Here is a 57,165-nt window from a genome sequence, read left to right on the forward strand (position 1 = left end):
AGGGGGCTGCATGCGAAGGGCACCAATGGTCGGGCGGCCGCCCGAAATAGGCGGCCGCGCCGGGTCATGCGCTTATTCGCAGGCCGGAACCGAGCCCGGCTCGACGCCCTGGCAGACGGTTTCCTTCGAGACCCAGCCCGCATCGATGACGACGTCCAGGTTATCCTTCGTAATCGCCTGCGGTTCTAGGAAGATCGCCTGAAGCTCCATGCCATTCGGGCTCTCCCAAGCTTCTGTGCCCTCGACCTCTCCCATCGCCGTACCTTCGGCGAGCTCGAGCGCAATTTCGGCGGCACGCTTGCCAAGCTGACGGGAGTCCTTCCAGACGGAGACGGTCTGCGTTCCCTGTGCGATGCGGTTGAGCGCCGCATGGTCGCCGTCCTGGCCGGAGACCGGCACTGAACCGGCAAGTCCCTGGGCTTCGAGCGCGGCCACCGCGCCACCCGCTGTGCCGTCGTTCGAGGCGACGACCGCGTCGACCTCGTTGTTGTTGGCGGTCAGGATCTGCTCCATGTTCTGCTGCGCATTCGAGGGCAGCCATGCATCCGTATAGGCCTCGCCGACATTCGTGATCTTGCCGGAGTCGATGGCCTCTTGCAGCACTTCCATTTGCCCGGAGAACAAGAAGTCGGCATTCGGATCGGCTGAGGAGCCCTTGATGAAGGCGTAGTTGCCCTCGGGCTGGACCTTCTGGACTTCGCGCGCCTGGATGCGGCCGACTTCTTTATTGTCGAAGGTCAGGTAGAACGCGTTCGGGTCTTCGATCAGTCGATCGTAGCCGACGACCGGAATTCCGTTGTTGACCGCGGTCTGCACAGCGGGACCGATGGCAGCCGAGTCCTGGGCGAGAATGATCAAGGCATCGGCGCCCTGGCTGATTAGTGACTCGACGTCGGTCAGCTGCTTGGCGGCCGAGGACTGGGCGTCGGCCGAGATATAGCTGGCGCCTGCCGCTTCGAGGGCTTCCTGTATCGCTGCCTCATCGGTCTTCCAGCGTTCTTCCTGGAAATTCGACCAGGAAACGCCGACCGTTGGGCCGTCCTGCGCGACCGCGGCCGTCACCATACCGAACGACATTGCCGCGCCTGCAAGCGCGAACTTCAAGACTCTCATCGATTTCCTCCCTGGCGCGGCATCGCGCCTAACTCCTCGCCAGTCGCGTCTCCTCCGCACCGGCCAAGACTTTTTCCAAGCCTCGTAAAAAATGGTGACACCAAAACATAACTCTGTCAACATGGCCGGGAAACGAAGGTCGAGCGGATGGAAAAGCCGCCGGCTGCGACGGGAGGAAAGAACGCGGCGATGCTGTCGAAAACCGACGCCGAGAGCGTGCGCGCCCACAATCGGCGGATCGTAATAGAACATTTTCGGATCAACCGGCGATCGACGCGGCGCGCGGCTGCAGTCGCAACCGGGCTTTCTCTATCCTCGGCCTCGTCGATCGCGAGCTTGCTCATCCGTGACGGCCTGATCGGCGAGGTTCGAGAGCCAGAAGACGAACGAGCCACGCGTCGCGGTCGTCCCGAGCGGCAGCTCGAACTCGTCGGCGAAGCAGCGTGTGTGGCGGCCGCTCGGCTCGCCGTTGGCGAACTGGCGGTGCGCCTCTCGGATTATGCCGGCGAGGTTCTCGGCGAAGCCCGTTTCGAGGGGACGGTGGCCAACTGGTCGACAGAGGATGTTGTCCGGCACGTCGCAGACCTCCTTAACGAGGCTGCGAAGTTGGCAGGGACCGGCCGGGCTCTCCCCGTTAGCAGGCTCGTTTTCGCGGTTCAGGGCAAAGTCGATGCAGGGCGGCGGAGCATTTTCTGGTCGCCGGCACTCAAGGCCCGCAATCTCGGTGTCGCGACGGCGCTCGAGGCGCGTATGGGGGTTCCGGTCAGCGTCCACAACGATTGCTCGCTCATGCCGGAGGGCTTCCGCTGGGACGGTGACCTGATGCGACAGGGAGTTGCGACCGTCTTCATCGGGTTCGGTGTCGGCATGGGGCTCGCGACCCTGGGCGAGGGCTTTCTCGGCGAACGCCGTGCCTCCACCGAATTCGGTCATATCAACCACATCCCGAATGGCGCACTCTGCCGATGCGGCAATCGCGGTTGCATCGAAGCTTATGCCTCCGACTACGCGATCCTGCGCGCCGTCGGCGGGGCGCCACCCGATGAGATTATCGGACGCCGCATCGAGGAAGGCCTGATGCACAAGATCGCGGATCAGGCGCGTGGCGGCGACGAACGGGCGGCGGCCGCCTTCAACGCCGCGGGCCTTGCGATCGGCTACGGGCTCGGACGCGTCTTTACGCTGATCGATCCGCTGCCGATCGTCTTCACTGGCTCCGGGTCGCACGCGCTCGATCTTCTGGAGCCGGCAATCCGCTGCGGTATCCGTGAGAGCGCAATCGCCGGGGAGGGCGCTGACGTCTCTTTCACCGTGGTTCCAGACGCGGACGCTCTAATATTCGAAGCTGCCACGAACAGGGCGCTCAGCGAGCTAGACAGAAGCTTCGCCAATGGAGAGCTGCCAGGGGCAGAGGCTGCAGAATGAAGCCGAAACGATTTTCCTGTCTTTCTTCGAAGCTCACGCTTGCGTTGCTGGCGGGCTGCCTTGCTGCTGCGCCTGCGCGTTTCGCCGAGGCGGAAGGAAACACCCCACCGCCATGGGCGGAGCGTGCGATCCAGCAACGGATCGATCATGCGACGCTTCGCGGTCATCTGATCAAGCGCGACCTCGAAGCTCTGATCGCATCGGGCCGCGAACTCTTCGAAGCCCGCTTCACCACGCTCGACGGCGCGGGCCGCCCGCATGCGACGCAGGCGATCATTCCGACGCGGCACCGGCGCCCCGTTCAACACGCCTTCCAGCGGCTCGCCGGCCCGGATGCCAATGCCTGCGCGTCCTGCCACAATGAGCCGGCCACCGGCGGCGCCGGCGGGTTCGTTTCTAACGTCTTCGTTTCGGAAGGGTTCGAGAGCGCTGATTTCGACACCACGGACCCCCAATTCTCGAACGAGCGCGGCACCAATCATCTTTTCGGTGCGGGGCTGATCGAGCTTCTCGCGCGCGAGATAACGGCGGAGCTTCAGGCCCAGCGCGGCATGGCGCTGAAAAGAGCCCGGGCCATGGGGAAGCCGGTGACCGCCGATCTTGCCGCCAAGGGGGTCTCCTTCGGGGCGATCACCGCGTTGCCGGACGGCTCGGTCGATTTCGCAAAGCTCGAGGGGATCGATAGCGATCTGGTGCTTCGCCCCTTCAGCCAGAAGGGCGTGATGACATCGCTGCGACAGTTCACGGTGAATGCGCTGAACGATCATCACGGCATGCAGCCGTCGGAACGCTGGGGTGCGCGCTGGACGGGAACCGCCGATTTCGACGGCGACGGTGTCGACGAGGAATTCGGCGCCGGGGAGGTCTCGGCGATGGTCGCGTTCCAGGCGAGCTTGCCGGCGCCACGGCAGGCGGTGCCCGACGACGCTGCGTGGCGGGCCGCGGCCGAAAAGGGACGGAAGATCTTCGCCGATCTCGGTTGCGAAAGCTGCCACAAGCCGGCCCTGCCGCTCGACAGTCTGGCCTTTGTCGATCCAGGCCCCGTCGACACGGCCGGCACGTTGCGCACGGGCGATGTCGACAGGCCTGCCATCTACGATCTTGCGCTTCTCGACTGGGCGAAGACGCTGCCGCGCGACGAGAAGGGCCGCGTGCTCGTGCCGCTCTTCGGCGATCTCAAGCGTCATCGGATCGCCGATCAGGCCAATCCCGCGTTCGGCAACGAGACGCTCGGCCAGCGCTTCGTCGAGCGCGACGTCTTCATGACGTCGGAGCTGTGGGGGCTCGCCGATACCGCGCCCTACGGCCATCGCGGCGACATGACGACGCTTCACGAGACGATCTCCGCCCATGGCGGCGAAGCGTCCGAGAGCGCGAAGGCCTATCGCGATAGCCCGGAAGCCGAACGCTCCGCCCTCATCGCCTGGCTGAAGACCCTGAGGATCGAGCCGTGAGGTATGCCGGCGTTCGCAAGGTCGCTGTCGCCGTTCTCGTCTGTGCCTGCCTCGTCGGCACCGCGTCCGCCGATCCCGTGTCTTTTGCCGGCGATACGCCGCTCTTTGAGGAAGAAGCTCGGGCGGCCGGCATCGTGCACGTCTATGACGGGCCGTGGGAGTTCTTCGTCGGCGGCGGCGGAGCGGCGTTCGATTGCGACGGCGATCGCAAGCAGGACGTCTTCCTTGCCGGCGGCCGCAATCCGGCGCAGCTTTACCGCAACGTCTCGCCGACCGGCGGGCGTCTGGCCTTCGAGCCCGTCGGCGATTTCGGGATTGCCTCCGGCGATCTGGAGAAGGTGACGGGCGCCTATCCGCTCGATATCGACCAAGACGGGCTTCAGGATCTTGTCCTTCTGCGCGTCGGCGCGAATCTAGTGCTGAAGGGCAGGGGCGAATGCCGGTTCGAGGACGCGACCCGTGCCTTCGGCGTCGATCCGGGCCGCGACTGGACAACCGCTTTTTCCGCGACCTTCGAAGCCGGCAGCCGTTTTCCAACGCTTGCTTTCGGTAATTACGTCGATCGCGCGGCCCCGGGCTCGCCCTGGGGAACCTGCTCCGACAACGTGCTGATGCGGCCGGGGGCGGACCGGGACGAGCCGGACTATTCCGAGCCACAGCGCCTCGCACCGGGCTATTGCGCACTGTCGATGCTGTTCACCGACTGGAACCGCACCGGTGAGCCGGCACTGCGCATCACCAACGACCGGCAATATTATCGCGGCGGCGAGGAACAGCTTTGGCGTGTTGAGCCAGGCCGACCTGCGCGGCCCTATCGCAAGGCCGATGGCTGGCAGCATCTGTCGATATGGGGCATGGGGATCGCAGCGGCCGATCTTGATGGCGACGGCTGGCCGGAATATGCGCTCACCTCCATGGGCGACACCAAGCTGCAGGTGCTGGACCGCGAGATCGAGGACGTGCCGACCTATCGCGACGAGGCCTATGATCGCGGCGCGACGGCGCACAGGCCCTACGAGGGCGACGAAGGCAAGCCGTCCACCGGTTGGCATGCGGAATTCGCCGACTTCAACAACGATACGAATTTCGATCTCTTCATCGCCAAGGGCAATGTCGAGGCGATGCCCGACTTCGCGCGCTACGACCCGGACAATCTGCTGATGGGCGATTTCGAGGGCGCCTACACCGAACGGGGCGATGCCGCCGGACTCGCCCTTCCGACCAAGGGGCGCGGCGCGCTGGTCGCCGACTTCAACCTCGACGGCGCGCTCGATCTCCTGGTGGTCAATCGTAGCGGCCAGGCGAGCCTCTTCCGCAATCGAGGCGGCATCGCCGAACACGGAACAAGGCCGCTCGGTAATTTCCTCCATGTCGCGCTGAAACAGTCCGGCGGCAACCGGGATGCGATCGGCGCGAAGCTCGCAGTGCGCATCGGCGCGCGGACGCTGATGCGGACCATCGATATCGGCGGTGGTCATGCATCCGGAACCAGCGGTTTCGTGCATCTCGGGCTCGGCGTCGCCGAGCGCGCTCAGATCCGCGTGCAATGGCCGGACGGCGAGTGGAGCCACCCCTACCGGGTCTTCGCGAATAATTTCGTCCTGATCGATCGCGAGGAAGACGCCGCACGCTACTGGTATCCGGCGGAAGACTGAGCAGGAAAAGACAAAGCCCTCGGCGTGGGAGGATCGCCGAGGGCGTTTACGGGTGCCGGGAGTGCTACGACTTATTCGGCGATTAGCGATGCACGGAGATCGGGCTTCTTGGCGATGGAGAGCGTGTCGCCCGAGCGCTTGATCGTGACGAACTCTGCTTCGCTGTTGGCCTGGCCAGGCACTTCGACGGTCATTGACTGGCCGTCCCGCAGGTTGGCGCGCGTGCGGATAGGACGCTGGCTGTCCTCTGCCGAGAGCGTCGCGACGACTTCGAATTCGCCGGCTGTCTCGGTGTAGTAGACGGAGCCGTTGACGCCGCCGAGCGACACGGCGTGTCCCTGATTGGCGGCGATGTCGTCCGCCAGCGCGGGCATGGAAAGGGCGAGGGTCGTAGCAGCTGCGAAAAGAGCGGTTCTCATATCTGGATGTCCTGATCGAATGAGCGGGTGCAGCGTCGATGCCCCGGTCGGGCCCGAAAATTACTGGCCGCCCCGCTCGACTTCCAAGCTATCCAGCCATGCTGCGCTGCACAATACGCTGAGCCTGCCTTCTCAGTATGTCTCGATTTCGCCAGGCGCATAACTCGCCGCATCGGGTAGGGTTGGTCTCTACCGTTTGGGTGAGAGACTATTCCCGGTAGGCTCTTCTGCAATCCGGGGCAGGATTTAATGCCCCGGAACGCAGGAACAGTCCTATCCGAATTGCGCTCAGCCACGACCGACGCGTTCAGGTCATCTCAATAATATCCGCATCGCTACCCAACCGATCCTTCGCGATCTCCACCACGCTGCGATGATGGGCGAAGAGGATCGGCTGCATGTGCTCGCTGGCATCGGCCAGCGTCTGAAGCCCCGCCGCCGTGCGTTCGTCGTCGAAGGTCTGGAAGATATCGTCGCCGACGAAGGGGATCGGCTCGTTGCGGGTTGCGTAGTCCTCGATGAAGGCGAGGCGAAGGGCGAGGTAAAGCTGGTCGCGGGTCCCGTCGCTGAGATCGTTGATCCGCAGCCGCTCGCCGTTCTTCCGAACCGTGATAAGTCTGGCCACGTCGTTCTCGTCGAACTGCTGGGAGAGCGAGGGAAAGGCGCCGTCGGTGAGGCGGCTCATGCGTTCGCCGGCCCGGCGCATCAACGGCGCGTCCTGGCTCTGGCGATGTTTGTCGAGGGTGGCCGAGACGAGATTGGCTGCGATCTTCAGGACCGCCCAGCGGCGGGCGAGGTCGAGCATCTCGGCTTCCACCGCCTTCTGCTCGAAGACAGCGCCCTCGGCGCCCTGGCCGCGCGACAGCGCCTCCTTCTCGTTCCTCTTTTCGCGGAGTTCGGCATAGGTCTCGTTGGACCGGGCCGTGAGATCGCGCTCCTCGGATTCAGTTTCCGCAAGATCCAGATCGGCGCGCGAGGGATCGAAGCCTTCGAGCGCCTGCCGCACCTCGGCTTCCGTCCATGCGGGGGCGATGTCGACGAGGCGCGCGCGCGATTGCGTTGCCGCGTCCCGCAGGCGATCCCGTTCGCCGAGACGCCGGATCAGCTCCTCGGGCTCTGCACCCTCCGGACAGGGTGCGAGAAGGTTCGTCAGGTGGGTCTCGGCCGCGTACGCCGCGCTCTGCCGGTGTTCGAGATCGCGCCGCGCGCGCTCGAGCGCTGTCCAGCGTTCGGCTAATTTGGCTTTCGCGCTGGAGGCGGTCTCGCTCGCCTCTTCGAGCTCTTCGACGGCCCGCTCGGCGGAAAGCTCGGCCAGGGATGGGGCTATGGCGGAAACGAGGGCGCGGGTCAAGTTCTCGAACCGTCCGGCGTCCCGCTCCATGCCGCGAACGCGCTCCTGCCGGTTGACCCGCTGGCGTTCGATGCCGGGGAGCTCGCGCCAGAGCGCGATCACCGCCTCCGCTTCGTCCGGCGCTCCGCCGTCCACCAATCCCAATGCCGCGAAGGCCGCGTCCGCCTCGCTGCGCCAAGCCTCCATGCGCTTGGCGATTTCGGCAATCTGGCTCTCCAGCCGCTCTATCCGTCGCTGAACGTCGCTTTTGCGCTCGGCGTGGCCGCGGCTTTCCAGCCAGGCATCCGTCACCTCGTAGATCCGTTGCTCGACGGCGCGCAGGAGCGGCAGCGTCGCGAGCGACTCGGGATCGTCGATCCAGAGCTGCTTGGCGAGGGCGAGGAGGGCGGTCCGCAGATCCTCTTCGCGCCGTTCGGTCGAGGCCAACCGGTCGGCAAGGCTTTCGTTCTCGCGATGGGCCGCGCGAAGGTCGCGCATCGCCTTGAGCCAGACGATCATCCTGTCCGGTTCGGCGGCGTCGATCCCAAGCGCGGCGAACGGGGCGGCGAAATCGGACCGAAGACGGTCTCGTTCGGCGTATCGTGCGGCCAGCGCTTCGTCGAGCGCTGTCGCTTCGGATTGAAGGTCGACATTCCGGGCAGTGAGATCCGTATAGCGCTGGACGCGTTCGACATCGGCGAAGGCGGCGTCCGCGAGCCCGTCCGCTCCGCGGACCCGCGCGGTGAACGTCTCGACGAGGGCGAGCGCCCCGGCAGGATCGAGGCGCTCGCCGGTGCCGAGTGTCGAAGCTGCAATCGGACGGAAGGCTTCGTCGCGTTCCCGCCGCGCCGCAGCGATGCTCTCCCGCGAGGGAATGTCACCGCCGCGTTCGGTCTCGCGAAGTTGTCTCGCATTTCGCGCGATCTGGTCGCGGAGCCGGGCAAGCGCGGCTTCGTCTTTCTCGATCGCGCGATCGCTGGCTTTGAGCCGTTCGGCCACTTCGGACACTCCTTCAGCCGAGGGAAGGGCCATCGCCGTGAGGGCGTCGAAGTCGGCGACGGCCGGATCGAGGCCGAGCGCCGCGTCGCGAATGCGGCGCGCCTCGGTGCGATGCTCGAGATCGAGATCGCGCGCTTTTTCGACCGCCTCGATCTCCGGCCGCAGGGCTGCGAGACGGTCCCTGTGCGGCTTCGGGTCGGCGAGGCGGCCGGACGGCGCCTGACGGTCGAGCGCCGCCTCGTTCTCGCGCTCTTCGGCGAGCTGCTTTTCGAGGCCGGCCCGGTCCCGCATCAGGCTTCGGCCATGCTCGGCCAACTGCTCGGAGCGGGCGAGGGCGGCATCGGTCGGTTGTTCGGGCAGGCCGGCTTCGCTTGAAAGCCCCAGACGTTTCAGCCTCTCCTCGATGTCGTGGGCGAAGCCGCGCTGTTCGCGGGCGACCGCCGGCAGGTCTTCCTTCGTCTTACGATAGTTTCCAAGCTGCTCGTGAAGGGCGCTGATCGCCTTGCCGTGGTCGAGCACGTTCTGGTCGACCGCGATCTCGGCGACGGCCTCTTCGGCATCTCGGATTCGCCCCGTTGCCTCCTCGAGGGCCTTTGCCGAAAGAATGCGGTCGTCCAGCGCCTTTTCGAGCGCTCCGGCATAGCCCTGCTTGAGGTCCCTTAGGTCGTCGTGGGCTACGAGCTTGCGCAGTGTCGCGTCGATTTCGCCGATCACCGGACCGAGCTTCTTCATGGTGGAGAGTTCCTGGCGGCGTTGCATCAGCGAGGCGAGCCGTTCCTTCTCCTCCTCGTGCTGGCGTTCCAGCCGCTCGATTTCGGCATTGAGCGCCTTCCAGTCGCCGGCGCGCAGCTCTGTCTCGCGCACTCTTTGCCGGGCCGCGTCCCAGCGTTTGGAAAGTTCGTTGAACTCTTTCGTGCTCGCTCGTGGCGCGTAGAGGTCCGAGGCGTCGGCTTCGAATTGCGCGCGCAGCTCGCGAAGCCCTGTCAGGCCTGAGGCTGCGGCGAAGAGACTGCCGCCGAGTTCGCCGTCGCTCGCGAGCATTGCCTCGGCACCGGCGCGGAGCCGGTCGGAGTCGAGACCGAAGGCGCTTTCGAAGACCTGTCTGTTCAGCCCGCCCAGGAAGCTCGCGAGAGTGTCGTCGCGCAGCGGTGTCTCGGTGTCGTCGTCAGCGAGCAGCGTCGCCTTGTTGCCACGGCGGCGGCGAAAGGCGAGCTCGGACCCGTCGCGCGCTGCGATCGTCGCGGCGATCCGCAGAGCGTCCGCCCGATGCAGGAAGTCGTGCGTCTTCTGGTGCGGAAAGCCGAAGAGCAGCGAAGACAGCGCCGAGAGGGTCGTCGACTTGCCGGCTTCGTTCGGCCCGTAGACGATGTGAAGTCGCGCGTCGGGCCGGAACGCGATCTCGCGATCTTCGAAGGCGCCGAAGCGCAGGAGATGGAGGCGCTTGAACCGCATGGCTTTGGTCTAGGCCTCGATCTCGACACGGGCGAGCAGCACCTCGCGGGCCTCCGCCAAGAGGTCGTCCGTCGTGCCGAGAGGCGTCTCGCCGCTTCCGATCCCGCCTGGCAGTTTGGCGGCGATCTGGCGAACGATGTCGTCCACCTCTTGGCGGCGTTCTTCGTCGCCCAGTACCTCGGCCAGCATTGCCTCAATATCGATCGAGCGGTCGATCGCTGGGATCGCTTCGTCGGTCGGTGCAGTCGCGCTCACGACAAGCTTTTCGAGCCAGGCATCGGGATGATGATGGTGGCAGGCCGCCTCGATCTCGTCGGCGAGCATCACGCGGTTCGCGACGAGCTTGCGGCGGAAACGGCACGTTCCGGTGAGTTCGATGCGCATGGCGAGAAGCCGCTCGCCTGCCGCCTCCGCCTCGGCTTCGAAGGCTGCCGCGACCGCATGGGCGATGGTGCCCGGCTCTTCGTGATCGCTGATGTCGACGACGAGATGCGACCATCGGGCCTCGTCCAGAACCACCGGCTCGATCCCCTGCACCCGTCCGTCCTCGACGGACACGAGCACGGCGCCTTTCGCCCCGGTCTCGCGGATGCTGCGGCCCTGGAGATTGCCCGGGAAGACGATGTGCGGGTCCTCGCTGACGATCTCGAATTCGTGGACATGGCCGAGCGCCCAGTAGTCGTAGCCGCGATTGCGAAGGTCCTCGGCAGAACAGGGCGCGTAGACGTCGTGCGGCGGGCGGCCGGTCAGCGATGTGTGCAGGACGCCGATGTTGAAGAGACCGGCGATTGGAGCGGGATAGGCGAGGGCGAGGTTTTCCTGTGCCGCCCGTTCGGCAAAACCCTGGCCATGGAGCGCGACATCGAGGTGGTCGAACCGGATTGTGGCCGCCTTGTTGGTCGGGAACTGCTGGACGCTGTCCGGCAGCGGCACGCTCTTGGTGACGACGCTTTCCGCATCGTGGTTGCCCCGAAGAAAGACGACCTGAATGTTCGCCTTGGCGAGCCGCGCGACCTCGCGGTTGAAGAAAAGGCCGACGGAATTGTCCTTCCATTCGCCGTCGTAGACGTCGCCGGCGATCACCAGAAAATCCACCTGCCGGTCGATCGCCTGGTTGACGAGCTTGGTGAACGCGCCGCGCGTCGCCTGCGCAAACCGAGCTGCGATCGCCGCGTCCTTGACGGCAAGGCTTTGGAACGGGCTGCCGAGGTGGAGGTCGGCGGCGTGGATGAAGGTGAAGCTCGACAAGGGTGGAACTCGTGACGCGGATGCAGGCGAATCGAGCCCTATCCTACATGATCCGCCGACGCGAGAGACAGGGTCCCGTCTAGGTTTTCCAGCGTCTTATCGGATTTCAGCCGCTCGGTGTAAGCGGCGTTTCGGCAATGGTCGCCTCGCGCTTTGCGACTTGTCGTTCCCGAAAGAAGATGAAGAGGCCGGAGCCGATGATGACGAAGGCGCCGAGAAGCGTCGTCCACTTCGGAAACTCGTCGAAGAACAGGAAGCCAAAGAGCGTCGCCCAGGGCAGCATCGTATATTGCAGCGGCGCGATGGTCGCCGCGTCGCCCAGCTTGAAAGCCCGCGTCACGCAGAGATGGGCTGCGAGCGCGACCACGCCAAGGAAGCTGAGTGCAAGGAATCCGGCCACGGTTAGCGGCGTCCAGGCGACGAGCGACAGGACGATACCCGCGGCCAGCGCGCCCACCGTCTGCCAGAAGACGAGCACCGAGTCGGGCGTTTCGCGAAGCGAGCGGGTCGTCAGCATCATCAGCGCGAAAGCGAGGCTGCCGAAGATCGCGATCGGCGCCCCGCCGGAAAAGGTTTCAGCTGAGGGCTGCAGGACGATCAACACGCCGCCGAAGCCGATGAGGATCGCCGTCCATCGGCGCAGTCCCACGGTCTCGCCCAGAAGAAGCGGCGCCAGCGCTGCGACGAAGATCGGCGCCGCCAGCCAATAGGAGAGCGTTGCGGCGAGCGGTAGATAGGCGAGGGCAGCGTAGAAGGCCGTCACCTCCGCAGTCGCGAAAATGGTGCGAAGTATCTGTTGGCCCGGCCGCTCCACTTTCACGAGCGAGCGGAACCCTACCCGCCAGACCAGTGGTAGGAGAATGATCAGCGCGGCGACGGAGCGGAGCAGGAGAACCTGGCCGACCGAGTAGGTCTCGACAAGAAATTTGCCGAGGGCGTCGTTCGCCATGAAAAGGAAGATGCCGACCAGCATCATGAGGATGCCGAGCGTCGCCCGGTCCATCCGTGTCACGATCGATGTCGCGGTCGTATTCACCCTTCGCTCCTCTAACTGCCTGATGCCGGCACTTCGTGTCGCCAGACGAGGCGCTATCGCAGAAGTGCGGGCGGACGGAAAGGGATGGGACAATGACCGGGTTGCGACGCTATCGCTTCGGCAAGCTTTCGAACGGCGAGGAGGTGGAGGCTTTCGATCTCGAAACCGATGGGCTCGCGATCACGCTGATGAGCTTCGGTGCGACGCTCCAGGCGATCCGCGTTCCGGACAGCAAGGGCCGGGTAGAGGACGTGACCCTGGGCTACGACGAACTTGCGATGTACGAGACCCATCCGCAGCATTTCGGAGTTTCGGTCGGCCGCTTCGCGAACCGTATCGCGAAGGGGCGCTTCAGCCTTGATGGGCGGGACTATCAGCTCGAAACGAATAACGGGCCAAACCATCTCCACGGCGGCTCGTACGGCTTCGGCGTCACCAACTGGCGCGTTGCCGAAACGGGCGAGACGCCGCATCCCTTCGTCACCTTCGCGCTGACGAGCCCGGACGGGGACGGCGGCTATCCCGGCACGCTTGAAGCCCGCGCGACCTACGCGCTGACGGGCCCGGGCGAACTGACACTGACCTATGAGGCTGAGACCGACGCGCCGACGATATGCAATCTCACGAACCACGCATTCTTCAATCTCGGCGGCGCACTGTCTGAGCGCGACATCCTCGGCCACGAACTGACGCTTGCGGCCGATCGCTTCCTGCCGGTGGACGAGACCTGGATTCCGACAGGTGAGGTGCGGCCCGTCGCTGCCACGCCGTTCGATTTTCGGGAGAAGAAGCTGCTTTCGTCTGGTGTCCGCGACGGCGGCGACACGCAGGTGCGGATTGGACGAGGCTTCGATCATTGCATGGTGCTGGCGGATGAGACCCGTGCCGAACCGCAATTTGGCGCGCGCATCGAAGACCCTGTGACCGGCCGCGCGATGGAGATGGCGACCACCGCGCCTGGCATCCAGTTCTACTCCGGCAACTTCCTGAACGGCAGCATTCCGGGAAAGGGCGGCAGGCTCTATCGCATGGGCGATGGCCTCTGCCTGGAGCCGCAGCTCTTTCCCGACAGTCCGAATCAGCCAAGCTTTCCGTCGGCTCGGCTCGATCCGGGCGAGACCTTCCGGCAGGTCTCGCGCTATCGCTTCTTTACGGCCTGATCGGCGCCGAAAGGCCTAGCGACCCTTCGCACGCGGATCGTTCTTTGCCACGTCGGCAAGCAGCTGCGCGTTGCCACCTGATGCCGTCGTGTCGATGCACAGGTGCCGCTCGTGCATGACGTCCGGCACGGTCACGGCCCCTGTGACGAGGCGCAGGAGAGGACCCTTGCGCTTCGCCAACTGTTTGGCGAGCTTGCGGGCCGTCTCCTCGTCACCCCACCAGATGGCGCTGCCGAACTCCGGGCCAGACGAAAGATCGCGCTCCACCGAAGCGTCTTCCACGACGCCGCCGAGACGCTCGACCGCCGCCCGCTGTTTCTTGCGGTCGTCGTCCGTCGGGCCGAGGCAGAGGATTGCCGGCCGCGGGCTGAGATGCAGCCGGTTGGATTCGCCCGTCGGCCCCGGAAGATCGATCGGGCTCGATGGCCGGTATTTCGGCGCGACCGCCTTTTGGAAGCGCGGCACATAGAACGGCCCTCCCGCCTTGGGTCCCGTGCCCGAAAGGCCTTCGCCGCCGAAGGGTTGGGAGGCGACGATCGCGCCGATCTGGTTGCGGTTCACGTAGAGATTGCCGGCATGGATGCGGTCGGTCACGTACTGCACCCGGTCGTCGATCCGCGTATGTAGCCCGAAGGTGAGCCCGTAGCCCTTGCCGTTGATGGCATCGATGACCTTATCAATGTCCTTCGCCTTGAAGGTCGCGACGTGCAGCACGGGCCCGAAGATCTCGCGCTCGATATCGGAAATGCTGTTCACGCGGATCAGAGCCGGACCGAGAAAATGGCCCTGATCCGGCGCTTCGATCTGGTGCATCAGCCGGCCTTCGGCCTTGGCCTTTGCGACATAATCGGCGATTGGTCCGTGGGCTTCCGCGTCGATCAGCGGGCCGCTGTCGGATTTGAGATACCACGGGTCGGACGGCCGGAAGGCGTCCATCGCTCCCATCAACATCTCGAAGAAGGACTTCGAGATGTCCTCCTGCACATAGACGCAACGGCAGGCCGAGCAGCGCTGGCCGGCAGACTGAAACGCCGACTGGATGATGTCGCGCACCGCCTGCTCGGGGAGAGCGGAGGAGTCGACGATCATGGCGTTAAGGCCGCCGGTCTCAGCGATCAGGGGCGCGCCGGGATGGCAGTTCTCGGCCATCGCCTGCTTAATCTTCTGGGCGGTCTCGGTGGAGCCGGTAAAGGCTGCTCCGTCGATGCGCGCGTCGGATGTCAGCGCGGCGCCAACCTGGCCCGCGCCGGGTAGAAGCTGCAGCGCCTCGCGCGGAATTCCGGCCTCGTGCATGAGCCGTGTGCCGAGATGGGCGATCAGCGGCGTCTGCTCGGCAGGTTTTGCGAGCACCGCGTTTCCGGCAGCGAGCGCCGCCGCGATCTGGCCGGTGAAGATCGCCAGCGGGAAATTCCAAGGGCTGATGCAGGCGACCCGGCCCAGCGGCTCGCTCGTCAGCTTTTTGGCTTCCTCGGCATAATAGTTGAAGAAGTCGACGGCTTCGCGCAGTTCCGCCAGCGCATCCGGCATGGTCTTGCCGGCCTCGCGCGCAAGGACCGCGAAGATTTCGCCGAAATTCTCTTCGTAGGCCGAGGCTGCCTTCTTGAGAATGCGGGAGCGTTCCTCCGCGCTGGCGTTCCACGGCTTGGCTGCCGCGAGCGCCGTTTCGACATCGGCCTTTGAGGCAAAACGCGTGGTGCCGACGACATCGCACGGATCGGCCGGATTGAGGCGTTCCACTTCGTCTTCAGGCTGGGCATCCCCGGCGATCAGAGGTCCTGCCTCGAAGCGCTTGTTACGGAACGGCTCGCGAGCGGTCTCGATATCTTCGAGGTGATCGACGGCCGTCAGGTCCCAGCCCTTCGAGTTCTCGCGAACGGGAAGGAAGATGTCCGTCCCGGGCGTCACCGGCGGTGCATAACCGAGTGCCTCGAATGGGTCTTCTGCCACCTGCTCAGGCGGTACGTCCTCGTCGACGATCTGATTGACAAAGCTCGAATTCGCGCCGTTTTCTAAAAGGCGCCGAACCAGATAGGCCAGAAGATCGCGATGCGCGCCGACCGGTGCGTAGATGCGGCAGCGAGTGCCGTGGTCCTTCATAACTATGGTGTGCAGCACTTCGCCCATTCCGTGGAGGCGCTGGAACTCGAACTCCTGCGGCTTCACGCCCATCTGCTGCGCCATGTGGATCACGGCCGCCGCCGTATGGGCGTTGTGGGTCGCGAACTGCGGATAGATGCGATCGCGATAGCGAAGCAGCTTGCGCGCATTTCCGATGAAGCTGACATCCGTTGCCGGCTTGCGCGAGAACACCGGGAAGCGAGGCAGGCCTTCCTGCTGGGTGAGCTTGATCTCCGTATCCCAATAGGCGCCCTTGACGAGGCGAACCATCAGCTTGCGGTCCAGGCGCTCGGCGGTCTCGTAGATCCAGTCGATGACGCTGCCGGCGCGAGGCCCGAAGGCCTGGACGACGATGCCAAATCCATCCCAGCCCTTCAAGCGTTCGTCCTGCAGAACCCGATCGATGACTTCGAGGGAGAGCGTCAGCCGATCCTGCTCCTCGGCATCGACGTTGAAGCCGATCTTCAGCTTGGCGGCCTTGGCGGCGAGATCGGCAACGATCGGCACCAGTTCGTCGAGAACCCGGTCGTGCTGGGCCATCTCGTAGCGCGGGTGGAGCGCAGAAAACTTGACCGAGATGCCGGGATTGGTCGCGATGTCGCCCTTTGTGGCGCGCTTTGCCATCTTCTCGATCGCGCCGTCATAGGCCTTGCGATAGCGTTCGGCGTCGGCATAGGTCCGGGCTGCCTCGCCGAGCATGTCGTAGGAATAGGTATAGCCTTTGTCCTCCTGCTCCTTGGCCCGCTCCATGGCCTTATCCATGGTCTCGCCAAGCACGAACTGGCGGCCCATCACCCGCATCGCCTGGCCGGTCGCATTGCGGATAACCGGTTCGCCGAGCCGCTTCATCGCGCCCCGCATCGCCTTCAAGGGGCCGCGATCGTTCTCTTCCAGCACACGGCCGGTCAGCATCAGCGCCCAGGTCGAGGCGTTGACGAGGGAAGAAGAAGAATGGCCGAGATGGGTGCTCCACTGACCGGGCGCGATCTTGTCCTCGATCAGTTCGTCCATGGTCTGGGCGTCGGGCACGCGCAGCAGCGCCTCGGCAAGGCACATCAGCGCAATGCCCTCTTCGGTCGAGAGGCCGTATTCTGCGAGAAAAACCTCCATCAGACCGGGATCGCCAGTCTTGCGGATGCGCTTGACCAGATCGACCGCAATGGACCCGATCTTCTTGCGGTCATCTTTCGAAAGATCGGCCTCCGCGATCAGGCCGTCCAGAACCGCGTCCGCATCCGGATAGGGAGAGATCGGCAGGACAGAGGGGGGGAGGGGCATGTCCATGGGCATGAAGGCGAGATCCTTGGGTCTTTTGACGGAACCGAACGTGTCGCGTTCACTAGAACCTAACTCGATTCAAGCCGCTGTGCAGCCCGTCGGGACAATCGGTTGCAGCGGAACAGCGAACAAAGGACATCGTAGAGACGTTCGAAGGGGTCTTCAGCCTGCATGAATGGCGATCGAACGTGTGGATTAGCACGGCAATTAGAGCGGCAAGATTGTCAGCCGATGGATGACCGGCCTCGCGCTCGAGGCCCGTCGCCCACATTCGCCAAATGAGCGAACCACGGTCAATCGAGATCCTGTGATCCTGGCATCGCCGTCCGGACCACCCGTTTCATGTTCCGTTCGAGCCGGCTTGCTCTGCAAGACGCATTGCGAACGCGATTAAAGCAAAGAGCACTGCATCATCTGGACGCCCGCGCACACGCGAAGCGTGATCGTGTCCGGTCCGTGCGGAGCAGACCCAAATCAAACCGATCTAAGCCTCCAAGGGCAATCGCGCCCGTTGGAGCGCCTAGGCCTGTTGATTGCGCAAGATGCTGCATCATCTTTGCCGGCGAACGACGAAGAGGGACGAGCAAGTGAAGCCCGAAGAAATCAAGAAGCTCGACGCCTATCTCAAGCGCACCTTTTCCAGCACGGACTTGTCTGTGCGTGCGCTTCCCAAACAGGGGGACACCGCCGAGGTCTACAAGGGCGACGAGTTCATCGGAACACTGAGCAAGGATACCGAGGAGGGGGAATTGTCCTACCATCTGACGGTGACAATTCTCGACATCGATCTTGAATAGGCAAAACGTCATGCAATAGGAAAGAGCCGGCCGCGAGCAATTCGCGAGCCGGCTTTTTGATTTAAGCGATCGAGCGCCGATCCAGATCGCTCAGCGCAGGCTGCCAACGAGGACCGAGCGGTCGTCGGCGATGTCGACCCACTTCCCGGCATGATTTTCGGCCTGGCGCTTGAGATAGGTGTAGTCCGTCTCGCTCCACAGCGAGACACGGTCGGCGAGGTTATCAAGAACAAGGTCGCCGCGATCGGTGCGCAGGGTAAGAACCGCATGGCCCTCGCCGTTCGACTGAAGGACGACGGTGATCAAAAGCGCCGAAGCGGGGACACCTGCCTGTTCGAGCATGTACTGCTTCAGTAGAACGTAGTCTTCACAGTCCCCTTCGACCTGCGGGTAGGACCAGACATCGGGCTTGCCATGGATCGCGATGTCCTCGCGAGGATAGATGCTCGTATTCACCGCGGCATTCACTTCGACGATCTTGTTCCAGAGCGCTTCGGTGAGCTGTACCGGCGCCGTGGCACGCTGTGCAGCGCATCGATCGGCGTAGCGATGGCAGAATTCATAATGACCGATAGGCTGCGAGGTGATGCTGGTCGTCGGCATATGCGCTTGACGTGCTTCAGCGGATTGGGAGAGGCCGACTGCGACAAGGGCTGTCAGGATCATGGCGGTGGTCTTGATGAAGGCGTTCATGGTCGGTCCTCTCCGTGGGTTGGACAGAACCTGCGCCCGTTGTTTTGCTTTCGAACCAAATTGCGCGCATCAATTTAGTTCAAATTGTTGGATATACTTTGGTAAGGGGCGTTGATTTCGATTTATATTGATGAATTTTGGTTAGGAAGACTTGTTCGGATTTCACCGAAATGGTGCGAAATGAGCCTTACGGTCTAACGGATCGCTAACTGTACGCCCGCGCAGCGCGCTTCCAATCGTCTGAAAGTCAGCGTGTAAGCCCTGAAAAACAGGAATTCTGGGCTGAGGAACGAAGGCAACGAAGCCTTAAGCCTCGGCCGGAATGGATAAAGTATTATTTAAAATAAAACGATAGTTCAGATCTTCGAAACCTTGGCGCTTGAGGCGGCGTTCACCCTGCCGACCCAAAAGCCCCGTTTTTCGGGTCCCTCGAACTTCGTCCGCATAGTTTCCAGGTTCTTGCATTCAGCGCTTGAGCACACGCAAGGCACTGGTGGCGCAATGTTTTCACGGAGAAACAGCGACCTTCTCGTATTGGCAGACGGTCAGATGCTTTCGAGGAAGCCTTCGAGCACGCGCTTTTGGCCTGCCTTGTCGAAATCGACGGTGAGTTTATTGCCGTCGACGAGCGCAACCGTGCCATTGCCGAATTTCAGGTGGAAGACGCGGTCGCCCTTCGAGAAGGCACTTTCGTGCTCGGCCACCGACTTGGCGACAAGTTCACCTTCGATCTCGCGCGGACCACCGCGCTTGGCCGAGGAATAGAGACCGAGACCTCTACGCGGCGGTTGGTTGTGGCCACGGCTCGCGCGACCCTGCCGCTCTGCGCCATCTGCTGTGAATCGGCCGGAAAAACCAGACGTCTGATCGCTTTCATAGGTGATCTCGCGGGTGCGTCCGCCCGACCAGCCATCGCCGCCGCCTTGGCTTGCCTTGGCCGCCTGCGCGCGTTTCCAGCCAGGCGTTCGGTAGGCGCCCTCGTTGAAGGCGGCTGCGCCATCCCATCGCGAGGCGCCGTAACCGCCAAAACCACCGGCGCCATACCCACCATATGAGGTGTTAGCTTCCATGACGTCGACATGGGCGTCGGGCAGTTCATCGAGGAAACGCGACGGGATCGTCGATTGCCAGAGCCCGTGAATGCGGCGGTTGGATACGAACCAGATCTTCGCTCGCCGCTTGGCCCGCGTGATACCGACATAGGCGAGGCGCCGCTCCTCCTCGAGACCCGAGCGCCCACCCTCGTCGAGGGCTCGCTGGTGTGGGAACAGCCCTTCCTCCCAACCCGGCAGGAAAACCGTGTCGAATTCCAGCCCCTTGGCCGAATGGAGCGTCATGATGGAGACGGCATCCATTTCGGCATTCTGCTCGGTGTCCATGACGAGCGCGACATGCTCCAGGAAGGAGGGCAGCGACTCGTATTCCTCCATGGAGCGGATCAGCTCCTTCAGGTTCTCGAGCCGGCCCGGCGCCTCGGCCGAGCGATCGTTCTGCCACATCTCCGTATACCCGGACTCCTCGAGGATCTGTTCGGCCAACTCGGTGTGTTTGGTGGACGGCAGCAACTCAGACCAGCGCTTCATGTCGAGAACGACGCGGCGCAGCGCATTGCGCGGCTTGGGCTTCAGCTCCTCGGTCTCTACTATCTCCAGCGCGGCAGGGATTAGCGGGATCTGCCGCTCGCGGGCATATTCGTGCAGTAGGCGAATTGTAGCATCGCCGAGGCCGCGCTTCGGCGTGTTGACGATCCGCTCGAAGGCGAGATCGTCGGCTGGCTGGCAGACGCAGCGAAAATAGGCGAGGGTGTCGCGGATCTCCATGCGCTCATAAAAGCGCGGACCGCCGATGACGCGGTAGTTGAGACCCATCGTGACGAATCGGTCCTCGAAGGTGCGCATCTGAAAGGAGGCGCGGACGAGAATCGCCATGTCGTTGAGATTGTGGTTCTCGCGGCGCTGGAGATCCTCGATCGCCTCGCCGATGGCACGAGCCTCCTCTTCCGAATCCCAGCCGGCATTCACCTCGACCTTCGGGTCTTCCGGGTCCGGATGATCGGTGAAGAGCGTCTTGCCAAGCCGGTCTTCATTGTGGCCAATCAGGTGCGACGCAGCACCGAGGATGTGACCCGTGGAGCGATAGTTGCGCTCCAGCCGGATGACCGTCGCGGTCGAGAACTCCTTGTCGAACCGCAGGATGTTGTCGACCTCGGCGCCGCGCCAGCCATAGATCGACTGATCGTCGTCGCCGACGCAGCAGATGTTGACCGGAGCCTGTTCGTTGTCCTTGCCTGGCCGCTGCGCCAGCAGTCGCAGCCAGAGATACTGGGCCGTGTTTGTGTCCTGATACTCGTCGACGAGAATGTAGCGAAATCGCCGGTGGTAGTCGGCGAGGACGTCCGGGTGTGCGCGGAAGATCGCAATCGGGTGCATCAGAAGATCGCCGAAATCGCAGGCGTTCAGCGTCCTCAGCCGCTCCTGATAGGCGGCGTAGAGATCGCGGCCCTTTCCGGCGAAGGCGCGGGAATCGCCTTCCGGTATTTGCTTCGGTTCGAGCCCCTTATTCTTCCAGCCGTCGAGCATGTTGGCGAAGGTGCGGGCTGGCCAGCGCTTGTCATCGAGATTTTCGGCCTGGATCAGCTGCTTTATCAGCCGTATCTGATCATCCGTGTCGAGAATCGTGAAGTTCGACTTCAGCCCGACCAGTTCGGCATGCTTGCGCAGGATCTTCACACCGATCGAGTGGAAGGTGCCGAGCCAGGGCATGCCCTCGACCTCGCCACCGACGAGGAGGCCGATACGCGCCTTCATTTCGCGCGCCGCCTTGTTGGTGAATGTTACGGCGAGGATCTGGCTTGGCCAGGCCCGGCCGGTCGCGAGAATGTGAGCGATACGGGTCGTCAGGACACGCGTCTTCCCTGTGCCCGCTCCGGCGAGCACCAGAACCGGCCCTTCCGTCGTCTCAACCGCGGCACGCTGCTCGGGGTTCAGGCCATCCAGATAGTTCGGTGCCTGCCGGCCTCGCGCGGCTATGGCGCGAGCAGCAATGCCGCCGGACTTGGGGTTCGAGACGTGCGGCGATTCGTCGAAATCCGTCATGTGCGGAAGTTAATAGCCTGCGCTGACGAACACTAGAGGAGCGCGCGTCTACGCGACATTCGGTTCGCCCGCTCTCCCATCGGAAAAGCCGAGATGCACAGGAAAGCATCGGAGCTGTTCAGGCGATAAGCACCATAGACGCTTGACCAATTCGCAATCATGGCGAAACTTAGCCGAATTAAGGTTCTGTAACCTTTAGCATTCGATCGCCGTCCGTTCGATGCCGTACAGAGGCCGAATGGGCTTACGGCCTGGCTTTCCCGGGGAAGTCGCGCCTTACCGGCCAGGCAGCTGCGGCGCGGCCGGCCAATCGAAAGGGGTCACGCGAATGTCCCTTACCATGAAAATCTTTATCGGCATGATTGCTGGCGTCGTCGTCGGTGTCATCTTCAACATGCTCGATATCGCCTTCGTCAACGAAACGATCGTCGCTGGCTTCTTCGGCATGATCGGCACCATGTTCGTCAACGCCTTGAAGATGCTGGTCGTGCCGCTGGTTATCTTCTCGCTGCTCTGCGGAGTGATGGGGATCGGCGATATCCGGGTCCTTGGACGCGTCGGTGGAAAAAGCTTCGCGCTGTACATGATGACCACCGCCATCGCGATCGGCGTCGCAATCACGATCGCGCTGTTCGTCGGTCCGGGACAGGGCTTCACAATGGAAGGCGTCGATGCGTCGGGCATCGAGGCAAAGGAAGCGCCGACGGTCTGGCAGGTCTTTGCCAACATCGTACCGTCCAATCCGATCGCCGCCTTCACCAATGGCGAGATGCTGCAGATCATCTTCTACGTGATCATCGTCGGTATCGCGGCTCTCATGCTGGGCGATCGGTCCAAACCCTTCGCCGAAGCCTGCGAATACATGAACGAACTGATGATGAAGATCGTCGGCATCGTGATGGCGTTCGCGCCTTACGGCGTCTTCGCATTGATCGCCAAAACGTTCACCGAGCAGGGTATCGAACTCTTCATTCCGGTCATTGCATATGTCGCGACGCTTACGAGCGCGCTTTTCCTGCACCTCTTCGTCACGCTGATGCTGATCCTGAAGTTGTTCTCGGGCCTCAACCCGTTCACCTTCATGAAGAAAATCCGTTCGGCCCAGCTGTTCGCGTTCTCAACGGCCTCGTCGAATGCGACGATTCCCGTAACGCTGCGGGCGGTTACGGAGCGTATGGGCGCAAACAACTCGGTCGCGTCGTTCACCGTGCCATTCGGTGCGACGATCAACATGGACGGGACTGCTATTATGCAGGGCGTGGCGACAGTGTTCCTCGCCAACGTCTACGGCATCGAGTTGGGACTGGCCGGCTATCTGACGGTTATCGCAATGGCGGTTCTGGCCTCGATCGGAACCGCCGGCGTCCCGGGCGTCGGTCTCGTCATGTTGACGATGGTGCTAACCCAGGTTGGCCTGCCGATCGAAGGCATCGCTCTTATCCTCGGTGTCGACCGGCTGATGGACATGATCCGCACGGCCGTGAACATCACCGGCGATGCGGTGGTCTCGATGGTCGTCGCAAAGACCGAGGGTCAGTTCAGCCAAGCGGTCTACGACGATCCGAATGCGGGTCTGGCCGACGACGACCTTTCGGTCGATCCGGTCGCCGAAGAGCATCTGAAAGAGGCGACGCGTCCGAAAGGCTCGATGCATCCAAGCCCGGCCGAGTGACGTAGCTACACCTGCAGTCGGAAGACTGTTGGGTACCTGACCTGAGCCGGCGGGGCGAAAGCTTCGCCGGTTCTCGGCATGGAGCGCAACGCCGGTCGACAACGAACGGGTCGGGCACCAATGCGCCCAACACGCTTCGCCGTTCTTCCTTGTCCGTCTTCGGCTTGGTGCTTAACGCACCAGCATCACCGAGACCGAGGCCCTCGACGCGACCTTAGCGCCGTGCGCCGCGTAGAAGTGGTCCGGTATGCCCGGAACATGGGTTGCCATGACGACCAGATCGGAACCGTTTCTTTCGATCGCCTTCAGAATCGCACGGTCTAGTTCAACGGACGGATCATGAACGATGACGGCTTCGCCTGTCGCGGATACGCCGTAGGTGTCACTCTGCGACTTGGCGAACCGCTCCACCGCTTTCTTGTATTCCTCCGGCGTGTGTGCGGACCCGGACGGAGCGCTAGAACCGACACCGACATAGACGATCGATGCCTGATAGTGCTTGGCGAGATCAGCGGCGGTTTTCATCGCCTTTTCGAGTTTCTCGCGATGATCGAGATCGATGGGGACGAGAATGCGGGTGTACATGCGAATCCTCCTTCGTTTGATCCAAGCGAGCGGCTCTGAAGAGAAGCCTTCGCAGACGCGCGAGGTTTCGATCTTCACTGTCTGGCCGCACAGAAAGCCACTCATTCCAACGGCACGCCTGCATCTTACTCCCAATGCGCGACGCGTTTAGGCTTTGCGGTCGAAACCGACAGCCGTTAGAAGCGGACCGCCGAGCGAAGAGCCAGGAGCGGTAACGGTGCAGAAGATGGTCGAAACGGCTAAAGCGAATTCGGGGGACCCGGCGCGGCTCGTCGAATTGCGCGCCAAGATCGACGCGATCGACGAGAGCGTGCACCGGCTTCTCATGCAGCGTGCCAGCGTCATCGACGAGTTGATCGAGGTCAAAGGCACAGTGCGTGACGGTGCCGCCTTCCGCCCAAGCCGCGAGGCCTCGATGATGCGCGAACTCATCGCGCGCCATGAGGGTCATCTCCCGATCGCGACGATCGAGCATTTCTGGCGCGAGATCATATCGACCTTCACCCATCTCCAGGCGCCCTACGAGGTCATCACGTCTCCTTACGGGGTCGACTCCGCGGCCGCTATCGAGGCAGCACGATTTTATTTTGGATTCTCAGTACCGTTGAAACTGGTCGGCGGGCAGCAGGAGGTCGTCGCCGCGATCGAGAGCGGTGGCGACCGCCTCGGCGTGCTCGCTCTCGAAGGCGCCCATCCGTGGTGGCAGGGGCTGCGGAATGGCGCGATCGTCTGTGCCCTCCCGTTCGTCGAGAGCCCCGAGCATCCGATTAGGAAGCCAGCCGTTGTCATTGCGCCGCCGCTAGCCGATCCGGCGATCCCGGAAATCAGCTGCTGGCGGGCCGATGGGCTGACGGCGATGGCGCGCGGCGAGGACGGCATGAAGGTACTCGCCCAAGCGCCTTACGGAACCGGCCTCTTCAGCGCCTTGATAGCGACGAAGCTGGAAGAGGGCGCATTGCAGTCGCGCCTCGGAGGCGAAGCCGAACTCAGCCAGGTCGGCGGGTTTGCGCCGCCGCTCCATTGGCCGTATTCGGCCTGAGCCATATCACGATCCCGCGTTCATTGCTTCGCTGAAAGCCGATCCCATGCGACCCGAACCGATCCCAGGCATTCTGGATATCGAGCCCTATGTCCCGGGCAAAAGCAAAGCGCCTGCAGGCGTTAAGCTGCACAAGCTGTCCTCTAACGAAACCCCGCTTGGAGCCTCGCCGAGAGCGATCGAGGCGGCGCGCGCAGCGCTGACTGGGCTGGAAGTTTATCCCGACGGGCAAGCGAGCGCACTGAAAAGTGCGATCGCCGAGGTGCATGGTCTGCGCACGGAAAACATCCTATGCGGCAATGGTTCGGACGAACTGCTCGGTCTCCTGTGCCAGTGCTATCTCGCGCCGGGCGACGAAGCGATCCACTCCGAACACGGCTTTCTCGTGTACAACATCCAGATCAAGGCGCGGGGCGCGGTTGCGGTCATTGCGCCAGAAACGAACGCGACGGCGAACGTCGATGCGATCTTGCAGCGCGTCAGCCACAAGACGCGGCTCGTGTTTCTCGCCAATCCGAACAATCCGACTGGCACATATCTTCCCTTCGACGAAATCCGGCGGCTCCATGCCGCCCTGCCCAACCATACGATTCTGGTGCTCGACGCCGCCTATGCCGAATATGTTCGCAAGAACGACTACGCGGCGGGGCTGGAGCTCGTTTCGGAAACCCAGAATGTTGTCATGACGCGGACCTTCTCGAAGATCTATGGCCTCGCCGCCTTGCGGGTCGGCTGGATGTACGGTCCCGAAGCGATTGTCTCCGTTCTCGATCGAGTGCGCGGTCCATTCAATCTCAACGCGGCGGCGATTGCAGCGGGCGCTGCCGCCATCAAGGACCGCGCTTTCGTGGAGAAAGCGGCCGACCACAACGCCGAATGGCTCGCTTGGACAACCGGACAGCTAGAGGCGTTGGGGCTGACCGTGACACCGAGTGTTGGTAATTTCATTCTTGTCCATTTTCCTGATGCACCAGGTCGCAGAGCCGCCGATGCTGACGCTTTCCTTACCGAACGCGGCTTCATCCTGCGCCGCGTGACCGGATACGGCTTCCCGAACGCGCTCCGTATGTCGATTGGCAGCGAAGAGGCCAATCGCGGCGCCGTCGATGCGCTGACAGCATTTTTGGATGGCGGGAGATGAGCGAAAGCTTTCAACCTTTCGAACGGCTTGCCCTTATCGGTATTGGGTTGATCGGCTCTTCCCTCGCCATCAATGCGAGGGCCCACAGCCTAGCCAAGCATATAGCTATCTCCACGCGCCGCGCCGAGACGCTGACGCGAGCGGAAGAACTGGGCCTCGGCGACAGCTTCCATCTGCAGGCAGCGGACGCCGTGAAGGATGCCGATCTCGTCATCCTTTGCGTGCCTGTCGGCTCGGTCGGAGCGGTGACTAAGGAGATTGCGCCTGCGCTGAAATCCGGTGCGATTGTTTCAGATGTAGGCTCGGTGAAGGGATCTGTGATCGCCCAGATGCGGCCGCATCTGCCGGAGGATGTGGAATTTGTGCCCGCCCACCCGATCGCCGGTACCGAACAGTCCGGGCCAGATGCTGGCTTCCTCGAACTGTTCGAAAAGCGCTGGTGCATCCTGACCCCTGTGCAGGGCGCCAGCGAGGCGGCGACCGAGCGGTTGAAAACCTTTTGGATTGCTTGTGGATCGGACGTGGAAATCATGACAGCCGAGCACCACGACCGGGTGCTCGCGATCGTCAGTCATCTTCCCCACCTCATCGCTTATAACATCGTCGGCACGGCCTACGACATGGAGGAGGTGACACAGTCGGAGGTCGTGAAATATTCCGCCTCGGGTTTCCGCGATTTCACGCGTCTCGCTGCCTCCGATCCGACCATGTGGCGTGACGTCTTCCTGAACAACCGCGATGCGACCCTTGAAGTGCTTGCGCGTTTCTCCGAAGACCTCTCCGTTCTTCAGCGAGCCATTCGCGACGGCAAGGGCGACCAGCTGTTCGAGACCTTTACCAAGACCCGGGCGATCCGCCGTGAGATCATCGAAGCCGGCCAGGATACGCCCAAGCCGAACTTCGGTCGCACGAAGCCGCCGAAGAAGTGGGAAGGATGAGGCCTATCCCAGTCCGCTCGCGATCCTCCGTGCGGCCGGATGCCGCTTCAGCATCGCCATCGCGGCAATGCCGATGATTGGGCCCGGTAGGAGAATTAGAAAGGTCCATCGCCAACTTCCGAGCCATTCGGCAACAAGAGGCGTCACCCAGATCGCAGCAACGGTAAGCGCAAAGCCGACTCCCATCTGCAAGGTGAGGGCCGTGCCCACGTAGCGTGGATCGGCAACCTCCGTGACGCAGGCTGAGAACTGTGCGGAGTCTCCGACCACCGCCACACCCCAAGTGATGGCGATCAGAAGAAAGAGAACGAACGGTCCATCGAAGGTAAAGCCGATCAGCGCTGCGCATGCGCCGGAGACAGCCAGCATCCAGATGGTGGTCGTCGAGCGACCGACTCGGTCCGCCATGTATCCGCCACCGACGCAGCCGATTGCGCCAAGACCGATCACGGCAAAGGTGATGAACGAGACGAGAGAGGGCGATTCGTAACCCTGCGAACTCAGAGCCGCGGCCGAATACGCGAGGAACCAACCCCAGAAGGCGTAGAGTTCCCACATGTGACCGAAATAGCCGAGATTGGCGAGCATCAATGGCCGGTTCCGGACGACCTGGCCGATCTGACGCGGTGCGAAGACGGCCTTCGAAAAGGGATGGGGCCCCTCGACTGCCACGAGGAGAAAAAGCGCTCCGCCTGTAAAGGTCATCAGCGAGGAAGCGATGATGACGGCCTGCCAGTCGAACCCGGCAGTGACAGCCCTCACGAGATGCGGGGCAGCCGAACCCAGCGTCAGCGCGCCGATCACTGCACCAAGGGCAAGGCCACGGCCGGCCTTGAACCAGGTGGAGATGAATTTCATCGAGGGCGGATACACCGATGCGAGAGCAATGCCGGTCACGATGCGAGCGGCGATGACGATCGATGGATCGGGTGCGATCAGTAGAACAGCGTTCGCTATGGCCGCGATCGTCGCGGAAAGGCCGACCAAGCGACCGACAGGAACAAGATCCGGCAAGTTTACGAAGCTCGCGGCAACCGCACCTATGACAAAGCCGATCTGCACGCCGTTCGTCAGCCATGCGCTCTCTGCCGGCGACAGGCGATAGACTTGCGTGAGTTCAGGGATGACAGCCGTTGCGGAGAACCAGACCGTGAGGGCCAGCACGATTGCGACGCATACTAGACCCAACATGCGCCAGCGGCGCGGATCGGGGATCTCCTGCTTCAAGGTCGAAGCGGCGTGGATGGCATTGCTCAAGGCTCTCGATCCTCAGGCCTCAACCGGTATCGGATAGGTCGGCGAAGAGCCGTCCAGGCAGGTCTCGCCTTCTCCGTTCACGACCGACACCACTATTTCGCAAACTGCCTTGTCGGCGCGGAGATCGCCGAATTCTATGCGGGTCATCGTTTTGCCGACGCCGACAGGTTTGAGGAGATTGACGTTAGTTCCCATGGACAGGATGCCGGTCCAACCGTCTGTCTCGCTCTCGGTCACGGCGCTCCCCCTTTAATCGACCATCTTGGCTTCGGGTCAGCATCTAGGGGAGAGTCTGTCGTCGCAAACGATGACACGTACGCGACCATCCACGAATGATCGGGACACAAAAGAAAAAGCCCGTCCGGGGGATCCCCGGCGGGCTTTGTATAAGCGGTCGAAGGCTGCCGGATCAGGCGGCTGCTTCTTCCTCGATCTCACGCAACACGTAGCCGCGGCCCCAGACGGTTTCGATGTAGTTCTTGCCGCCGGTTGCATTCGCGAGCTTTTTGCGGAGCTTGCAGATGAAAACGTCGATGATCTTCAGTTCCGGCTCGTCCATGCCGCCGTAAAGATGGTTGAGGAACATTTCCTTGGTCAATGTCGTGCCCTTGCGGAGCGAGAGCAGCTCCAACATGGCGTATTCCTTGCCGGTGAGATGGACGCGCTGGCCACCGACTTCGACGGTCTTGGCGTCGAGGTTCACAGTGAGATCGCCGGTATTGATGACCGACTGGGCATGGCCCTTCGAGCGACGGACGATGGCGTGGATGCGTGCCACCAGTTCATCTTTATGGAAGGGTTTGGTCATATAGTCGTCGGCACCGAAGCCGAGGCCGCGGACTTTGTCCTCGATGCCGGCCATACCGGAGAGGATGAGGATTGGTGTTTTGACCTTCGAGAGCCGGAGTGTTCGAAGCACCTCATATCCCGACATGTCCGGAAGGTTCAGATCAAGGAGGATGAGATCGTAGTCGTAGAGCTTTCCGAGATCGACGCCTTCCTCACCAAGATCCGTCGTGTAGACGTTAAAGCTTTCCGATTTCAACATCAGTTCGATGCTCTGCGCCACCGCACTGTCGTCTTCAATCAAAAGAACGCGCATAAGAAGTTCCTCTCAGCCGGCCGCGCCGAATCTTGATCGGTTCGGCAAAGCTCTGTTCTGTCTTAGTTCGGCCATGATGGTGGCACGAGATGGTTAACAAATGCTATCGGCCCGTCATGGACCAGGCCGCAGGCATCTGCGGACGGTAAGTTCGAGTGGCGCAAATTGCGTCCGAGATAACGCCTTTTCTTTCAGAGGCGTACATGACGATCCCGATTTACTCGGCCTTAAAACCTCGTCCCTATGATTAACCCTGCGCGTAAACAGACGGTTAAGGGCTACCAATCGAGCCTTGTCTGAAGCAGTGGCGCACCGGTCCGATCAAACGTCGGACGCTCTAGGGGAACGAGGCATGAAAAAAGAAAATTTGACGCGGCTCGCGCGGTTCAAGCTGAACGAGAAGCGACGTCAGGTGGAACAGCTTGAGCTCATGATGGCCGAGTTCGACCGCATGTGCAGCGATCTCGATGCGCAGATCGCCTCGGAGGAAAAGAAGAGCGGAATCACCGATCAGAATCACTTCGCCTATCCGATGTTCGCTAAAGCGGCGCGAACGCGTCGTGATAATCTCGGCAATTCGGTGAACGACTTGAGGGTGCAGATCAATGCCGCAAAGATCGCACTGGAAGAAGCCGAGGCCGAATTCGAGCATGCCGAAAAGCTTCAGCAGCGCGACATGATGCGCGAGGACGGCGAATTCCAGAAGGCCGTCGGCTGAAAGCTTGGCCTTTTAAAGTGAGCCCATCACTGCTGCGTTGAAGCCGTAGATCTTTCGGCTTCCGCGAACCGGAACCAGCCGCACTTCGCGAGTCTGGCCCGGTTCGAATCGGACAGCCGTGCCTGCTGGGATGTCGAGCCGCATGCCACGCGCGGCCATCCGGTCGAACTGCAGGGCTGGATTAGTCTCCGCAAAATGATAGTGGCTGCCTACCTGGATCGGCCGATCCCCGGCATTGGAAACCTCGATCCGCAGAACTGGCGCGCCTTCGTTGAGGACGATATCGCCGTCGCGGGTGAGAATTTCGCCAGGGATCATCTTCTCCACCGTCCGTTTCTAAAGGCCTGAAGGCTCAGTTCAGCGCAAGGAACAGGCTTGCACCCACCGCCATGAAGCCGGCAATTCGGGACACAAACGGTATGTTGCCTGTCTGGATGCGCTTGCCCGCAACGCATGCCGTCGCGAGGACGACGGCCGTCGCCACGAGGAAGCCGGCGGCGTAACTTATTGCCGAAGCTCCGCCGATCTCTGCGCCATGCGCTGCACCATGAGCAAAGGCAAATCCACCTGCAACGGCGAGCGCAAAAGCCGCACGTAGGCGAATCATACCGGCGATGACGAGCCCGAAGACTGCGAGCGACAGCAGGATTGCGCCTTCAGCATAGGGGGCAGTGCCGGTCTGAAGGGCGACAGCAAAGCCAGTGCCCATCGTCGCGAGAAAGACCAGCGGCAACACCACCCGATATTTCCCACCGAGAAGGGCGGCCCAGAGGCCGGCGAGGACGATCGCGATGAGATGGTCGAGACCCGCCAGCGGATGCATGAAGCCTGCGGCGAACGAACTGTGCTCGGCGAGAGTCCCCGTGTGCGCCATCGCAGATGCGGTCAACGCGAATAGGATGGCTGCGGCGGGCGTCATTGCATTCTTCATCGATGGTGTCCCATTCTGATCTGGTCGACTGGCGGTCCTGGTTGGATCCCGCACTAGAGGTGGCGCACAAATGGCTCATGCGTCGTGACAGGCTGCAAATTGCCACAGTGCCAGAGTTCGCGAAAGCGGTCAGACCGATATTCTGAGTACCAACGAGTTTCACATCGATTTTCGCACGGTAGCGCCGCCATAGCAGTAGCGGGCTTGCATAAATGCTTCGTCCTCGCGCGCGACCAAATCAGGTGAGGTGGGCCTAATTTCCGCCATCGGACGGTAACGCGTTGGTCAATAGCGCGGTGAAGTCGGTCGATCTGCATCGATACATCGAATTCACATGCGGATTTACTGAGGTCTGATCGTCAAAGATCGGCTAGCGTTGTCGAGCAGGCCGAATAAGCGTCGTTATTGAAACGAGGGATCGTAGATTCAATCACCGCTAGGCTTGAACGCCCCTTGAAAGCCTTTCTTACCGGCGTTCAGCGAAGAAGTTGCGGTGACCTGTAGCGATAGAACCGGTCGTTGTACGGGGCCTTTGTCTTTCTCATCCGCGAATCAACGTGCGGCCTGTTTGGAAAGACGCTGATTTGAGATGCTTTTTCCTTGTTCGTTTCTAGATAAAACTATGTGTGAACGAAAGGCGGGGTTGACACGAAGTACTCTGATAACAATACAGGGATTATTAGCCGATTACGTCGGGTTTACAGGGCAGCATCAGCCGGTCGGCATGTCGTGTTGCATGCGACGGTAGCAAAAACCCGGCAAACAACGAAATTGTGAAGATAAAGGACGCTCACGATGGACCAGATCGAACCATTAGTCGATAACAACGAAATGCTGATGGAATTGACGGCGGAAGTCGTTGCCGCATATGTAAGCAATAATTCCCTGCCAGTATCCGAATTGCCTTCGCTGATCTCCGACGTTTACGGTGCGCTTGGTCGCACAACGGCGCCAGCGCAGGAGCCGCAGGCAGAAAAGCCACGGCCGGCCGTGCCAATCAAGAAATCGGTGACCGACGACTACATCATTTGCCTGGAAGACGGTAAGAAATTCAAGTCGTTGAAGCGTCATCTGATGACCCACTACAACCTGTCGCCCGAAGAATATCGCGACAAATGGGATCTGCCGGCAGACTATCCGATGGTCGCACCGAACTATGCGGCCGCTCGCTCGCGTCTCGCTAAGCAGATGGGCCTTGGCCACAAGCGGCGTCGCGGCCGCTAAGGCGCCGAGCGACGGATTGGCGACGCCCGATCGAGTGTCTAAGATAAGGCGCGGCCTTCCGGTCGCGCTTTTTCTTTGGCGGGAATGCGTTCGGCGAGGAGGGCATGATGTCTGATCACACGCATGAACATCGAGACTGGAAGCATGATGGCGTCCGCGTCATCAAAGGTGACCGCCTCGATGACAACACGCCCCAAACACCCGGCATGTATCGGCAGGCTGCGATCAACCAGGCCCGCGTCGGCGCGCAGAAGATCTGGGCGGGAACGGTCAGTATCCAGCCGGATGCGAAGACCGGCGTCCACCACCACGGCGAACTCGAAAGCGTGATCTACGTGGTCAGTGGCCGCGCGCGCATGCGTTGGGGCGAGAAGCTGGAATACGTCGCTGAGGCTGGACCGGGCGATTTCATCTTCGTGCCGCCCTTCGTGCCGCATCAAGAGATTAACGCCGCACCCGACGAGACGCTCGAATGCGTTCTCATGCGCTCCGACAACGAAGCGGTCGTCGTGAATCTCGACGGGGTCGAACCGGTGGAAAAGCCCGAAGAGGTCTACTGGGTCGACCCGATCCACCGGCATCCAGAAAGTTGAAGCTCAGCAGATCCGGCAACCGGCTAGCGGACAAAGAAGCGCCGACTGGCGACGAGGACCATATAGGCCCCGAAGAAGAGGGCAAGCGACCAGGCAAAGCCGTTCGGCCCGAAGATATCCATGCCTGATCCAATCACCTGAGGTCCGACCAGCATGCCGGCTGAGTAGCAGAAGATGAAGGCGGCGTTCGCCGCCGCAAGATCGGAGCCGGAGAGTTTCGAGCCGAGATGGGCGAGCCCGACCGTGTAGAGGCCCGCCACGACGCCGCCCCAGAGGAAAAGGACTCCGGCCATCAGCGTCCAGTTCGTCGATAGCGTTGGCAGAAACAGCGTGCCAATCAAGCCGACTGCAGCAAAGATGACGAGCAGCGTACGGCGGTCCTTCACGCGGTCCGATAGCAGCCCGATCGGAATTTGCATAACGACATTGCCGAGGCCGATGGCCGTCAGGAGCTGGGCGGCCGCCGACTCTGTGAAGCCGATACGATTGCCGAATACGGGAAAGAGCGCGAAGCCGCCCGCCTCCACAGCACCGAAAACAAGCACGGCGCCAGTCGCGGTAGGGATCACCCAGATATAGCGCCAGAAGGAGCGGTCGTTTCCACGCCGTTCGAGCGGCGGTTGGCGTTTCCAAGCCAGAAGCAATGGAAAGGCGGCGAAAAGAATGACGCCGGCACCGATCCCGAAGGGCAGGAAGCCGACCGAACCGACAACCGAGAAAATGTATGGACCAAGCGCGAATCCCAAGGATAGGACTGTCGCGTAAATGCCGAGGACAAAGCCGCGCGAGCGCGGCGGCGCGGCGGCATTGATCCAGTATTCCGACAGGATGAAGAGCGCAGTGATCGAGAAATGAAAGATCAGACGAAGCGGGAACCATGTCCAGAAGGCCTCGAAGACATAGAAACCTACTGCCGAGAGCGCGCTAGCGAGGATTGCGAGAAGCATCGTCAATCGCACGGTCAGTCGCCGGGCGATTGGTGTGATGAGGGGCGCTGCGATCAGTGAAGCCAGGCCGGCGACGGCCGTGTTCGCGCCGATGAGGCTGGCAGAGATGCCGCGACGTTCCAAAATGACGCTGAGAAGCGGTAGGCCGAGACCAAGCGCAATGCCGACTGCGCTGATCGAGGCAATGGCGGCGCAGGCGGACAACCAATCGATCTTCTCGAGGCGCGCTTCCGCCTGGAAGATGATCTCGTCCGATTTCCGCTTCGCCATGGAGCCGGCCTCTCGGTCCGAGCGCATCATAGAAGATCGCGCCGTAGGACGCCGTCCTCGACGTAGTAGAACGGCATTCTCTCCCGCGGATCGAAAAGCGTCGCGGCCAGAATGCGGCACTCGACGTCCCTTAGGATACGTTGTGTGATGCGGGCAAGCCGCAAGTCCCGAAGTTCGGCTCTGTCATACCATCCGAGGTCTTCCAGTTCGTCCGAAACGGCGCCGAGATCGACGCTCTTGTTCGCGAGGCCATTCGCATCAGCTGCGAAAAAGCGGGCGTCGTATCGAACGGGATAGCTTTCAGGCGTGATCGCGCGGGCGACGGGGACGAGCCCCTCGCACCAGGGCGAGAGGCCATGTGCCGCGAAGTCGGACCAGTTCTGAGGCGGATTGTCGAACCGAGCGTAGGTGCCAAAGATCAGACCCGTTTCCTCGAAGGTCTCGCGGATGGCTGCGAGCGGCAACGCGGCTAGTTGGTCGAACGTGAAGTCGGACTTCGGCTCGAGGCGATCCTGCGCTTCAGTGGTGAGCGCGAAGCGGTGGGCGATTTCGAGGTCGCCGGCTTCGACCGCACCGCCGGGAAAGACGGTGACCCCCGGCATGAAGACATGACCGTTGCCGCGTCGACCCATCAGGAAGCGTGGGCTTTCGGATCGCATATCCACGAGGATCAGGGTTGCTGCGGAGCGCACGGGGGCGATGCTCGCAACCACCGGGCCGTCGTTGGCGCCGACCTCACGCTCGCGGATCACCCGATCTCCTCGGTTTCCCCGCCGAAACCGCCAAGGCGCAACGCCCATTGCAGCCCGATCGTCGCGCCTTTCAGCGGCTGCATGAGAAGGAGCGACAGAACAACCGTTACAGGTATCCAAATTGCCATATGGGTCCAGATCGAAAGCGTTACAGCGGCTTCGAGACCCATGAACAGCGCAACGATCAGATGACCCACAATGAAGATTGTGAGGTATGGCGGGAGATCATCGGCGCGGTGATGGTAAATCTCCTGGCCGCATGCCTCACAGGCATTGACGCTTTTGACGAAGCCGCCGAACAGCTTGCCTTCACCGCAGTTGGGGCATCGGCATCTCAAACCGCGCAGAAGCGCTTGACCGAGATTGCGCTCGCTCGACAGATCGTTGGCGCTAGCGATCGCACTCGACGATGCGGAGAAACGGGCGGCCTCGCTCATCTGCGTTTCCTCACTTTCGCAGCGGTGTTCTTGGTCGACCGCCGATGGTTGCGGGTGCTTTTATGGCTCTTATGGAATGACTGTGTGCCACGCGGTAGTTTGCGCGGTTCCGTCAGCATCTCGAATTGCATCGAGCCGGTCAGCGGTGCAACTTCAACGATCCGGACCTCGACCGTATCGCCGAGCCGGTAACCCCTGCTGCTGCGCTCACCGACAACCATGCGGGCTGCCTCGTCGAAGCGAAAGAACTCCTTGCCGAGCGTTGAGATCGGCACGAAGCCGTCGGCGCCATAGGTCGGCAGGGCAACGAAAAGGCCGGCTTTGGTGACGCCGGCTATTCGGCCCGTAAAGTCCTCGCCAACCTGATCGGCAAGGAAGTGGGCGATGAGGCGGTCGACCGTGTCGCGCTCGGCGGCCATTGCGCGCCGCTCGGCCTGGCTGATCGCCTCGGCGGTCTCGACGAGATCGGCCTCTGCCTCCTTGGTCAGCCCATCATCCCCGAGATTGAGCGCCGTGATCAGCGCCCGGTGAACGATCAAATCGGCGTAGCGGCGGATTGGTGAGGTAAAATGCGCATAGCGCGCGAGGTTCAGGCCAAAGTGGCCGATGTTGTCCGGCTCGTAGACTGCCTGGGATTGAGACCGCAGAACCACCTCATTAACGAGGCTCTCGTTCTCGGTGCCCTTTACCTTCGTCAGAATACCGTTGAAATGCGACGGGCGGAGCGAGCCGCTTTTCGCGAGCGAAATTTCCAGCGTTTTCAGGAATTCGCGTAGGGATTCGAGCTTGGCGAGCGACGGCGCATCATGAACTCGGTAGATCAGCGCCTGCCTCTTGTTCTCCAGCGTTTCTGCTGCAGCGACATTGGCGAGGATCATGAATTCCTCGATCAGCCGGTGGGCGTCGAGCCGCTCAGGAACGACGACCTTGGACACGCGTCCGGACTCGTCAAGCTTTATCTTGCGCTCCGGCAGGTCGAGGGCGAGGGGAGCGCGTTCGTCACGGGCCTGAGAGACGAGCCGGTAAGCAGCCCAAAGCGGTCGTAGCATGCCCTCGGTAACTTCCGCGGGCACCTCGTTCGGCGTTCCATCGATTGCCGCCTGCGCTTCTTCATAGGCGAGCTTGGCGCGGCTCTTCATCATGATGCGGTGGAAGGAGTGCGAACGCTTCCTGCCGTCGCCGCCAATCACCATGCGCACCGCCATGGCAGGCCGGTCGACGCCCTCCTTCAGGGAACAGAGATCATTCGATATCCGCTCCGGCAGCATCGGCACGACGCGGTCAGGGAAATAGACGGAGTTGCCGCGAAGCTTCGCCTCGTCGTCGAGCTTTGATGCGGTGCGGACATAGGCTGCAACATCGGCAATCGCGACTGTGACGACCATGCCACCGGGGTTCTTCGGGTCGTCGTCGACGAGCGCATGAACCGCGTCGTCGTGGTCCTTGGCATCAGGCGGATCGATCGTAACGAGCGGCACAGATCGCCAGTCCTCGCGACCTGCCATAATCGCCGGCCGGGCATCTTCCGCTTCTTTGTGCACGCCGTCTGGAAAGATATGCGGAATGCCGTGCGCATGCAGCGCAATGGCCGAGATCGCCCGTTCAGACTGCGCAGATCCGACCACCTCGATCACTTTGCCGACTGGCAGCCCTATTCGGCGCTGCTTCGCCATGTCGGCTTCCACCAAGTCGCCGTCCTTGGCGCCGTTCTCGTCGCCCGGGCGGATCAGGATTTCGTTCTGCTTGCGCTCGACCGGCTCGACGCGCCCGCCGCCATGCTTCTCGGCACGAAAGACGCCCAGCATGAGACCGCGCGATTTCTGCAGAACGCGGATGACGGCGGCAATCTTCGTTCCGTCTTCCGCGTCGTCGATCTTGGCGAGGATGCGCTCGCCGAGGCCGGCCGTCTGTGTCTTCGGGTTCTGGCGAACTAGGAGGCGAGGGCGCTCGCCATCCTCGTCCTCATTCCACTCAGCAGGTTCGGCTAGTAGCCCGCCGTCCCTATCGCGCGACCGTACTTCGAGGACCGTGACCGGCGGGAGTTGCCCTGGCCGCTTGAAGCACTTGCGAGTGCCCGCAAGGACGCCCTCTGCCTGAAGATCGGCTATGAGATCCTTGAGCGCGACCCGGCGATCCCCCTTTATATCGAAGGCTTTTGCGATGTCGCGCTTGCTCGACCTGCCCGGATTATCCGCGATGAAACGGAGGACGGCGTCACGGCTCAGTTCCGGCGCTTCTGTGCGCGATTGTTTTCTCGCCATATTCTTCAGTCAGCGTCCCAAGGGACGCTGTCTTCGCTGGTATCGACCTTCATTTTCACCTTCGAACGGGTGGCGGTTTCCGACTTCTTCGCAGGCGTCTTTTTCTTTGCTGTGGATTTAGCCGTCGTCTTGTCCGCGCCTGAAGTTTTGGTCGTCTTCTTCGCCGCAGACTTCTTGGCAGGGGCCTTTTTCGCGCCGGGTGTCTTGCCCGTCTTCTCGGCACGAGCGTTGATCAGTTCGATCGCTTGTTCGAGCGTCACCGACTGGGGATCGGTGCCCTTCGGCAAGGTTGCATTGATCTTCGCGACAGTCACATAGGGACCGAAACGGCCGTCCTTCACCTCGATCTCGCCGCCGAACTGTGGGTGTTCGCCGAGCGTCTTCAGAGAGGCCGGAGTACCGCGTCCGCGACCACCTTTCTCGCGCTTTTCCGCAATCAGCGAAACAGCGCGGTTCGGACCCATCTCAAAAAGGTCTTCGACGCTTTCGACATTGGCGTAGGTCTTCAAATGCTGCACGTAAGGTCCGTAGCGGCCGAGATTGACGATCATCGGCTCGCCGTCCTCGGGATGCTTACCGACCTCACGTGGCAAAGTCAGCAGTTTCAGCGCCTTTTCGAGATCGATCGAGCCTACTTCCCAGCCCTTCGGCACTGACGTACGGGAAGCTTCCTTGCCTTCGCCCCTCTGGACATAGGGACCGAACCGTCCGGTCCTCAACGTGATCGGCTCGCCGGTTTCAGGATCGTTCCCAAGTTCGCGTGGGCCGTCGTCGTCGCCAGCTTCGGAGCTATCCACCGCGAGGCTCGTACCGAGTTGCCGGGTGAAGTTGCATTCCGGATAGTTCGAGCAGCCGACGAAGGCGCCGTATCGCCCGAGCTTCAGCGACAGCTTGCCGTTTCCGCAGCGCGGGCAGGCACGCGGCTCCGTCCCGTCCTCGCGTTCGGGGAAGACCAGCGGCGCAAGGTCCTCGTTGAGCGCATCGAGAACGTCTGAGACGCGAAGCTCCTTTGTTTCATCGACATGGGCCGAGAATTCGCGCCAGAATTCGCGAAGAACGTCCTTCCAGTCGAGCTCGCCAGCCGAGATCTTATCGAGCTTTTCTTCAAGATCGGCGGTGAAATCATACTCCACATATCGATCGAAGAAATTCTGCAGGAAGGCCGTGACGAGCCGGCCCTTGGCGTCGGGCAGGAGCTTGCGCTTCTCGACGACGATGTAGTCGCGATCCTGAAGGGTCTGCAGCGTCGCGGCGTAGGTGGATGGCCGGCCGATGCCGAGTTCTTCCATCCTCTTGATGAGGGAGGCTTCCGAATAGCGCGGCGGCGGCTCGGTGAAGTGCTGGGTCGCGTCGATCGAGCGGCGCTCGGCGCGTTCCTTCGCGCTCATCTCCGGCAGGCGCTTCGAATCATCGTCGGTATCTTCGTCGCTGTCGGAGACGTTCTTCGAGTCATCTCGATGATCGACATAGGCCGCAAGGAAGCCGTCGAACTTGATCACCTGACCGCTGGCACGCAGCTTCGCGATGCGGCCATCGCTCTTCGCTTCAATATCGACCGTGGTCCGCTCGATCTCGGCAGAGGCCATCTGACTGGCGATGCCGCGCTTCCAGATCAGCTCGTAGAGCCGTATTTGGTCCTTGTCGAGATAGCGTTCCACGTCTCTCGGCGACCGTGAAAAACTGGTCGGCCGGATCGCCTCGTGAGCTTCCTGCGCGTTCTTCGCCTTGGTTGCGTAGTAACGGGCCTTCTCCGGCAGATAGCGCTTGCCGAAGTCGCTCTCGATCGCCTCGCGGGCGTTCGCTACAGCCTCAGGCGCCATCTGCACGCCGTCTGTCCGCATGTATGTGATGAGACCGGCCGTCTCGCCGCCGATATCGATACCCTCGTAGAGACGCTGCGCAACCTGCATGGTCCGCGAAGCCGAAAAGCCGAGCTTAGCGGAGGCCGCCTGTTGGAGGCTCGATGTGGTGAAGGGCGGTCCCGGATTGCGCCGCGTCGGCTTCGCCTCGACGCTTTCGACCGTGAACGCAGCCGATTCGAGCATCGCCTTGATGTCATTCGCGCGTTTACCGTCGCCGATCGACAGGCGCTGAATGCGGTCGTTCTCGAAGGCGGTCAGACGCGCATCAAAGGTTTCGCCTCGCTCGGTCGCGAGATGCGCGAGGACCTGCCAGTATTCTTGCGGCCTGAACCGCTCGATTTCCGATTCCCGATCGCAAACGAGACGAAGCGCGACCGATTGAACTCGGCCTGCCGAGCGGGCGCCGGGCAGCTTGCGCCAGAGAACCGGCGAGAGCGTGAAACCGACGAGATAGTCGAGCGCGCGGCGGGCGAGATAGGCGTCGACCAGCGGCGCATCAATCTCGCGCGGATTGGCGATCGCGTCGAGGACGGCCTTCTTGGTGATCGCATTGAACACGACACGGCTGACGGGCTTCTTGCCGAGGGCCTTCTTCTGGCGGAGGACTTCAAGGACGTGCCAGGAAATCGCCTCGCCTTCGCGATCGGGGTCGGTTGCGAGAACAAGACCATCTGCCGAACGCACCGCTTGCGCGATCTCGGTGAGACGCTTCTGGGACGGCTTGCCGACTTCCCAACTCATTTCGAAATCTTCGTCAGGACGCACCGACCCGTCCTTCGGCGGAAGATCGCGCACGTGACCGTATGAGGCGAGTACCTTGTATCCGCTGCCCAGATACTTGTTGATCGTCTTCGCTTTGGCGGGCGATTCGACGATGACGACGTCCATAGATTTTTTGTCCCGCAATCAATTTGCTCGAAGGAAATCGTGCCGATCCGGCGTATCCGCCGGCTCGGTTCCCCGATTTGGCCGTGTCGTCACATGGACATGGCGTCTCTTACGGTCAAGTGCGCGATGAAAAGGATGGAACGGCCGGTTGCAACCAATAGTAGATTTTTCGTATAACCTTCGCGTCTAGTTTGCTCGCTGGTTATCGATAATCGAGGTTCCAGGGCGCAAACGGTAGATCAAGAGGCGGACAACGGATGATAGGCGGCCATGAGGACGATGCGATCGCAAGACTCCGCTACGTGCGGGACATGCTGCCGCAACTCAAGCAAATCGCGGGTCTGCCACATGGCTCCATGTTGCCCTATCTTCTCGATATGGCCCGTGTCGAAACCCAGTCGGAGATCGACAAGCGCGTGACGGCTTCACGGTCCGGTCGCGATCTAAAGTAAAATAGATACCGTACCGTCGCGCTGGCGTTCCAGGCGGCCGGCCAGTTCAAGCTCGAGGACTACCAACTGAACAGCGCCGGGCGATGCTCCGGTATGCTCGACTATGTCGTCGACGGAGACCGGTGTCGGGCCGAGCGCTTCGTAAATTCTGTCCCGTTCATCCCCAGCTGGCTCCTCAAAAGTCTCTAAGACCTCTGGCTCGTCCAGGCTATCGTTGCCACGACTTCTCCTCCCCTCGTCGAGTGGACGGAGGGCTTCGATGACGTCCGCTGCTTCGGTCGCGAGGATGGCGCCGTCCTTCAGGAGCTTGTTGCTGCCGCCCGCGCGCGGATCGAGCGGCGATCCGGGAACAGCAAAGACCAGGCGCCCAAGCTCGTTAGCGATGCGCGCCGAGATCAGCGATCCCGAACGTTGCGCAGCCTCAACAACCAGAAGACCGAGGGCTAGGGTGGCGACGACGCGATTTCGGCGTGGAAAGTCTTTTGCTCGCGGCTCCCAGCCAAATGGTCGGGCCGAGATCAGGCAGCCACCTTCGTCGACGATCCGTCGCATCAGAGAACGGTTCTCGGGTGGATAAGGCATGTCGAGACCACCGGCGAAGACACCGATCGTGCCGGTTGATATTGCCGCTTCATGCGCGGCTGCGTCGATGCCCCTGGCGAGACCCGAGACGACGACATACCCTGCCGCTCCGAGGTCGGCGGCGAATCGCTTTGTAAGTTTGATGCCGGATAGCGAGGCGTTTCGCGCCCCGACGATGGCGACGGCGGGCTGTTCGAAGAGGGCAGGATCGCCCATCCGCGCGATGACCGGCGGCGAATGCTCATCGGAGGCGAACATCGACGGAAAGCCCGGCTCGCCCATGCAGGCGAATACGGCGCCAAGCTTCTTCGCTCGGTCGAATTCGGCCTCGATCGCACCGCGGTCCGCGATCTCGATGCGGCGTCCACCGCGTTCTGCAAGTTCGGGGAGGGCTTCGAGGGCAGCCTCCGCCCCGCCGAAGCGGTTGATCAACTGGCGGAAGGTGACGGGGCCGACATTCTCGCTCCGGTAGAGGCGGAGCCAAGACACCTGCATATCATATGTGAAGGCGACGCCTTTCTTGCGACCGCCTGCAACGCTCACCCCTTCGCTCCGATCTTGCCCTCGGTCCCGTCGAGGAGACGGCGGATATTCGTGCGATGGCGCCAGAAGACAAGCGCGGTCATCAGGCCGGTAAAGAGGGCAATGATCGGTGCGCCGAGAAGAAGAGCGGCAAGCGGGACTGCGATCGTTGCGACAAGCGCAGCAAGAGACGAGAACCGCGAGAGCTTGGCGACCAATAGCCAGAAGACAGCGAAGACCAAAGCGAGCCAGGGCAGAAGGCCGAGCAGGACGCCTATATAGGTCGCAACCCCTTTCCCGCCTCCGAAACGAAGCCACACAGGGTAGCAATGACCGACGAAAGCAGCGAAGCCTGCGAGCGCTGCACAGAGGACGCCGAGCGGCATGAAGACGATGACCGGAACGGTAGCCTTCAGGACATCGCCCAATAGCGTCAGGAAGGCCATGCTTTTGTTTCCGGTCCGCAGCGCGTTGGTCGCGCCGATGTTGCCGGAGCCAATCTTCCGAATGTCGCCGAGGCCAAAGAGTTTTGCGAAAATCAGCCCGTAGGGCACCGAGCCAGACAGATAGCCAATTGCGACGGCGATCGCCCATTGCAGCGGTTCGGCAAAGTTCTCCATGGCGCCGTCCCTAGGCTTCCGCTTCGGTGGTGGCGGCAGCGTCGTAGACACGCCTTCCAGCGACGAAGGTTTGCATGACTCGCCCCTGAAAGCGGGCGTTCTCGAAGACCGTGTTCTTCGACTTCGAACGGATCATCGTTTCGTCGAAAAGGAAAGGTTCGTCGAGATCGACCAGCGTGAAGTCGGCCGGGCGGCCCGCGATAAGCGTGCCGCGATCAATACCCAGCAGTCGCGCGGGAGCAGACGTCATCGTTTCGATCAGCCGCATCAGCGGCACGTCGTTGGAAAAATGCAGGCGAAGCGCGGCGGCCAGGAGAGTTTCAAGGCCGATAGCACCGCTCTCGGCCTCGGCGAATGGGCGACGCTTGCGGTCGGCGTCCTGCGGGTCGTGCGCGGAGTGGACAATATCGATTGTTCCGTCTTTCAGCGCCTCGACGATCGCCATCCGGTCGTCCTCGTGCCGGAGGGGCGGGGAGAGCCGAAAATAGGTGCGATATTCGCCTATGTCGTTTTCGTTCAGCGAAAGATGATTGATCGAGACGCCCGCACTCGCCTTAACGCCGCGCCGCTTGGCAGCTCGAACGACATCGGCGGATTCGGCGAGCGACACCTCCGCGGCGTGATAGCGGCAAGCCGTAAGGCCGGCGAGCCGAAGGTCGCGCTCGAGCGGAATGATCTCCGCTTCCGCAGGCGCGCCAGGAAGGCCTAACCACGAAGCGAAGAGCCCTTCGTTCATCACGCCGCGCCCGGTAAGCTGCAAATCCTGCGTCGAATGCATGACGAGGGCACCGTGGTCGCGGGCATAGGTCATGATTCGGCGCAGCAGCGCGGGATCTGAAATCGTGTGTCGCCCGTCGGTGAAGGCGACGACGCCGGCATCCTTCAGAAGGCCGATCTCCGTCATCTCCTTTCCCTCGAGGCCGCGCGTCATCGCGGCCGCGGGAAAGACGTTGACGACGGCGGTGTCCCGTGCGGTGCGCATCACGAATTCGGCAATCGCGACGTCGTCTATGACGGGGTGGGTGTCCGGCATGGTGACGATCGAGGTGACGCCGCCAGCCGCAGCAGCCAGCGAGGCGGTGCGGATCGTCTCCAGATGCTCGCCGCCGGGTTCGCCGATGAACACGCGAGCGTCGACGAGGCCGGGGATGAGCGTGAGGCCCTTGCCGTCGATCCGCTCGGCGCCGTCCGGCGCGCCCTGATTGAGGACCTCCGGACCAGCGGCGACGATCTTGCCATCGGCGACGAGGACCGCGCCGTGCGTGTCGAGGTTACGTGCCGGATCGACTACACGGACATTCTCGATCAGCAGTGGCCTGCCGCTTTCAAAGGGCGCATTCTGGTTTGCGGAGGCAATCATCGCGGACCTCCGGTCTGGCCGATCAGGGTCGCAATGACGGCCATGCGGACGGCGACGCCCATCTCGACCTGTTCCTCGATCACGCTCTGCGGCCCGTCAGCGATATCCGAGGCAATCTCGACACCGCGATTCATCGGCCCTGGATGCATGACCAGGGCATCGGGCTTGGCGTGGGCGAGCTTCTCGGCGTCGAGCCCGAAATAGCGGAAATATTCGCGGACCGAGGGCACGAAGGCTCCCTCCATGCGCTCGCGCTGGAGCCGCAGCATCATTACGACGTCGGCGTCCTTCAGGCCTTCGCGCATGTCGTGGACGATCTCGACGCCCATCTGCTCGATGCCGCGCGGAAGAAGCGTCGAAGGCGCGACGACGCGAACGCGCGCGCCGAGTGCATTGAGAAGTAGGATGTTCGAACGCGCGACGCGGCTGTGCAGGACGTCACCGCAAATGACCACCGTTAGATGCTGGAACTCCGAGCCCTTATGGCGCCGAATTGTTAGCGCATCGAGCAGCGCTTGAGTCGGATGCTCGTGCTGGCCGTCGCCGGCATTGACGACGGAACAGGCGACCTTCTGCGAAAGGAGCGCCACCGCACCGGCAGCGTGATGACGCACGATGAGGATGTCGGGCTGCATGGCGTTCAGCGTCATCGCCGTGTCGATGAGCGTCTCGCCTTTCTTCACTGAGGAATTCGCGACCGACATGTTCATGACGTCGGCGCCGAGTCGCTTGCCGGCAATCTCGAAACTCGCCTGGGTCCGAGTTGAAGCCTCGAAGAAGAGATTGATCTGCGTACGGCCCTTCAGGACCGAGGTCTTCTTGTCGGGTCGGCGGCTGACAGCCACTGCCTCTTCCGCCCGATCGAGGAGATGGACGATTTCCGTCGGCTGGAGGCCGTTGATACCGAGCAGATGGCGGCGGTCGAAAGAGCTAGCGGAACTGATCATCGGAAGCGGTGAATAGGCGAGGGGCGGTTGCGAGGCAAGCCGCCGTTAGGGTTAACAGAAGCTTGCGCTTGCGCCGGAAGGACCCGAAGCGCGACAACTCCGTTAACACTTTGCTAACGATTGAAAGCGGGGAGGCATCACATGTTGCGCACGGCTTCGACGGTGTGTTTGTCCGCCTGGACGGCTTTTCTGAGCCTCGGCGTGGTGCGGCTCCTGGTCGAAGCAGAGTTCTTTCCGACCGGAATACAGCTACGGCTGGACGAACTGGTTGCGATCCTCCGCCAAGGAGAGACGCTCGGTGTAGGCACGACGGAAGCGGTGCCGTTCGCCGCGCTTCTTCTCGCCGTCGGCATCGTGCTCGGCTCCTCGATTTTTCGACTAAACAGCTTCGACCCCCGGATCGCGGCGAGCGGTGAGCGAGCTGCGGTAGCCGGCCTCACAGCGGTGTTTGCATTCTGGCTTTCGGCGACGATCGCAGGGGCTCCCGTCGCAGCGCTGTTCGGCAGCGGTACCGGAGTCTGCTTCGCGCTCGCTTTCACCATCGGCGCTCTACTCTTTGATCACCTGATGCAGGCTGACGAGAGCGAGAGCGACGAAGCCTTCGAGGCCATCCTGCGCCGGGTCGAGCGGCGCGCAGGTTCCGACCGAAACGACGGAAGCGAATAGACAGATGCGCGCCTTCTTCCTTTACTGGTTTCTGCCGCTCGCGGGTTTTTGGGGCTGGTTCTTCGCAGCACGCTTCGATGTTGGCTATGTCGTATTTTCGCGGGAGGTCTATGATAAGACCTTCGCCGTCTACGAAGCGCTTCTCGGCATGGATGCCGACGCCATCGCCTGGCTGATGGCTGAGGCGATCGTCTTCGACAGCTTCATCCTTCTCGCGATCATCGCCTTTCGACGCAGGACGAAGATCGCAGCTTTCATCCGAGAGTGGCGGAACCCGGCCGGCGAGGGTTCGGACCGCTTGCAGGAGCGCTACGACTCAATCGCATATGGATCGGGTGCCCGGGCACCGGGTAAGGTTCGCGAGGCGGTCTAACACACCTTGCAGGATGATCGCGGCGGCGGCCGAATCGATCCGCTCGCCGCGCTTCTTCCTCGACATGTCGATATCGAGTAGATTGCGTTCCGCCGCGACCGTCGAAAGCCGTTCGTCCCAAAGCAGGATCGGCCGCTCGTCGAGCGCGGCGTAGTTGCGCGAAAAGGCCTTCGTCGCCTGAGCTCTGGGCCCGGACGACCCGTCCATGTTGAGCGGCAGGCCGAGGACGATGGCCGAGACTTCGTCGGCGTCGAGCATTGCCTTCAGAGCTTGCGCGTCCTGCGTGAATTTCTTGCGCTTCAGAACAGACCTTGGATTGGCGAAGCGAAATGAGCGGTCCGAGACGGCGACGCCAATCGTCTTCGTACCGAGGTCGAGGCCGGCGAGGGGCTTGCCGAGCTTAAGCGTTTCAGCGAATTCCTCAATCTCAACGACTGACATGGCTACCCCTGCCTTACCGTCTGATAAAGACTGCCAGGAAACCTCCGTATACGCACGAACGTACGCCTTGACGCTTCGCTAGCCGCCCGCACTTAGCCGGACAATGCCCGCCCCTTGCCATCGGCGCAGGGACAGGCGTAACCCATATCGATTCATCAAAGAGCAATCCCTATGAAGATCACCTATTTCGGCCATTCGGCCTTTAAGATCGAAACCGGCAAGTCGGTCATACTGCTCGATCCGTTCATCAGCGATAATCCGCATTTCAAAGGTGATGCGATCGCTGCGACCGAAGGAACGACCCATATCGTCCTTACCCACGGACATTTCGACCATGTGGGTGATACCGTCGAGATCGCGAAACGCACCAGCGCACAGGTTCTCGCGACCTTCGAGCTGTCCCAGTGGCTCGGTCAGAAGGGCGTTGAGAACGCCCAGCCGGCGAATACCGGTGGAACCGCAACTTTCGACGATTTCTCGGTCACACTCGTTCAGGCGTTTCACTCGTCGGGTCACGTGGAGGAGAATGGCACGGTCACCTATCTCGGCCAGCCGAACGGCGTCGTCCTTCACTTCGACAACGGTCCGACGCTCTATCACATGGGCGATACAGACATCTTCGGCGACATGGCACTGATTGAGGAACTCCATCAGCCGAAGATAGGCATCGTCCCGGTAGGGGACCGGCTGACAATGGGCGGCGCCGTCGCGGCGATCGCCTGCCGTCGCTACTTCAACTTCGAAACGATCATTCCGGTCCATTTCGGAACGCTTCCGATCCTTGACCAGAACCCGAACAAGTTCTTCGAGGCGATGGAAGGCGAGGGCGATAAGGTCAGGAACCCAACCATTGGCGAAGCCTTCGAGGTCTGAGCCGCTCTCTTAAGGTGCGCGCGAAATGGTGGCGGTCGAAGCAATGTTGCGCCGCCGTTGCGCCTTCAAGCGGCCATGGGTATAGCTCCCCGCGATCAATGAAGATGCCATAGAAGAAAAGGTCGGGCATGTCCGTCGACGCCGATACCGTACGCCGCGTAGCCAAGCTTTCCCGTATTGCCCTTTCGGACGAGGATGTCCCGGCGATGCAGGAAGAACTGAACGCGATCCTCGGCTTCGTCGAGCAGCTATCCGAAGTCGACGTTTCCAGCGTCGAACCAATGACCTCGGTGACCCCGATGGAAATGAAGAAGCGCAAGGACGGCGTGACAGACGGCGACAAGGCAGCCGACATCGTCGCCAACGCGCCGGTCTCCGAAGACAACTTCTTCATGGTTCCGAAGGTGGTGGAGTAAGCCGCCGTGAGTTTTGCTGTCCGGGCCGAACGCTTCCTCGGCGACGATGTGCGTAGCCTCGTGATGAAGCTGGACGAGGCGCTCCTGCTGCTTGCCCCGCCCGAGTTCCACTTTGGTCTTAACTTCGACGAGATGACGCGCGCCGACGTCACCGTCTTCGTCTGCCGCGACAGGGCTGGCGAAGCCGTCGCTATGGGTACGCTGAAAACCCATGCGGCCAGCGTCGGCGAGGTCAAGCGCATGTACACCGACCCCAGCTTTCGGGGTAGAGGTCTCGGACGGGCGATCCTCTCGGCCATCATCGAACGGGCTCGCACGAAGAACATGGAGCGCGTCGTGCTCGAAACCGGGGCGCAGGACGACTATCGGCCCGCATGGGCGCTCTATGAAAGCCTTGGCTTTTCCGAATGCGACGCGGTGCTCGACTATCCCGCGTCCGAATACAGCCGTTTCTACGAGAAGACACTGAGCGAATGACCGATCTCACCGGCCTCACCATCGCCGAAGCGCGCGACAAGCTGACCAAGAAGGAGATCAGCTCGATCGAACTGACCGACGCCTATCTTGGCGCGATCGATCATGCGAACGGCACGCTGAACGCCTATGTCGCCGTCACGCCGGACAAGGCCCGCGCCATGGCGAAGGCATCCGACGAAAAGATTGGGAAAGGTGAGGCCGGCGCGCTGGAGGGTATTCCCCTCGGGATCAAGGATCTGTTCTCCACCGAAGGCGTCCACACCCAGGCCGCGAGTCACATACTCGACGGCTTCGAGCCGCGCTACGAATCGACCGTCACCGCCAATCTCTGGGCGGACGGCGCGGTCATGCTCGGCAAGCTCAACATGGACGAGTTTGCGATGGGCTCGTCGAACGAGACGTCCTATTACGGCCCGGTGAAGAACCCGTGGCGGAAGGCCGGCTCGAACGCGGATATGGTTCCGGGCGGTTCTTCTGGCGGCTCCGCCGCTGCGGTCGCGGCCCACCTCTGTGCGGGTGCGACGGCAACGGATACTGGCGGCTCGATCCGTCAGCCAGCGGCACTGACCGGCACGGTGGGCATCAAGCCGACCTACGGCCGTTGCTCGCGTTGGGGTATTGTTGCATTCGCCTCATCTCTCGATCAGGCTGGCCCTATTGCGCGGGACGTTCGCGACTCGGCAATTCTTCTGAAATCGATGGCGTCCAGCGACGCCAAGGACACAACCTCTGTCGACCGTGAAGTTCCCGACTACGAGGCCGCGGTCGGCCGGTCGGTCAGAGGCCTCAAAATAGGCATCCCGAAGGAATACCGGATGGACGGTATGCCGGAGGAGATCGAGACCCTGTGGCAGCAGGGCATTGCGTGGTTGAAGGATGCTGGCGCGGAGATCGTCGACGTCTCGTTGCCGCACACGAAATACGCGCTCCCGGCCTATTACATCGTTGCGCCGGCCGAGGCCTCGTCCAACCTCGCGCGTTACGACGGCGTACGTTACGGCCTGCGCGTTCCGGGCGGCAATATCGCGGAGATGTACGAGAACACCCGTGCCGCAGGCTTCGGCCGCGAGGTCAAGCGCCGCATCATGATTGGTACCTATGTGCTATCGGCCGGCTATTACGACGCCTACTATCTGCAGGCCCAGAAGGTGCGCACGCTCATCAAGCGCGACTTCGAGACGGTCTATGCCGATGGTGTGGACGCGCTGCTGACCCCGGCCACTCCCTCCGCCGCGTTCGGCATCGGCGATCAGGACATGGCGGCCGATCCGGTGAAGATGTATCTCAACGATATCTTCACGGTGACCGTGAACATGGCCGGGCTCCCAGGCATCGCCGTTCCCGCTGGCCTTTCCGCCGCCGGCCTGCCGCTCGGCCTGCAGCTGATTGGCCGCCCGTTCGACGAGGAGACGTTGTTCGCAGCAGGCGCGGTGATCGAACAGGCTGCTGGGCGGTTCAGGCCGGATAAATGGTGGTGAGGCAATCCTCCCGATGACCCCCAAGCCAAAAGCGCCGACCGACTGTGAAACCATGGAAGAACTGCGGGCCGAGATCGACCGGATCGACGTCGCGCTCTTCGACCTTTTCGCCGAGCGCTTGGGTTATATCCACCGCGCTCCCGCCATCAAGGCGCCCAACGGCATTCCCGCAGACGTGCCTGAACGGGTGCGTACAGTGGTTGAGAATGCGCGGCGTCACGCCGAGGCGCGAGGTCTCGATCCGGACCTCTACGGTGACTTCTGGGAGCGGATGGTGGCTCAGGCGATCGCCACTGAAGAGGACATGCTGAAGCCCAAAGCCCGGTAGATCGATCTGGCGCAAAAGCGGCCGTGGCCATTCACGAAATCGTTCGTGAGAAAGCTTGGCTTCCTGGGGTTCAGCCTTGAATTCCTTATTCTGCTCACGACATCTTTCGATGATAGGGGCGCGCCTGCTCGGGAGGACCGGCTGGCTCGCGGCGGACCCTTGGATGTCCGGCACGACAGGCTGGTTGAACGAGTATGTCAGCCCCAGCATCAATGTCGGGAGGAATGACATGGCGACCAATTTGAAGACTGCGATCGATGCTCTGGAAGCTGGCGAATGGGAGCGTGCTCATAGCATCGTCCAGGCCGACTGCTCGCAGGAAGCGGCTTGGATCCACGCTCATCTTCATCGCATCGAAGGTGATCGCAGCAACGCTGAATATTGGTACAACAGAGCTGACCGCCCGAAGAATTTTGGAACGCTTGAGGAAGAACGAGCGGAGATCAAGCGGGAACTCTCGCATTGAACCGAATGGCGCGTAGGTTTTCCGACTGCGTCGCCAGGTAAGATGCCCGTATTCTCTTAGACATGCTGATTGCAGCCATTTGCCCTGAGCTGCTGTAGCCTCAGTTGGCGCGCGAGAGGTCGCGCGTCAGCCAAAGAGTATTCCGCGCGGGATGCAAGTCGTCGATTTATCGAACTGCAAGACGGTGCCGTGGTCGCGCTGCCGCCGAACTGGTCAAAACATTCACGCATTTTGAACCGCGCGTCGGCTTCTGAGGCGGCTTCAGCGCATGCGAGAGAACGGCATTCGCGCGCCGAGTGTCAGTAAGCGTCTACGCGGTTTGCCGCTCGATGTACGGAAAGCGCGACCTCTGTTCAAACATCTGGTTCTTACGGTCGTCTTCGGTACCTAAGCGATCCCGTCCATAGGCGCCGACGCCGTCGCGATGGCGACGTGACCCAGTCCGGATGGTTCTCGAGGGAGAGCATCGAATCAGAACCTTCGTTCTGGATGTCAAATGCCTTGGGCGCTCTTCGTAAACCCCGGATCGGGGTATGAACTTCATGGGCTGAAACGTAATCCTCGGTTCAATCGACACGTTATCGCAAAACGGATCGCCGGATCGGGCTTGCCGCGACGCCCGTGCTCGCTTACGCTCACGATTGATGACGAATTGGGAGGCTCGTCGTTGACCGCAATTTTGCTCTCTCCTTCATCGACCCGCGAATGCCGCAGGCCTCAGCCTGAAAGGCCGGGACTTGCTCGGGGAGACGGATGTATGCGTGAGGCGCTGCGTACTCGTGACCTGATTCGTTCATGGAACCCAAGGGAGGAAACAACTTCATGACAGAGACCAAGACGAAATCCGTCGATCGGCGTTCGTTCCTGAAAAAGGGTATGATCGGCGGTTCGGCCGTCGCTGCATCATCGCTTGCGGCGCCGGCCGTTCTCGCGCAGGCCCCGCTCACCATCCGTATGCAGACCTCCTGGCCAGCATCTGACATCTGGCAGACCATGGCGCAGCAATATGCCGATCGCGTCGAAGCGATGTCAGGCGGTCGTCTAGCAGTCGACGTATTGCCGGCGGGTGCCGTAGTCGCTGCATTCCAGGTCATCGATGCCGTTTCGGATGGCGTTCTCGATGCCGCTCACTCGGTTTCGGCTTACTGGTATGGCAAGAACAAAGCCGCTTCGCTGTTCGGCACCGGCCCTGTGTTCGGTGGCAATCCGACCACGATGCTCGCATGGTTCTACGAAGGCGGTGGCCGCGAATTCTACCGCGAACTGACGCAAGACAATATGGGTCTGAACGTGATTGGTATGCTTGGCATGCCGATGCCGCCCCAGCCCTTCGGCTGGTTCACACAGCCTGTCAGCGGCGTCGCCGACATGAATGGCCTTAAATACCGTACTGTCGGTCTCGCCGCCGATCTTATGCAGTCCATGGGCATGAGCGTCACTCAGCTTCCGGGTGGTGAAATCGTTCCAGCCATGGAGCGCGGCGTCATCGATGCGTTCGAATTCAACAACCCTTCGTCGGACCGCCGTTTCGGTGCACAGGACGTGGCTCAAAACTACTATTTGGGCTCCTACCACCAGGCGTCTGAAGCCTTCGAGTTCATCTTCAACCGTGATTTCATGGAAGATCTCGACGAGGATCTCCGCGCGATCGTCGAATATGCGGTCGAAGCGTCGGCAATGAAGAATACGACCTTCGCGCTCGACAACTACTCCGCCGATCTCGCCAAGCTGCGCGATGAGGATGGTGTCAACATCCAGGAAACACCACAGGAAATCCTCGACCAGCAACTCGAGGCGTGGTCGACGATGATCACTGAACTCGAACAGGACGAGTTCATGAAGCGAGTGCTGGATAGCCAGCGCGAATTTGTTAAGCGCGTCAGCTATTACGAACTCGTCAATACGCCAAGCTACCGCGCTGCCTACGAGCACTTCTTCCCCGACACGCTTCCGGCGCGGGGCGGATCGAGCGGCTCCTCGTCGGCCTCCGACTCCGGATCCGGATCGGACTCAGAGGCGACTCAGCAATAGGCTTTGCGCTCATTGCGCCGGGAGTGTCCTTCCGGCTCTTGAAATCTGAACGCCCGGCGGAATCTTTCGCCGGGCGCTTCTCAACAGATCAAGGATTGTAGAGCGTTTGTGGGACTCCGCCGCTCCGTCGAATCCTGAACCGGAACCATTTCCATGCTGGCTTTTATTCGATTTGCGGACGCGCTCTCAGCGGGGTTCGGCAAGGCGTTCGCCTGGCTCATCATCCTGATGACGTTCGGCACGAGCTACGAAGTCTTCGTGCGCTACGCCATGAATTCTCCGACGCCTTGGGCGTACGACATCTCCTACATCATGTACGGAACGCTGTTCATGATGGGCGGCGCTTACACGCTCTCGCGTGGGGGGCATGTTCGAGGCGACTTTCTGTACCGCCTATGGAGCCCTCGCGGTCAAGCTTCGATCGACCTCGTCCTGTATTTCATATTCTTCTTCCCCGGTGTGATTGCGTTGATCATCGCGGGTTGGAAATATGCGGAACGGGCATGGCGCTACGGCGAAGTCAGTGTTTTCAGCCCGGCAGGCGTTCCAGTTTATCAGTTCAAGGCAGTTATTGTCGCCGCGGGTGTCCTGCTCCTCATCCAAGGCATCGCGGAAGTGTGCCGCGCGATCAAATGCATCCGTGACGGATACTGGACCACGGCCGAAGAAGACGTCCAGGAAACCGAAGACAGCCTCATGAATGAGGCGGCGAAGGCCGAGAAAGACCCGCATCCATGACCGAACCCGAAATCGCACTGATGATGCTGGGTCTCTTCATCATCCTGGTGTTTCTTGGCTTCCCGATCGCTTTCACGCTTATGGCGATGGGCATCGGCTTTGGCTACTACGCCTATTTTGAAGGCCCGCGCATGTGGCGCAGCTTCAACCGGCTCGATGAGACGGCGGGAACCTGGGAAAGTTGGTCGACCTGGCTGGAGGGCTTTCTCAACAACCGTGTCTTCGACCTCTTTGTGAACCAGACTTATACAGTCATGGCGAACGAGGTTCTGACTGCCGTCCCGCTGTTCCTGTTCATGGGCTATATCGTCGAGCGAGCGAACATCGTCGATCGACTCTTCAACACGCTCAACGTCGCCTCCAAGAACATTCCAGGATCGATGGGCGTGGCGGCTTTGATCACGTGCGCCCTGTTCGCCACGGCGACCGGCATCGTCGGCGCGGTCGTGACGCTGATGGGACTTCTGGCGCTGCCTGCGATGCTTAACGCGCGATACGACTCGTCGTTCGCCTCCGGCATCATTTGCGCCGGCGGCACACTCGGCATTCTCATCCCGCCTTCGATCATGCTGATCGTCTATGCTGCAGCGTCCGGTGTCTCGATCGTCCAGCTCTATGCCGGTGCCATGATTCCGGGGCTCATCCTCGTCACCCTCTACATCATCTATGTGGTCGGCCGCTCGGTTCTTCAGCCCTCGGTAGCGCCCCGTCCGACTGATGAAGAGGTGCCGGATGTTCCGATCGGCAAGTTGCTGATCATGATCCTGACTTCCTTCCTGCCGCTTGCGTTTTTGATTCTGGCCGTTCTCGGCTCGATTCTCGGAGGCTATGCGACACCGACGGAGGCTGCTGCGATCGGCGCCCTCGGCGGTCTCATCCTCGCTATCGGCTACCGGGCGCTGACCTTCCAACGCCTGCGCGAATCCGTCTATCTGACGGTCCGTACGACCGCGATGGTCTGTTGGCTCTTCGTCGGCTCCTATGTTTTCTCTGCCGTCTTCTCCTATCTTGGAGGTGAGCAGCTGATCTCGAACTTCGTCGAAAGCCTCGACATCACACCGCTGCAATTCCTGATCCTTGCACAGCTGATCATCTTCCTGCTCGGCTGGCCGCTGGAATGGTCTGAGATCATCATCATCTTCGTGCCGATCTTCCTGCCGCTATTGGCGATTTTCGACATCGATCCGCTGTTCTTCGGCGTGCTGGTGGCGTTGAACCTGCAGACTTCGTTCCTGACACCGCCGATGGCGATGTCGGCGTATTACCTCAAGGGCATCGCTCCACCGCAGGTAAAGCTGACGCAAATTTTCGCCGGTGTCCTGCCGTTCCTGGTCATGGTGTTCATCGCGATGGCGGTTGTCTACATCGTCCCGGATTCGGTCTTCTACCTGCCGGAGTACTTCTATGGCCGATAGGACAGGACACGAGAGGGCGGTACGATGAGTCGGATGCCCGAGCCGCTTGACCTCCCGGTCGCGGTCCTGCGCGAACGGCTGGTGACAGGCGCCGCGCGGTGCAATCAGGTATGCGACAATGTCCTGAAGCGATTGGCGCGCGCCGAGGGCGTTGAGGATGCTCTCGCATGGATCGATGATACCTATGCGCGCCGCGTCGCCGAAAGTCGGGACGCGCTGCGCGGACGCGGAAGAGCGCTGGGTTCTCTGCACGGAATACCAATCGTTCTCGACGATGCCTGCGATATGGAGCGCGTTCCATCCAAACGCGGGTTCGATGCGCTCGACCGATCGCTTGGCGAAAGGGACGCCAGCCTGACGGCGCTTCTAAGGTCTGCTGGAGCCCTGCTGTTCGCGAAGTCGGCGATTCCGGCGCTGCGAGTGGGTGAGGGGACGACCGGAGCGACAACGCTTCTTGCCAAGCGCTGCTTCCCGTTGGCCGTGACGGTTGAAGCCCGGGGCGAGATGATCCGTGCTGCTGCTCGTTCGAGCCTGTTCGCCTACCGGCCGAGTGCCGGCATGGTCCCGCAATCAGGTTTGTTCAGGATTGCCCCAACCCTCGATAACGTTGCGGTCTTGGCTATCGATTTGGAGGGCCTCGCCCTGCTCGTCGATGCGTTGGTCGGGCAAGAGCCGCTGTCGGCAAGCGAACCAAAGCCCCATCCGCAACTCGGGAAGGCGCTCAAGACACCGCCGCCCGTAACACCGACGATCGGGTTCGTCTCAGACGACCGCGACGCGGCCAAGGCTCCGCTCGATGAATTGATGGGGGCTTTGGGCAGGAACGCGTTTCAAACGCCCCTCCCGGAAGTATTCGCCGAAGCCGTCCCCCAATCGGAACGCATCTTCACGGCGGAGGCGGCAAAGTCGCTGGCACCCTATCGCCGACGTTATGCGGAGGCTGCGCCTGAGACGCTCGAAAAGATCGTGGACGTAGGGGAGAGTTTGTCAGCGGTCGATTATTTGCGTGCACTCGATTGGCGGCCAGTTCTGAAGTCCGGGCTCGATGAGGTGCTGTCGCGCTGCGACGTTGTCGCTTCGATCGGCCCCATCGAAAACGAGACTTCCGCCACATTCGACGAAACGCTGCTAGCTTTCGTCGGTCTTCCGTTCATGACGCTCCCGCTTCTGGAAACATCGGACGGGTCACCTCTTGGATTGACCCTTGCAGCAAAGCACGGCGAGGATGCGAGACTGATGCGAACCGCGGCCTGGTTATTGAAAAAATTGGAAGGGCAACTCGACTGATGCTCGAAAAATTGCTGTCCCTGTTCGCCTTCGTACTGCTGTGCGTTTTTCTCGGGTTTCTGATCTGGCACGTGCCGCGTCTGGATCTCACCCTGGTGCTAGCTTTCACCGTGCTGCTCACAGGCTACGACCTGTTCTTTCACAAGCCGCGGTGAGGCATCGGCCGGTGCTGCCGCGCCCTCGGCGGAGCGATGAATAAGAAGCTCTCCACCGGTTTATCCAGCGAGTCCTGGGCGGAAGAAGCTATGATAAGCGTCGAGCCGTTCGCCAAGTGAGCGAGGCACATGGGGGCGCGTAGATCGATCACCCTGATGGTATTGTCGAACGCGGCTTCTTCCGGTGAAAGAGCTCATCGTAGGCGTTTCTAATAACGGTGGTGTGGATTTTCAACTGCGGATCAGCCGGAAGTTTTTTCTTCTAGAACGACTAGGCGGTCGAGAGCGCTTTTCCAGCCATCGAGACAAAGCCAATCAGACCAGCTACGGTGCATTCGCGCCGCTGCGGTACAGGGAGGCGTCCTTGGCCGGCGATTGTGCTTCAGCCTGTCTATAGCAGTACCGTTGTAGGCTACCCCTTTACCTCGTCATAGGCCGAAAGTGCCCTGTCGCGCGCTTCCGAATGGTCGACGAGCGGCTCGGGATAGGTCTCGCCAAGCTTCACTCCCGCCTTCTCCAAAACGTCCTTATCGGCTTTCCAGGGAGCGTGGATGTGCTTGTCCGGCATCTCTTTCAGTTCCGGCACGAACTGACGGATATAAGCACCGTTCTTATCGAACCGCTCGCTCTGAGTGATGGGGTTGAAGATGCGGAAGAAGGGTTGGGCGTCGGCCCCAGCCCCGCCGATCCATTGCCATTGGGCTGTGTTCGAGGCGATGTCGCCATCGACCAGCGTATCCCAAAACCAGCGCTCGCCATCGCGCCAGTCGATCAGAAGGTCCTTCGTAAGAAAGGAACCGACGATCATACGAACACGGTTGTGCATCCAGCCCGTCTTCCAGAGTTGGCGCATGCCGGCATCGACGATCGGGTAGCCGGTCAACCCATTTTGCCAAGCCTTCAGGTCCTTCTTCGACGAGCGCCAGGAGAAATTATCGAAGCGGTCGTTGAAGTTTTTGTCTGCAAGTGGTCCGAAGTGAAAGAGAAGGTGATAGTTGAAGTCCCTCCAGACGAGTTCCTGAAGGAACGTCCGGATCGCTTCGTCCGGCACTGTCTTGCGGCGGTTCGCATAGGCTTGAGCCGTGTGCCAAAGGCGATAGGGTGAGATTTCACCCCACCTTAAATATGGCGACATGCGCGACGTGTCGTCAGCATATGGCCGCTCGCGACCCTTGTGATAGTCCGACAGAAGATCGTCGCAGAATGTCTCGAAACGGTCGTGAGCAGCCTTTTCGCCCGGTGTCCAGAAGTCAGCGATACCGCCGGACCAGTCCGGTTTGGTCGGCAACAGCTCCCAGTCCTCCAGATCGTCCGATTGCGGAAAAGTGTCCGGTTGCTTCAAGCCGTCAGGCGGATCGATCGGGTCGCGAGGCCCACTCTCCGAAACCTTTCGCCAGAATGGGGTAAAAACCTTGTAATATCCGCCCGACGTCGTCTCGACGTTTTCCGGGTCGTGCAGGAGATTGGCGGTGAAGCGTTCGACTGAGACCTGGTCGCCAAGCGCTTCTCCGATTGCATCGTCCACCGCGCGTGACGCCTGGTCGTAACGCCGGTTGAAGAAAAGCGCGCTGGCACCTGTTTTCTCGATGACATCGAGGACTTGGTCTTTGGCCTTACCGCGCCGTAGCGTCAGCCGGGAGCCCTTGCCA

The 57,165-nt window shown here is 61.6% G+C and carries 51 protein-coding genes (1 of these 51 running past the window's edge); 26 read left to right on the forward strand and 25 right to left on the reverse strand.

The genetic code is table 11. The features are described 5' to 3' along the window. Positions 1-72: 72 nt before the first annotated feature. The gene (xylF, locus tag FP2506_RS03760; protein ID WP_040488888.1) at positions 73-1,113 is read right to left on the reverse strand and encodes a D-xylose ABC transporter substrate-binding protein; all 1,041 of its coding nucleotides are present in this window, start codon (positions 1,111-1,113) and stop codon (positions 73-75) included. Positions 1,114-1,260: 147 nt separating this feature from the next. Between xylF and FP2506_RS03765 the strand changes: the two genes are divergently transcribed. From FP2506_RS03765 to FP2506_RS03775, 3 genes are read left to right on the forward strand one after another with little or no spacing between them, the layout of a single operon-like run. Beyond that, positions 1,261-2,538, forward strand: a complete 1,278-nt coding sequence (locus FP2506_RS03765) for an ROK family protein (protein WP_007066063.1) — start codon at positions 1,261-1,263, stop codon at positions 2,536-2,538. After that, the gene (locus FP2506_RS03770) at positions 2,535-3,992 is read left to right on the forward strand and encodes a di-heme oxidoredictase family protein (RefSeq protein WP_007066064.1); all 1,458 of its coding nucleotides are present in this window, start codon (positions 2,535-2,537) and stop codon (positions 3,990-3,992) included. The genes FP2506_RS03765 and FP2506_RS03770 overlap by 4 nt, the downstream gene beginning before the upstream one ends. After that, a complete protein-coding gene (locus FP2506_RS03775; protein WP_007066065.1) occupies positions 3,989-5,647 on the forward strand; it encodes a CRTAC1 family protein in 1,659 nt (552 codons plus the stop codon). The genes FP2506_RS03770 and FP2506_RS03775 overlap by 4 nt, the downstream gene beginning before the upstream one ends. Before the next feature lie 71 nt (positions 5,648-5,718). Here FP2506_RS03775 and FP2506_RS03780 read toward each other — a convergent pair whose 3' ends face one another. From FP2506_RS03780 to FP2506_RS03795, 4 genes are all read right to left on the reverse strand, one after another. After that, a complete protein-coding gene (locus FP2506_RS03780) occupies positions 5,719-6,066 on the reverse strand; it encodes a hypothetical protein (protein WP_007066066.1) in 348 nt (115 codons plus the stop codon). A 307-nt stretch (positions 6,067-6,373) separates the two neighbouring features. After that, positions 6,374-9,847, reverse strand: coding sequence for an ATP-binding protein (locus tag FP2506_RS03785; protein ID WP_007066067.1), 3,474 nt, complete (start codon positions 9,845-9,847; stop codon positions 6,374-6,376). A 9-nt stretch (positions 9,848-9,856) separates the two neighbouring features. After that, on the reverse strand, positions 9,857-11,095 hold the full coding sequence (locus tag FP2506_RS03790; RefSeq protein ID WP_007066068.1) for a metallophosphoesterase family protein: 1,239 nt from the start codon (positions 11,093-11,095) through the stop codon (positions 9,857-9,859). 106 nt (positions 11,096-11,201) lie between these two features. Beyond that, entirely contained in the window at positions 11,202-12,098 is an 897-nt protein-coding gene (locus FP2506_RS03795; protein ID WP_007066069.1) for a DMT family transporter, read from the reverse strand. 125 nt (positions 12,099-12,223) lie between these two features. On the opposite strand from FP2506_RS03795, the gene FP2506_RS03800 reads away from it, so the two are divergent. Continuing rightward, positions 12,224-13,291, forward strand: coding sequence for an aldose epimerase family protein (locus FP2506_RS03800; protein WP_007066070.1), 1,068 nt, complete (start codon positions 12,224-12,226; stop codon positions 13,289-13,291). Between the two features lie 15 nt (positions 13,292-13,306). On the opposite strand, the gene putA is transcribed toward FP2506_RS03800, so the two are convergent. After that, entirely contained in the window at positions 13,307-16,693 is a 3,387-nt protein-coding gene (putA, locus tag FP2506_RS03805) for a bifunctional proline dehydrogenase/L-glutamate gamma-semialdehyde dehydrogenase PutA (RefSeq protein ID WP_007066071.1), read from the reverse strand. Positions 16,694-17,274: 581 nt separating this feature from the next. On the opposite strand from putA, the gene FP2506_RS03810 reads away from it, so the two are divergent. Next, positions 17,275-17,484, forward strand: coding sequence for a DUF3126 family protein (locus FP2506_RS03810; protein ID WP_040489375.1), 210 nt, complete (start codon positions 17,275-17,277; stop codon positions 17,482-17,484). A gap of 90 nt (positions 17,485-17,574) precedes the next feature. On the opposite strand, the gene FP2506_RS03815 is transcribed toward FP2506_RS03810, so the two are convergent. Beyond that, the gene (locus FP2506_RS03815) at positions 17,575-18,177 is read right to left on the reverse strand and encodes a transglutaminase-like cysteine peptidase (protein WP_007066073.1); all 603 of its coding nucleotides are present in this window, start codon (positions 18,175-18,177) and stop codon (positions 17,575-17,577) included. 545 nt (positions 18,178-18,722) lie between these two features. Further along, on the reverse strand, positions 18,723-21,272 hold the full coding sequence (locus FP2506_RS03820) for an ATP-dependent helicase (protein WP_007066074.1): 2,550 nt from the start codon (positions 21,270-21,272) through the stop codon (positions 18,723-18,725). A gap of 340 nt (positions 21,273-21,612) precedes the next feature. Here FP2506_RS03820 and FP2506_RS03825 point away from each other — a divergent pair, with 340 nt between their 5' ends. Beyond that, positions 21,613-22,944, forward strand: coding sequence for a dicarboxylate/amino acid:cation symporter (locus FP2506_RS03825; protein ID WP_202814192.1), 1,332 nt, complete (start codon positions 21,613-21,615; stop codon positions 22,942-22,944). 171 nt (positions 22,945-23,115) lie between these two features. Here FP2506_RS03825 and FP2506_RS03830 read toward each other — a convergent pair whose 3' ends face one another. Further along, complete coding sequence (locus FP2506_RS03830; RefSeq protein ID WP_040488891.1) at positions 23,116-23,529, reverse strand: universal stress protein; 414 nt, start codon at positions 23,527-23,529, stop codon at positions 23,116-23,118. 226 nt (positions 23,530-23,755) lie between these two features. On the opposite strand from FP2506_RS03830, the gene FP2506_RS03835 reads away from it, so the two are divergent. From FP2506_RS03835 to FP2506_RS03845, 3 genes are read left to right on the forward strand one after another with little or no spacing between them, the layout of a single operon-like run. After that, positions 23,756-24,568, forward strand: coding sequence for a chorismate mutase (locus FP2506_RS03835; protein ID WP_007066077.1), 813 nt, complete (start codon positions 23,756-23,758; stop codon positions 24,566-24,568). Positions 24,569-24,614: 46 nt separating this feature from the next. Beyond that, the gene (gene hisC / locus FP2506_RS03840; protein WP_007066078.1) at positions 24,615-25,709 is read left to right on the forward strand and encodes a histidinol-phosphate transaminase; all 1,095 of its coding nucleotides are present in this window, start codon (positions 24,615-24,617) and stop codon (positions 25,707-25,709) included. Then, entirely contained in the window at positions 25,706-26,647 is a 942-nt protein-coding gene (locus tag FP2506_RS03845) for a prephenate/arogenate dehydrogenase family protein (RefSeq protein ID WP_007066079.1), read from the forward strand. The genes hisC and FP2506_RS03845 overlap by 4 nt, the downstream gene beginning before the upstream one ends. Positions 26,648-26,650: 3 nt before the next feature. Here the strand turns inward: FP2506_RS03845 and FP2506_RS03850 are convergent, their stop codons facing one another. The 3 genes from FP2506_RS03850 to ctrA all read right to left on the reverse strand — a co-directional run bounded on the left by FP2506_RS03850 (position 26,651) and on the right by ctrA (position 29,006). Next, complete coding sequence (locus FP2506_RS03850) at positions 26,651-27,904, reverse strand: MFS transporter (protein ID WP_007066080.1); 1,254 nt, start codon at positions 27,902-27,904, stop codon at positions 26,651-26,653. Between the two features lie 12 nt (positions 27,905-27,916). After that, a complete protein-coding gene (locus tag FP2506_RS03855; RefSeq protein ID WP_007066081.1) occupies positions 27,917-28,141 on the reverse strand; it encodes a hotdog family protein in 225 nt (74 codons plus the stop codon). A gap of 172 nt (positions 28,142-28,313) precedes the next feature. After that, positions 28,314-29,006 (reverse strand): response regulator transcription factor CtrA, encoded by a 693-nt coding sequence (gene ctrA, locus FP2506_RS03860; protein WP_007066082.1) that lies wholly within the window; start codon positions 29,004-29,006, stop codon positions 28,314-28,316. Between the two features lie 352 nt (positions 29,007-29,358). On the opposite strand from ctrA, the gene FP2506_RS03865 reads away from it, so the two are divergent. Further along, positions 29,359-29,724, forward strand: a complete 366-nt coding sequence (locus FP2506_RS03865) for a flagellar FliJ family protein (RefSeq protein ID WP_007066083.1) — start codon at positions 29,359-29,361, stop codon at positions 29,722-29,724. 12 nt (positions 29,725-29,736) lie between these two features. Here FP2506_RS03865 and FP2506_RS03870 read toward each other — a convergent pair whose 3' ends face one another. Together FP2506_RS03870 and FP2506_RS03875 are read right to left on the reverse strand one after the other, a co-directional pair. Continuing rightward, positions 29,737-30,042, reverse strand: a complete 306-nt coding sequence (locus FP2506_RS03870) for an urease subunit beta (RefSeq protein WP_007066084.1) — start codon at positions 30,040-30,042, stop codon at positions 29,737-29,739. A gap of 34 nt (positions 30,043-30,076) precedes the next feature. Then, positions 30,077-30,643, reverse strand: coding sequence for a HupE/UreJ family protein (locus FP2506_RS03875; protein ID WP_210160424.1), 567 nt, complete (start codon positions 30,641-30,643; stop codon positions 30,077-30,079). Positions 30,644-31,450: 807 nt separating this feature from the next. Here FP2506_RS03875 and FP2506_RS03880 point away from each other — a divergent pair. Together FP2506_RS03880 and FP2506_RS03885 are read left to right on the forward strand one after the other, a co-directional pair. Then, on the forward strand, positions 31,451-31,879 hold the full coding sequence (locus FP2506_RS03880; RefSeq protein ID WP_007066086.1) for a Ros/MucR family transcriptional regulator: 429 nt from the start codon (positions 31,451-31,453) through the stop codon (positions 31,877-31,879). Between the two features lie 107 nt (positions 31,880-31,986). Then, positions 31,987-32,472, forward strand: a complete 486-nt coding sequence (locus tag FP2506_RS03885) for a cupin domain-containing protein (protein WP_040489379.1) — start codon at positions 31,987-31,989, stop codon at positions 32,470-32,472. Positions 32,473-32,495: 23 nt separating this feature from the next. On the opposite strand, the gene FP2506_RS03890 is transcribed toward FP2506_RS03885, so the two are convergent. From FP2506_RS03890 to topA, 5 genes are read right to left on the reverse strand one after another with little or no spacing between them, the layout of a single operon-like run. Further along, positions 32,496-33,689: an MFS transporter gene (locus FP2506_RS03890; RefSeq protein WP_050765116.1), complete on the reverse strand. Its 1,194-nt coding sequence runs from the start codon at positions 33,687-33,689 to the stop codon at positions 32,496-32,498. A 26-nt stretch (positions 33,690-33,715) separates the two neighbouring features. Beyond that, the gene (locus FP2506_RS03895; protein WP_007066090.1) at positions 33,716-34,441 is read right to left on the reverse strand and encodes an NUDIX hydrolase; all 726 of its coding nucleotides are present in this window, start codon (positions 34,439-34,441) and stop codon (positions 33,716-33,718) included. Next, positions 34,438-34,878, reverse strand: a complete 441-nt coding sequence (locus FP2506_RS03900) for a DUF983 domain-containing protein (protein ID WP_007066091.1) — start codon at positions 34,876-34,878, stop codon at positions 34,438-34,440. The genes FP2506_RS03895 and FP2506_RS03900 overlap by 4 nt, the downstream gene beginning before the upstream one ends. Further along, the gene (gene rnr, locus FP2506_RS03905) at positions 34,875-37,139 is read right to left on the reverse strand and encodes a ribonuclease R (protein WP_007066092.1); all 2,265 of its coding nucleotides are present in this window, start codon (positions 37,137-37,139) and stop codon (positions 34,875-34,877) included. Before rnr ends, FP2506_RS03900 begins: the two co-directional genes overlap by 4 nt. Positions 37,140-37,144: 5 nt before the next feature. Then, positions 37,145-39,889, reverse strand: a complete 2,745-nt coding sequence (topA, locus tag FP2506_RS03910; protein WP_007066093.1) for a type I DNA topoisomerase — start codon at positions 39,887-39,889, stop codon at positions 37,145-37,147. Between the two features lie 257 nt (positions 39,890-40,146). Between topA and FP2506_RS03915 the strand changes: the two genes are divergently transcribed. Further along, on the forward strand, positions 40,147-40,341 hold the full coding sequence (locus FP2506_RS03915; protein ID WP_007066094.1) for a hypothetical protein: 195 nt from the start codon (positions 40,147-40,149) through the stop codon (positions 40,339-40,341). Here the strand turns inward: FP2506_RS03915 and dprA are convergent. The 4 genes from dprA to FP2506_RS03935 are packed head-to-tail and all read right to left on the reverse strand — an operon-like array spanning position 40,333 to position 44,372. Next, complete coding sequence (gene dprA / locus FP2506_RS03920; protein WP_007066095.1) at positions 40,333-41,466, reverse strand: DNA-processing protein DprA; 1,134 nt, start codon at positions 41,464-41,466, stop codon at positions 40,333-40,335. The genes FP2506_RS03915 and dprA overlap by 9 nt on opposite strands. After that, positions 41,463-42,065: a glycerol-3-phosphate 1-O-acyltransferase PlsY gene (gene plsY, locus FP2506_RS03925; RefSeq protein WP_007066096.1), complete on the reverse strand. Its 603-nt coding sequence runs from the start codon at positions 42,063-42,065 to the stop codon at positions 41,463-41,465. The genes dprA and plsY overlap by 4 nt, the downstream gene beginning before the upstream one ends. 10 nt (positions 42,066-42,075) lie before the next feature. Beyond that, positions 42,076-43,425, reverse strand: coding sequence for a dihydroorotase (locus FP2506_RS03930; protein ID WP_007066097.1), 1,350 nt, complete (start codon positions 43,423-43,425; stop codon positions 42,076-42,078). Then, positions 43,422-44,372, reverse strand: coding sequence for an aspartate carbamoyltransferase catalytic subunit (locus FP2506_RS03935; protein WP_007066098.1), 951 nt, complete (start codon positions 44,370-44,372; stop codon positions 43,422-43,424). Before FP2506_RS03935 ends, FP2506_RS03930 begins: the two co-directional genes overlap by 4 nt. Positions 44,373-44,513: 141 nt before the next feature. On the opposite strand from FP2506_RS03935, the gene FP2506_RS03940 reads away from it, so the two are divergent. Together FP2506_RS03940 and FP2506_RS03945 are read left to right on the forward strand one after the other, a co-directional pair. Then, the gene (locus tag FP2506_RS03940) at positions 44,514-45,038 is read left to right on the forward strand and encodes a hypothetical protein (RefSeq protein ID WP_007066099.1); all 525 of its coding nucleotides are present in this window, start codon (positions 44,514-44,516) and stop codon (positions 45,036-45,038) included. 4 nt (positions 45,039-45,042) lie between these two features. Then, entirely contained in the window at positions 45,043-45,411 is a 369-nt protein-coding gene (locus FP2506_RS03945) for a DUF6105 family protein (RefSeq protein ID WP_007066100.1), read from the forward strand. Here the strand turns inward: FP2506_RS03945 and ruvX are convergent. After that, on the reverse strand, positions 45,355-45,852 hold the full coding sequence (gene ruvX, locus FP2506_RS03950; RefSeq protein WP_007066101.1) for a Holliday junction resolvase RuvX: 498 nt from the start codon (positions 45,850-45,852) through the stop codon (positions 45,355-45,357). The genes FP2506_RS03945 and ruvX overlap by 57 nt on opposite strands. A gap of 171 nt (positions 45,853-46,023) precedes the next feature. Here ruvX and FP2506_RS03955 point away from each other — a divergent pair, with 171 nt between their 5' ends. The 11 genes from FP2506_RS03955 (at position 46,024) to FP2506_RS18910 (ending at position 55,516) form a co-directional block, all read left to right on the forward strand. Beyond that, on the forward strand, positions 46,024-46,725 hold the full coding sequence (locus FP2506_RS03955) for a metal-dependent hydrolase (protein WP_007066102.1): 702 nt from the start codon (positions 46,024-46,026) through the stop codon (positions 46,723-46,725). Positions 46,726-46,853: 128 nt separating this feature from the next. Then, positions 46,854-47,141, forward strand: a complete 288-nt coding sequence (gene gatC, locus FP2506_RS03960; protein WP_007066103.1) for an Asp-tRNA(Asn)/Glu-tRNA(Gln) amidotransferase subunit GatC — start codon at positions 46,854-46,856, stop codon at positions 47,139-47,141. A gap of 6 nt (positions 47,142-47,147) precedes the next feature. Beyond that, positions 47,148-47,618, forward strand: coding sequence for a GNAT family N-acetyltransferase (locus FP2506_RS03965; protein WP_007066104.1), 471 nt, complete (start codon positions 47,148-47,150; stop codon positions 47,616-47,618). Then, the gene (gatA, locus tag FP2506_RS03970; RefSeq protein WP_007066105.1) at positions 47,615-49,096 is read left to right on the forward strand and encodes an Asp-tRNA(Asn)/Glu-tRNA(Gln) amidotransferase subunit GatA; all 1,482 of its coding nucleotides are present in this window, start codon (positions 47,615-47,617) and stop codon (positions 49,094-49,096) included. The genes FP2506_RS03965 and gatA overlap by 4 nt, the downstream gene beginning before the upstream one ends. A gap of 13 nt (positions 49,097-49,109) precedes the next feature. Next, positions 49,110-49,424: a chorismate mutase gene (locus FP2506_RS03975; RefSeq protein ID WP_040488894.1), complete on the forward strand. Its 315-nt coding sequence runs from the start codon at positions 49,110-49,112 to the stop codon at positions 49,422-49,424. A gap of 229 nt (positions 49,425-49,653) precedes the next feature. Then, the gene (locus FP2506_RS03980) at positions 49,654-49,890 is read left to right on the forward strand and encodes a hypothetical protein (RefSeq protein ID WP_007066107.1); all 237 of its coding nucleotides are present in this window, start codon (positions 49,654-49,656) and stop codon (positions 49,888-49,890) included. Between the two features lie 822 nt (positions 49,891-50,712). Beyond that, a complete protein-coding gene (locus tag FP2506_RS03985) occupies positions 50,713-51,921 on the forward strand; it encodes a TRAP transporter substrate-binding protein (protein WP_081448286.1) in 1,209 nt (402 codons plus the stop codon). A 153-nt stretch (positions 51,922-52,074) separates the two neighbouring features. After that, entirely contained in the window at positions 52,075-52,659 is a 585-nt protein-coding gene (locus FP2506_RS03990; RefSeq protein WP_007066109.1) for a TRAP transporter small permease subunit, read from the forward strand. After that, complete coding sequence (locus FP2506_RS03995) at positions 52,656-54,074, forward strand: TRAP transporter large permease (RefSeq protein WP_007066110.1); 1,419 nt, start codon at positions 52,656-52,658, stop codon at positions 54,072-54,074. The genes FP2506_RS03990 and FP2506_RS03995 overlap by 4 nt, the downstream gene beginning before the upstream one ends. 24 nt (positions 54,075-54,098) lie before the next feature. Then, on the forward strand, positions 54,099-55,361 hold the full coding sequence (locus FP2506_RS04000) for an amidase family protein (protein WP_081448287.1): 1,263 nt from the start codon (positions 54,099-54,101) through the stop codon (positions 55,359-55,361). After that, complete coding sequence (locus FP2506_RS18910) at positions 55,361-55,516, forward strand: hypothetical protein (RefSeq protein WP_007066112.1); 156 nt, start codon at positions 55,361-55,363, stop codon at positions 55,514-55,516. Before FP2506_RS04000 ends, FP2506_RS18910 begins: the two co-directional genes overlap by 1 nt. A gap of 412 nt (positions 55,517-55,928) precedes the next feature. Here FP2506_RS18910 and FP2506_RS04005 read toward each other — a convergent pair whose 3' ends face one another. Further along, positions 55,929-57,165: the 3' portion of a cryptochrome/photolyase family protein gene (locus tag FP2506_RS04005; protein WP_007066113.1), read on the reverse strand. The gene runs 242 nt beyond the window's last position; only the last 1,237 of its 1,479 coding nucleotides appear in the window; its start codon lies beyond the right edge, outside the window — the gene reads right to left on this strand; the stop codon is at positions 55,929-55,931.

The sequence above is a fragment of the Fulvimarina pelagi HTCC2506 genome, from assembly GCF_000153705.1.
GTDB lineage: Bacteria > Pseudomonadota > Alphaproteobacteria > Rhizobiales > Rhizobiaceae > Fulvimarina > Fulvimarina pelagi.

Bases quoted from the DNA above. Each gene is read 5' to 3' on its own strand.
- FP2506_RS03865 (WP_007066083.1), top strand. From the start codon at position 29,359: ATGAAAAAAGAAAATTTGACGCGGCTCGCGCGGTTCAAGCTGAACGAG.
- FP2506_RS03770 (WP_007066064.1), top strand. From the start codon at position 2,535: ATGAAGCCGAAACGATTTTCCTGTCTTTCTTCGAAGCTCACGCTTGCG.
- FP2506_RS04000 (WP_081448287.1), top strand. From the start codon at position 54,099: ATGAGTCGGATGCCCGAGCCGCTTGACCTCCCGGTCGCGGTCCTGCGC.
- gatC (WP_007066103.1), top strand. From the start codon at position 46,854: ATGTCCGTCGACGCCGATACCGTACGCCGCGTAGCCAAGCTTTCCCGT.
- FP2506_RS03795 (WP_007066069.1), bottom strand. From the start codon at position 12,098: ATGGACCGGGCGACGCTCGGCATCCTCATGATGCTGGTCGGCATCTTC.
- FP2506_RS03815 (WP_007066073.1), bottom strand. From the start codon at position 18,177: ATGAACGCCTTCATCAAGACCACCGCCATGATCCTGACAGCCCTTGTC.
- FP2506_RS03885 (WP_040489379.1), top strand. From the start codon at position 31,987: ATGTCTGATCACACGCATGAACATCGAGACTGGAAGCATGATGGCGTC.
- ctrA (WP_007066082.1), bottom strand. From the start codon at position 29,006: ATGCGCGTTCTTTTGATTGAAGACGACAGTGCGGTGGCGCAGAGCATC.
- ruvX (WP_007066101.1), bottom strand. From the start codon at position 45,852: ATGTCAGTCGTTGAGATTGAGGAATTCGCTGAAACGCTTAAGCTCGGC.
- topA (WP_007066093.1), bottom strand. From the start codon at position 39,889: ATGGACGTCGTCATCGTCGAATCGCCCGCCAAAGCGAAGACGATCAAC.
- putA (WP_007066071.1), bottom strand. From the start codon at position 16,693: ATGGACATGCCCCTCCCCCCCTCTGTCCTGCCGATCTCTCCCTATCCG.
- FP2506_RS03800 (WP_007066070.1), top strand. From the start codon at position 12,224: ATGACCGGGTTGCGACGCTATCGCTTCGGCAAGCTTTCGAACGGCGAG.
- FP2506_RS03940 (WP_007066099.1), top strand. From the start codon at position 44,514: ATGTTGCGCACGGCTTCGACGGTGTGTTTGTCCGCCTGGACGGCTTTT.
- plsY (WP_007066096.1), bottom strand. From the start codon at position 42,065: ATGGAGAACTTTGCCGAACCGCTGCAATGGGCGATCGCCGTCGCAATT.
- FP2506_RS03875 (WP_210160424.1), bottom strand. From the start codon at position 30,643: ATGACGCCCGCCGCAGCCATCCTATTCGCGTTGACCGCATCTGCGATG.
- FP2506_RS03985 (WP_081448286.1), top strand. From the start codon at position 50,713: ATGACAGAGACCAAGACGAAATCCGTCGATCGGCGTTCGTTCCTGAAA.
- FP2506_RS03915 (WP_007066094.1), top strand. From the start codon at position 40,147: ATGATAGGCGGCCATGAGGACGATGCGATCGCAAGACTCCGCTACGTG.
- FP2506_RS03935 (WP_007066098.1), bottom strand. From the start codon at position 44,372: ATGATCAGTTCCGCTAGCTCTTTCGACCGCCGCCATCTGCTCGGTATC.
- FP2506_RS18910 (WP_007066112.1), top strand. From the start codon at position 55,361: ATGCTCGAAAAATTGCTGTCCCTGTTCGCCTTCGTACTGCTGTGCGTT.
- FP2506_RS03765 (WP_007066063.1), top strand. From the start codon at position 1,261: ATGGAAAAGCCGCCGGCTGCGACGGGAGGAAAGAACGCGGCGATGCTG.
- xylF (WP_040488888.1), bottom strand. From the start codon at position 1,113: ATGAGAGTCTTGAAGTTCGCGCTTGCAGGCGCGGCAATGTCGTTCGGT.
- FP2506_RS03975 (WP_040488894.1), top strand. From the start codon at position 49,110: ATGACCCCCAAGCCAAAAGCGCCGACCGACTGTGAAACCATGGAAGAA.
- gatA (WP_007066105.1), top strand. From the start codon at position 47,615: ATGACCGATCTCACCGGCCTCACCATCGCCGAAGCGCGCGACAAGCTG.
- hisC (WP_007066078.1), top strand. From the start codon at position 24,615: ATGCGACCCGAACCGATCCCAGGCATTCTGGATATCGAGCCCTATGTC.
- FP2506_RS03955 (WP_007066102.1), top strand. From the start codon at position 46,024: ATGAAGATCACCTATTTCGGCCATTCGGCCTTTAAGATCGAAACCGGC.
- FP2506_RS03845 (WP_007066079.1), top strand. From the start codon at position 25,706: ATGAGCGAAAGCTTTCAACCTTTCGAACGGCTTGCCCTTATCGGTATT.
- FP2506_RS03945 (WP_007066100.1), top strand. From the start codon at position 45,043: ATGCGCGCCTTCTTCCTTTACTGGTTTCTGCCGCTCGCGGGTTTTTGG.
- FP2506_RS03835 (WP_007066077.1), top strand. From the start codon at position 23,756: ATGGTCGAAACGGCTAAAGCGAATTCGGGGGACCCGGCGCGGCTCGTC.
- FP2506_RS03780 (WP_007066066.1), bottom strand. From the start codon at position 6,066: ATGAGAACCGCTCTTTTCGCAGCTGCTACGACCCTCGCCCTTTCCATG.
- FP2506_RS03995 (WP_007066110.1), top strand. From the start codon at position 52,656: ATGACCGAACCCGAAATCGCACTGATGATGCTGGGTCTCTTCATCATC.
- FP2506_RS03930 (WP_007066097.1), bottom strand. From the start codon at position 43,425: ATGATTGCCTCCGCAAACCAGAATGCGCCCTTTGAAAGCGGCAGGCCA.
- FP2506_RS03980 (WP_007066107.1), top strand. From the start codon at position 49,654: ATGGCGACCAATTTGAAGACTGCGATCGATGCTCTGGAAGCTGGCGAA.
- FP2506_RS03900 (WP_007066091.1), bottom strand. From the start codon at position 34,878: ATGAGCGAGGCCGCCCGTTTCTCCGCATCGTCGAGTGCGATCGCTAGC.
- FP2506_RS03990 (WP_007066109.1), top strand. From the start codon at position 52,075: ATGCTGGCTTTTATTCGATTTGCGGACGCGCTCTCAGCGGGGTTCGGC.
- FP2506_RS03880 (WP_007066086.1), top strand. From the start codon at position 31,451: ATGGACCAGATCGAACCATTAGTCGATAACAACGAAATGCTGATGGAA.
- rnr (WP_007066092.1), bottom strand. From the start codon at position 37,139: ATGGCGAGAAAACAATCGCGCACAGAAGCGCCGGAACTGAGCCGTGAC.
- FP2506_RS03890 (WP_050765116.1), bottom strand. From the start codon at position 33,689: ATGGCGAAGCGGAAATCGGACGAGATCATCTTCCAGGCGGAAGCGCGC.
- FP2506_RS03820 (WP_007066074.1), bottom strand. From the start codon at position 21,272: ATGACGGATTTCGACGAATCGCCGCACGTCTCGAACCCCAAGTCCGGC.
- FP2506_RS03870 (WP_007066084.1), bottom strand. From the start codon at position 30,042: ATGATCCCTGGCGAAATTCTCACCCGCGACGGCGATATCGTCCTCAAC.
- FP2506_RS03825 (WP_202814192.1), top strand. From the start codon at position 21,613: ATGAAAATCTTTATCGGCATGATTGCTGGCGTCGTCGTCGGTGTCATC.
- FP2506_RS03830 (WP_040488891.1), bottom strand. From the start codon at position 23,529: ATGTACACCCGCATTCTCGTCCCCATCGATCTCGATCATCGCGAGAAA.
- FP2506_RS03785 (WP_007066067.1), bottom strand. From the start codon at position 9,847: ATGCGGTTCAAGCGCCTCCATCTCCTGCGCTTCGGCGCCTTCGAAGAT.